Source organism: Arthrobacter sp. UYCu712 (assembly GCF_040547005.1).
GTDB lineage: Bacteria > Actinomycetota > Actinomycetes > Actinomycetales > Micrococcaceae > Arthrobacter.
The window spans coordinates 1-42147 of record NZ_JBEPOZ010000031.1 but is presented as its reverse complement, the minus strand read 5'-3'; the positions used below and the strand labels follow the sequence as shown (position 1 = coordinate 42147).

Here is a 42147-nt window from a genome sequence, read left to right as displayed (position 1 = left end):
GTGTCTGCGTGCCATGATTCGTGAATTTCCTCCTGTGTCCATTCTCGGACACGAAACTCACACAAACACTGGACTTCTACACGGGGACCCAACCAACCTGAATGAATCCAACGCTGCGGAACTCCGTGAAGCCCTGCAACGCTTTACCCAGGCTGCCCGTAAGACTTCCGATGGCCGCGGCCGCCCGGCCGCTCGTAAATCTGGCGGTAGCGGTATCGACACCAAGGCTGTCCGCCTTTGGGCCATCGACAATGGTTTGAAGGTCAACACCCGCGGCCGTATCCAGTCCGACATCATCGAAAAGTACCAGGCTGCCAATTAGGCCAGCACCAGCCAGGAAATGGCTACCGCCTAACGGGTATCTGCCAAGACCAGGCTAAGACTCCACAAACATGATCAGGGTCGGAACTCATTTGGGTTCTGGCCCTGATTTGTTATGAAACCCGTATATCCGCGGCGAAAGATGCGCCGGCTGTCTGAAATGACTTCTTATCGAATTTCTTTGGCCCTCTGCTCCGGGGAGGTAACCGGCGCAGTTGCACCAGCCCGCACATCACAGCCGTGATAAAACGGCCTGACGATCGGCGGCAGTTTCATGCCGGCCAGACGCTTCACGGTCGGGGAAGTCACACGGTTCAGCTGCCCATCGAGGGTCACCTGCAGCCGTGCCGCGAGGATTTCCCGGCGCAGTGTTGTGAACACCTGGTCCTTGCGCGTTGGGTCGTACGTCCTGCGGTAAGTCACTGGTTACCTCCTTGCTGGTTCGATTCTGCACTGGCACTGGCTCAGCCGTCTATGGCACCGAAACTGCTACTGACGGCAGCAGTTACTCCGTCAGGGTCCCAATCGGATCTCAGACTCAGTCGCGCTCCAGGTTGCTTTCAAAGGAAGCCATATTCTCTAGATCCCTGGCACTCTATGCCATCGGGCCCGGAGCCTCTATTCTCTTGCCATGAGAGATGGGGGCAGTTTTTCGCGAGGGGAAGCGCGTCACCGCGTGCGAGTGGCTCATGACTGCTAATAGCACTCCGTCCCATGACAACTACGACGCATTCCTGGCGAGGCTTGACGCCGCCACGACAAGCCTGAGCACACGGGCGGGGTCACTGGATAAGGCGCTGGCGGCAGTCTCGTTGCTCCTGGGACCCTACGAATCCGCCGTCCGGAAATGGGAACTACGGCGTCTCCACGTCGACGAGCAGCTGTCCCGGCACTCCGGCTCGCCGCAGACGTACACCGCACTCAGCGAACTCCATGACGTGGCACTCAAGATGGAATCGATGCTCCGCGGCCGTGCCCAGCGAGTCAAGGAAAAGTTGTCCGTCATGCAAGGACGCCGCGAGGCAATCGACAAGTCGCTGCTGGAGCTTGAGCTGAGCAGAGTCAAGCTGAACTCGTCCCGGATGCTGTCACAGGACCGCGAAGAGTTGAGCGGCATCTTTTCTGAACTGGCCGGCTCCCCCGTTGCCACTGGGGCTATTCCCGACATGGGCCTGCTGAGCGATCTCAAAGAAGCACGCGAGGCAATCATCCTGGCTGAAGCGCTCATGGAAGTGAAGGGGTACTAATCATGGAAATTTCAAGGCGCAATCAGCCCCGCAAGGACACCGTGGCTCTTGTTCGTTGGTCAAAGAAGCCAGGCGAGAACCCCGTTATCAAGTTCATCATGTCCAGTATCTTCGGACTGATCCTGAGCCTGTTCCTGATGATCTTCCTGTCCGGCTTCAGAAGTTTCGGTGCCGTGGTCTTCTTCACGTTCTTCTTCGCCGCGCTTCTCACAGTCCGCACGGTCGGGGCGGAGAGGAAATTCATGCGGGGGCTGACCAAAAGGATCAATGACACGATCGCCGAGGTGACAAGTGACCCCGGCGACCAGCTGTCGGTTAAGCAGTTCAGGCACATGACCAAGAGCGGCGAAAAGCTTCCGCTCCGCGTCAGCGGAGTGCCCGGGTTGAACCTGCATGTGGCCCGGGCTTCGACGCTGGAGAAGAATGCCCCGGAGAAATGGGTGGCGGTCTTCACCGGGGTCCCTCCAGAGAACGGGACCGCCAGCTTCGACCGCCTGGTCGCGGCGGCAATCAATGCCGGCCCCGGGAGCACCGGCACAAACGTCGCCTAGCGCCCTGCCGGGTCCAGGCCCTTGGCGTACGCGGCCTGCCCCACGTGCTGGAGGCAATCGGCAATGGTGCTGACCAGCCGCACCCCGAGCGTGACGGGCGGATCCCAATGAGTGTCGACAATGCGGTCGAAGTCCTCATCGCCGAGGGTTGTCAGGAAATCCACGGTCTGACGGTGGACGGCGTCGTAGTAGTCCAGCAGGAGCTCCGGCGGCGCCTTCACGGCGTCGACCTGGCCGGTCGAATGTCCGTAACCGGTGTCGCGTTCGGCGAGCGGCAGATCGAAGCCTCCGACAAACCCTTGCGAGGTCCAGACTTGTTCCAGGCCGGCGGCGGAAGCCACCTGGGCGTCCTCCACGCGGCTGAGGTGCCAGATCAGCCACGCAATCGAGTTTCCGGTACCGGCGGGCCTCCGGATCAAGGCCTCGTCCGCGGCCCCTTCAAGCGTGGCCGCCACGGTCTCACGGATCCGCCCGAAGGCGTCCAGTAGCAGTTCGTTGGATTTCATCGGGTCCCCTTCACAGTGCTTAGTCGGCGCGTCCCCATGCTTGCACGGGGACCGCCCGCCCGGATAGAACGTGACGAAGCTCCTACCCTGCCGTGGACGGCGGCGGAGTTCTCGAATGGCCCGGCACTTCCTGACACCTCAGCCGCTTCCGATCGGCCCTCCCGAAATCTACAGAATTATCGGGACTCGATCGCGAGTACTTGGGGAGAAAATTCGGATTTGGCGCCGCCTGCCCCGTTGGCAGAATTTATACGGTGGGTGTGGACGATGTCCGCACCCCATTCATGCGGGAGCGCTTCCGTGAACATTCCACCCACCACAGGGAGCACCATGATTTCCGTATCCGGGGTCTCGAAGAGCCATGGCTCCGGGGCGACGGCGGTCCGCGCGCTTGACGACGTCTCGCTGTCCGTCGGCCGTGGCAAATTTTTCGGCGTCGTCGGCCAGAGCGGCGCCGGCAAGAGTACGCTGATCCGCACCATCAATTCACTGGAGCGTCCCGATTCGGGAAGCGTCAGCGTCGACGGCCGCGAGATGACCACCCTCGCCGGCACAGAGCTTCGCGAGGCACGCCACAGCCCTCGATCCCGAAACGACGCGGCAGATTCTTGACCTCATCCGCCAGCTCAGCAAAGACCTGGGACTGACGGTCCTGCTCATCACCCATGAGATGGACGTCGTCAAGCGGATTTGCGACTCCGCCGCCGTCATGACCGGCGGGCGGATCCTGGAGCAGGGGCCCGTGGAACAGCTGCTCACCACCGAGAAATCCCTGCTGGGCCAGGCGCTGTTCCCCCTGGGCGAGATCCCGGAGACGTCCAGCGCAATCGTTGAAATCACGTTCAACGGAGTCAAGACGGACCGGCCCGTCATCGCCCAGCTGGCGCGCAAGCACGGTATCGACGTCGGCATCCTGGGTGCCGCGGTGGAAACCATCCACGGACACCAGACCGGCCGCACCCGACTCGAGCTGCCCGGCGACAAGCGGACCGTGGCCGACGCCGTCGCCGATCTCCGTTCGCAGGGACTCTTCGTGGAGGTAATCAAGTGATCGACCGCAACGACCCGTACTTCTGGTCAGACCTCCTGGACACCATCCTCAAAGGCATGGGTGAGACGTTCTACACCGTGAGCCTGAGCCTCCTGTTCACGGTCGTCTTCGGCCTGGCCGCCGGGGTCCTCCTCGTGACCACCGAATCCGGAGGCCTGCTGGCGAAGCTCTTCGGCAGCCGGGCGCTGGGGCTCATCGTCAACAGGGTGCTGGACGTTGTGGTGAACATCGGCAGGTCCATCCCGTTCATCATCCCCATGATCCTGCTCATTCTCTTCACCCGCCTGCTGGTCGGGTCCTCTATCGGACCGACCCCGGCCATCGTCCCGCTGACCATCGCCGGCATCCCCTTCTTCGCCCGGCTGGTGGAGATCGGCATCCGCGAGGTGCCGGTGGGACTCGTCGAAGCCGCCCAGTCGCTGGGCGCCACCCGATGGACCATCCTGACCAAGGTCATGATTGCCGAGGCCGTCCCGGCCCTGGCCCTCGGCCTGTCCACCACCGTCGTCGGACTCATCGGCTATTCGGCCATGGTGGGCGCCGTGGGCGGTGGCGGCCTCGGGGACGTCGCCTTCCGCTACGGCTACCAGCGTTACAGCCCCGAATACATGTTCGGCGTCGTCATCCTCCTGGTCCTGCTGGTCCAGGTGTTCCAGTGCATGGGCAACTTCGCTGCGCGGCGCCTGTCCCACCGGTAGCTTCCGCCTGCCCCAGATTCCTTCCCCCATCACATTCCATTCTGCGAAAGAGTTCCAATCTTCCGTTCACACATCCTGAAGGGCGCCGCCACCGGTGTGGCCGCCGTCCTTGCCCTGTCCGCCTGCGGCGCGAGCACCTCCAGCGCGCCGGCCGAGACCATCAAGGTGGCTCTCCGTGGTTCGTGGTGATTTTCACTGCGCGGTGAATGTTCAGGCCGCTGTTCGGGCGGCGCTTCTGAGCATAATGCGGGTGGTGTAGTTTCGGCCATTGACGAATCCGCGTCCGGTTCGTTTCAGGTGTTTGATGGCGGTGTTGTTCGCTTCGACTTTCGCTGTGGTGGCGCCGGTGACGATGAGGACTTCGATTTCGTTCCACCAGCGGCACACGGTGCGCCAGAGTCTGGTCGTCTCGGGCTGGTCAGCTTCTTCGACGAGTTCTTGAAGCCGGGTCTTCGCGGCAGCGGCGTCTTCGAGCGAGCCGGTGCGCAGCAGCGTGCGGAGCTGCTCTTTGACGTTCCACGCTGCCTGCAGCCTTCCGGTCGGATCGTCGAGGTCGAAGACTTGGCTGAGTCGTTCGCTGCCCCGGTCTGAGAGTGTCTCACCGGCCCGGAGCAGGAGCCGGCGGTTGGCCCAGACCGGGTCGGTGGTGCGTCCGCGCCGGCCCTTGGTTTCCTGGGTCAGGCGCTGGCGGACTTCGGTGAGCATGTTGTTCCCGAGCAGGACCAGGTGGAAGGCGTCGACCGAGACGGCGGTGCGGGGCAGCCACATCCGCAGGGCCTTGCGGAACGCAGCCGACGGGTCGATCGCGACGACCTGCACGCCGAGCCGCCATTCAAGCGGGCGTTTGAACAGCCACTCGCCGACGCCCTTGTGGTCCCGGCCGTCGACCACACCGAGGACCTGCCCGGTGTCCAGATCCACGATCGTGGTCATCCAGGGCTCGAAGCGTGTCCAGGCATTGGTGGCGGGGTCCTTGAAGAACCGGACGGAACGGAACCGGTGCTCGTCGATGCCCAGCATCCGTGGACGCAGCCTGTCCACGTCCGGAAGCCTGGTCGCCGCCAAGTTCAGGGCCCGCTGGACCAGCCACCACGAAACGCCGTGCGCCGCTGCGGTCTCCGCGGCGGCCCGGCCGGAATCAATGACCGCGGAGACAAGCATGTTCCGCAGCCGGCGGGTGGAACGGGCCAGGCGCGGGACCTCGAGGGTGGCTTCGAAGTACGTCCCGCGGGGGCATTCTGATTCATCACAGAAGAATCGGTGCTTGGACCAGACGACTTCCACCGGTCCGGCGACGGGAATATCGCGGACCCGCTGGAGGCGCCGTGAGTGTCGGCGGGTGCCGATCACACCGCAGTCCGGGCACCCGGATTCGATGGTGCTCTCGACCAGGATTCTGCGCTGGCCGAAGCCCAGAATCTCGGTTGAAAGAACGCGGTAGTCAGGCCGGTTGAAGATGGCGGTGGCAGCGTCAGGGCACCGGGAAGTAAGCTCGGTCAAGGCTCGTAGTCCTGTCATCGATGAATGCGTCAAGAACATCCATCACAACAGGGCTACGGGCCCTTCACGTCTAAGACACGAGCCCCAATTCACCACCAACCACGGAGAGCCATCAAGGTGGGCGCCCTGGCCGTGCCGGCCGGGGACATGCTGAAGCATGTCCAGCGGGAGCTCGCTCCGAAGGAGGGCCTCACCGTTGAGTACAAGGAGTTCAGCGACTACAACACGCCGAACCCGGCCGTGAGCGACGGCGACATTGAAGCCAACCTGTTCCAGAACACCACGTTCATGGAGACGTACAACAAGGCATCCGGCAAGAACCTCGTCAGCGTCGGCAAGGTGTACCTGCCGCCGATGGCCCTGTACTCCAATGACGTGCCGAACCTGGAGGCCCTGCCCGACGGCGCCTCGGTCGCCATCCCGGATGATCCCACCAACGAGTCCCGCGCCGTGAAGCTGCTGGCATCCAAGGGACTCATCGAGGTCACCGAGAACCCGATCACGCTCAAGGATGTCAAGGCCAACCCGAAGAACCTCAAGTTCACGGAGATCGAGAACGCCAGCCTGCCGCAGGCGCTCAACGACAAGGACGCGGCCATCGTGACCCTGGCGTTCGCCCTTCCCGCCGGCCTGACCGCTGACAAGCAGCTGCTCGTCGAGGGCAAGGACAGCGCCTACTACAACGTCCTGGCTGTCAAGGCCGAGATGAAGGACGATCCCCGCGTGCAGAAGCTGTACAAGATCCTGACGTCCGAGGACATGAAGGACTTCCTGCAGACCAAGTTCAAGGGCCTGGTAATCCCGGCCAGCTGATTGGTTCCATCCCCACCTCGGGCCTTCCGGCCTATTCCGGGAGGCCCGAGTGGTTTAACGTGAGCTCGCCTGGTTCCTGCGGCCAGGGTTCGCCCGTTCATCTGTCACGTAGACCCGCCATCCCGCACGTGGCCTAACGATGCCAACTTCGTCTGCGCGAAGAGCGCGATCCTCAAACCAGTTGAAGTGGCCGAGACGCTCCGCGGCAAGGATGGTCCGGACGCCATTCTGGCCGGTGTCACTCATATGTGCAGGCTCCCCGTCTCCGTGCCGTTTATCAGAATGTTTGTTTGCGGCATGTCCTGCCGACGCACTCGTGGGTGACTGGCTAATGAATCCTATTGGTGTGCTCTCCGGTGGAGTTCCATCGATATGTCTGTCCAGAGCATGCCGATAAAGAACACACAGGCGTCGCCTTCGTTGTCCCACCGCCGCAGATCATCTTTTTCGCCTCTTTGCCCCACAAAGGTTTCCCAACTACCGTCATCGGCTCGCATGATGCATGCACATTCTTCTCTAAACTCACCGATCCAGTAGGCTTCTGGATCGATGCCGGCCTGCTGAAGCAAATATTCCAGCTCAGCGACGTCCGTTGGAATCATCATGGTGTGACCCTTTGTTATGAAAACTTTGTCCTGCAGCTCGTTGAGCGGCTTACCTGGATATGCCGAGTACGTATATCCTGACCTGGCGCTAAATAAGATCCGTGATTTCGGTCCAGAGCATGCCGATGAAGAATACGCAGGCGTCACCTTCGCTAGCCCACCGTCGGAGTTCGTTTTTCTTGCCTCGTTGCCCCACAAATGTCTCCCACATACCGTCCTCGGCTTGAACAATGCAAGCACAGTCATCGGCGAAGCCACCGATGGAATAGGACATCGAATCGATGACTGTTTGCTTTAGCTGGTATTCAAGCTCCCCGACGTTCATTGGAATCATCATGGTGTGACCTCTGGTTATGAACATTTGTCCAGCAGCTAGGTGACTGGCATACCCGGATATACCGGGCAAGTGCGACTTGACCTGGCGCTAAATAAGATCCATGATCTCTCCCCAGAGCATGCCGATGAAGAACACGCAAGCGTCGCCTTCGTTGTCCCACTGTCGGAGATCGTATTTCTTGCCTCGCTCGCCCCGGAAGGTTTCCCACGTCCCATCCTCGCTTTGAACGATGCAAGCGCAGTCATCGGAGAATTCACCGATGGAATAGGCCATGGGATCGATACGAGTTTGCTTCAGGTGATATTCGAGCTGGCCAACGTTCACTGGAATCATCATGGCGTGACCTCCCTTATGAATCCGTTTCTCAACAGGTCTCCGATCGTCAGGTTCGTAAAGTATTGGGTGGCACCTCCGGCTTTGCCGAAGGCGGGCGCTGCAGGCCCTGCCCACGCTGGAATCTCGTGGAGGACTTCGTATTGATGGTATCCATCCCGGCGCCCGAATTTCTCCAGGCTGAAGTCCGGCAGTGCACGGTCGGGAAAGTTCTCTCCCGCCGGGGACGTAAATCTTCCCCAGATTGGGCCGTAGCGGTCAATGACATGTCCGGGTTCGAGAACCACGGCGGTTCTGGATTCCGGGGAGAGGAATCCGTCGGGATGCAATTGGTCGTCAGGCCAGGCTTCTGAGCGGATGACCGGGGAACCATTCGGGCGGGTTCCGTTGGCATACAGATCTGCATAGCCCTCGCGGGTTCCCCCGTTCCACATTTTGAAATCTTCCGGTATTTGGTGTGTGACCACGGGGGCTTCCGCACCGAGACCCGTCTTTCCGCTCTGTTTGGGGAAGGTAAGTAGTTCAAGGTCCGCGCGTGGGTGCTCCAGCGCGGCGGTGTGTATGGCGCTGCCGTCCGGCGCGTAGTGGGCGATGCCGGTCGTGTCTAGTTTCACTACTTTGCTTGCTGCCCCTGCGAGCTCCGGCTGATCCGTCGGGGAATGGTCGATTGGGGTGTCAGCGATTTGCTGGTCCGAAGGGGCAACGCCCCCATCGGCCTTGTCGTCGGCATGAGCCGGCGCAGCATCCGCAACATCGTCAGCAACATGAGCCGGCGCAGCATCCGCAACATCGTCAGCAACATGAGCCGGCGCAGCAACACCGGGCGTCATCTTGACCTTCATGGCTGCCAGCGCGTCCATGACCTTGGCGGTGGTCTGGGGCATCACAAGGTCGGCTACCTTCACGGCGAAGGATCCGGGTTTGGCCAGGAAGGCCCCCGTCGTGCTCAAGCCGTGGGCGGCGCCGCCGAAGATTGGGGAGAGCTTGCCAAGCCGTGCACTGTCCGCTGCGGCGTTGCCGATCTTTCCGGCAGTTGATCCAGCCTTGCTGGCGACGGTTCCGGCCTTGAGTCCGATGCCGGCTCCCCCCAGAAACAAAGAGGCCACACCGAATATGTTGGCGCCGGCCGCCCAGCCCGGGTTTGTCTTGGCCTCGTCCTCGTGGATGGCGGAAGACCATACGGCGCCCAGGTCAATCGATGCCGGGTTGGTGACCAGCGTCTTGATGCCCTCGATGGCGCGGTCGTGCTTCGTCTGGTTGCTGACACCGGGAATGAGCGACCACACCCCGTCGACGAGCATCACCAGGCCTGAGCCGAAGCCCTGCAATTCGCCGATGACGCCGTTGGGCCGGTACGCGACGGTGTCCAGGCCCCACGGGTTCTGGCTTTCCTCGTCCTGGATGCCGAAAAATGTGCCGGCATTGAACAATCCCTCGGTGATCCAGTTTCCGGAGCTGAGGTCGGCGTGCTCGATTCGCTCGGACCGGTGGGCCTCCGCCCCCGAGACGGTTGCGATCGAACCCGCGCAGCTGTCCTGCGCGTTCAGGTACTCGGTATGGATTGCCTTGACCTCGGCGGCGAGCTCGTCGTGGCGGGCCGTAAGGTCGGCGTCCCCGGACCAGTGCTGCTGGACCTGGCTGATCAGCTGCTCGCCCTTGACCATCGTCGTCTTCTCAACAGAGGTCGGGAACGCGTTGATGTCCGCGTCGAGGTCCCGCACGCTCCGGCCGTAGGACTCAAGGCGCTGCCGCAACTCCCGGCAGGTGGAGGAAAAAGTACTCAAGGCCGTGGATGTCAGCTGCGCGTCGCTGGCGACCCTCGCCGCGAGGGGCGAGACCTTCCCGAACGCGGCCAGTACCGTCGGGGATTCCTCCGAGACGTAGGAGCCGCCGAGCCCGGACCAGGTCCGGGCAGCGGCATCCAGACCGCTACGGAAGGATGCCGCGTGGGTGGTGAGATCGTTGGCTGCGGTGTCGAGGGAGTCAACGTCGGGCAGCTGGAACCCTCCGGAGGAATTCAGACCCGATGCCCCCACGGCCGGGTAAACCTCTGGCGATAAGCCCATGTGGCTTCAATCCTTCATTTTTCTGGTGGTTTTATTGCGGCACGGGCCGGTGCCCGGCCCCGGGCAGCGCAGCCGGCGTGCCCGCCTGCGCAGCGCTCTGCTGGGCACTGGCGGCCATCTCCAGGTCGCCCTGGACGTAGAAGTTGATCGCCTGCACCGTTGAGGAGAGGATCGTACCGGTCCGGGTCAGGGCCTCGTTGGCACCCGGTCCCAGGCTGTTGGTGACGACGTCGCTCAGGGCCGCCACCACCACCCCGCCCGGAATGGAGGAGGCAGCTAGCATCAGGGCCTGTTCCATCCCTGTCACGGCAGGCTGCACGCCCTCGGCCTGGGCCGCCGTCGCCCGGATGGTGGCTACCGAGGAGGCGACGTCAATGTTCCAACTGCCGCTCATACCTTGGCCCTAGCCGATGCCTTGGACGGCGTTCCGTGCCGAGCTGATGGCGGTCGACGCCGTCTGGTCGTTCAGGCCCAGCGTGCTCTTGACCAGCGCGATGATGGCCTTCGTTTCGTTCGCGGCCGCGTTCCAGCGGGCCTCGACCGCCTGGTACTCGGAGTCCACGCCGTCGGCGCGGAAGTCGGCCATCGCCTGGCTGACATCAGCCTGGCGCTGCCCGATCAGGGACTCCACCTGCGCTGCGAGGGCCTGGATGTCGCCCTGGACCTGGGCCGAGACGTTTGTATCGAATGCAATTCTGTTAGCAGTCATGATTCAGCAGGGCCGGACCGGCCCCAACTCCATTCCGTAGATTGAACAGCTGGATTGAACAGCGGGTTACCAGGCGGCGGAGGCGTCGCTCAGGCACGGCCCTGGAAACGGGCCCCATCGAAGTTCGCTGAGCCCTCACTCTGGCGGGCGTTATCGCTCGCTGCCAGATCGCCCTGCTGGAACGCGGTGTTCATCCCGCTCTGGCCTTGGACAATGCCGGCCAAAGCAGCATTCAGCTCCGAGGCCACCAGATCGGAACGGTTCTTGAATCCATCAAACGCCGCCTTGCCGGCACCGCTGAAACGGCCCTCCAGCGGAGTCACAGCATCTACAAAACGGCGGACGAGCGCACCAAGGTCCTGGTTCGCTGAATCGGTCTGCCTGTTCAGGTTCCCGACAGTTTCCGCGCCCATGTCAAAAATAGCCACAAGATTCCCCCACAATCACTATTTATCCGGTTCGGTTGCCGACCGCGGCCAGCAACGCGCACTCTCCAGCATGGTCAACTGGCAGCAATATGTCCAGTCGACGCATAAAATAATGGCGGGTCGGTCTTTGACTTGCAAAGGGCTGTCCAATCCGGGGTACGTTTATCTGTGCCGATATTTGCCGTACATGGGGAGCGGGAACACACGTGGCTGAAGATTATGACGCCCGGCTGTTGGAATCGGCCAAAGTCCGAAAACACAGGCTCGATGACGCCCTGCTGTTCGGAAAAAACCGCCAGGAGCGGAGCTACTCCACCAATACGATGCGGCTGATGTACTCCCTCCTCATCGCGGCCCTGATAGCGGCAATCTGCGTGGGCTTCAGCTTCGTCCAGCACCTGCTCAATGAGCGCGACGCCCCTGCCGCCGTTGCCTTGCTCGCCCTATGGACGGATACCCTGCATGTCTAACGCTCTGACCAGGATCACCGTCATCGCCGATCACCGGCATCTGGACCTGCGTGTACCCAGCGACGAGCCGATGGCATCCCTGCTTCCCCAGATACGTGCGCTCGTCTTCGATGGTGTCGAAGACGTCCGGGACTCGTCGGCTCCGACGGTCCTCACCACGGCTGTCGGAGTGGTCGTTGAAGCTTCCCAGTCCTTACGGGCTGCCGCCGTCCCCGACGGCGCGCGCCTTTACCTGCGGGACCAGGGTGCCGTGCCGCCCTCGCCTGAGGTTTACGACGTCGCGTCGTTCGCGGCGGAGTCCACGGATCACTCCCCCATGCTGTGGGCCGGGCCCCTCCGTGCTCCCGGCCTCGCTGCCGTTGCGGGCTTGCTCATAGCCGGCAGCGGGAGCGCTGCGGTGCTGCAGCAGCACTCGTCCGTCCGGCTGATGTTTGGCCTGTCGCTGGTGGCCGCCTTGCTGCTGGCCGGGGCCCTGCTCGGCCGGTTCCGGTCTATGCCCGGAGGCGTTTCGGTCTTCACCGCCGGTTGGATTGTGGGGATCCCCGTCGCGCTCACCGCGGGGAACTACCCGCCGGGACCGATCGTGCTGGCGGTTACCATCGTGGCCCTGGCCGCGGCGGCCTTCGGCACGCGCCAGCACGTTCCCTTCGCTGCGGCCGCCGGGCTGCTGGGAGTCTTCGGGACGGTCTGGTGGGCTGTGCAGCAGAGCACCGGGGATGCAGCCCTGGGCGCCGCTGTCACCGGTATAGCCGCTGTGCTCACGCTGGGAATCGCGCCACGGCTCGCTACCGTTTTGGCCGGATTGAACGGGCTCGACGACGACCAGCGCCAGGGGGTCCGCCCCCACCGGCAGCGCACCCTCGATGCCTTCCACCGCGCGCACCGGACTCTGGCCGGCTGGTCCCTGGCGTCCGCCCTGGCGGCATCCGTTGCCGCCGTCGTTGTCTGCCTTGCGTGGGACCGGGCGGTTTGGTCCCTGCTCCTGGCTGCGGCTCTCCTGGGCTCGGTCGTTTTCCGCGGTCTGTCACTGCCCGTCTTCTGGCAGCGCGTCGCAGTGTACGCGCTGGCCGCAGCGGGGCTGGTCGGCGTCACCGCCGTCGTTTCGATCCGGCTGCATCAGCCTGCGTACCTTCTGATCCCTGGTGCGGTGGGTGCACTGATCCTCGTCGCGGCCCAGGGCGCTGTCCGCGAGCAGGCCGGGGCCAGGCTCCGCCTGCTCGCAACCCGGACCGAGGCTGTGTGCGTTTTGGCAACCATTCCACTCGCGCTGGGTCTTTCCGGCACCTACGAACAACTAGGACGCACCTTTGGCTGAGCAATCCCGGACGGGTTTCCCCCTCGCACCTCAGGCGCTGCCGACCGCCGGCAACCGTTCCGCGACCGGATTCCCCGGCATGGCAGCGCGCCCCCAGGGAACCGGGGAAACCTCCCGCGCGGCTGAAGAGGACACTCCCAGGCTTCCGCCTGCCAACGCATCCGGGTCCCCGTTGTGGCGGCCTCCGTCCGCCTCCGGCCGAAAGTCATCCGGCGATACCTGGTGGGAACGGCTCCGGTTCGAAATGTCGGATGCCCTGACCTCCGGCGCGCTTTCTGAACGCCTGGTCCGGGCGTCCACGGCCGTCGAAGCGCCGATCACCACCGGGCGAAGGATCGTGGTGGTGGGCGTCTCCGGCGGGGTAGGCACCACCACGGTGGCCGCCCTTTCAGCCAAGCTGTTCGGCAGTATCCGGCAGGAACCCGTGATGGCAATCGACGCCACCGATGAATCCGGACGGCTTTTGCACTATGCCGGCGCTGACAAGGATGCACTCTTGTCAGCAGCGGCCGTGAAGTTGCGGTCACAGCCGGTCCGGACGCTGCCCGACGTCGTCGGATCGGCGGCCGCCTGCGGCAACCAGGTTTTCGCCCTCGGACGACCGGAAGTCCCGGCGGCCACGAATCACCCCATCGGCGCCACCGAATGGACAGACCTGTCCGCCATCTTTTCGCGGTTCGTTGCGGTGACCGTGGTCGATGCCGGGGCGTCCCCGCGCTCCGGGCAGACCACCGCCCTGCTGGAGACGGCGCATGCGGTCATTGTGGTGGCCCCCGATACGGAATTCGGCACTTCCAGGGCAGCAGCGGTCCGGGCCGCGCTCTCTGCATCGCATGCCGGCATTCCCGTCGTCACGGTGCTGACCAGCATCAACAGTCCGATCGGGCGGGCCGAGGACACCGCCGGGTTGCCCTTCGACCGGCACCTTGCCGCAGGCGGTCCGATCAGACTCAGCCACCTCGGTGCGCGGACCCGGATAGCGGCGACGGAGATCGCCGGCTCGGCGCTGTCCGCCGCCAACGGGCGGTAACCATGACAACCAGGATCATCCACCGTCCGGCACGTACCGCCCTGCCTGAATCTCCGGCGTCGTCCGCGGTGCTGGACGCACCTCCCCAGCTGCCTTCAGGCGGTGGGGGGATGAACATGCTGGCGCTTGTCCCGATGCTTGGTGCCGCCACATCGGTGACGGTCATGATGCTTTTCCGGGGATCCTCCCTGGCGGGGATCGGCGCGATCATGATGGTGGTCACGGTTCTGGCGTCGCTGGCGCTCGTTTTTTCCCAGCGCGGGAAGGCCTCGCGGCAGCGCGCCCGGAAACGCCGCCTCTACATGGATTACCTGCGCCGGCAGCATAAGGAATTCGAGGCCGAAGAACGCCTTGCCAGAATTTCCGCCAACCGCAGCCACCCGCCGGCGGGGCAACTGCTGGAACTAATCGTTGAGAACCCGCACCGGCGGTGGGAAAGGCGCCGCACCAGCCCCGACTTCCTGCTCACCCGCTTTGGGACCGGGGTGGTGCCCCAGCGCGCCATCTCCGTCCAGGACAGTGGCGACGCCGTTGAACGGCCGGACACGTTTATGCTGGCCGAGGCAGAACAGCTTCGCCAGCGTTTCGCGTCAAGTCCGCACATGCCCCTGACGCTGCCGTTGGCCGACGTCTCGAACGTCTCCATCATCGGCGACCGGGAAACAACGCTCGCGGTCTGCCGAAGCATCCTCGCCCGCATTGCAGCGTCGCAATCCCCCGAGGACGTGGAACTGGCAATCGTGGTGGCCGATGACCGCCGCGCGGACTGGGAGTGGATCAAGTGGCTCCCCCACGTCCTGGACCGGACCAATCAGCCGCGACAAGCCGGCACCCACCGCGAGATGGCCCGGCTTTTGGCCACCAGCTTGGATGTCCGGATCGCAGCAGTGGCCAGTGCGGCACGGAATTTCCAGCGGCTGCCCGCCGAGGCGCTTCCCCGGCTGGTCATCATCACCGATCTCCCCGGCGACAACGCCCGGCCGCTCCCGGGCCTGCCCGCCGACATGTCGCTGTCCGACCTCGCCGTGACCCGGATCTGCCTGCTGACCGACCAGAAGCAGGAGCCGGACAGTGTGGACCTGCGGCTGGTCCTGAACGCCGGCGGCGTCACGCTGACGAACGCTGCCAGCGGCCACACCGTCACCGGACGGGTGGATGAGGTTCCGCCGGCCGTGGCCGAATCCATTGCCCGCTCACTGGCGCCGCTGCGCCTTTCGGAGCTGTCCCATGAGTTCGGCGAGCACAAGGCATCGCGCAGTTACGCGGAGTCCATGGGGCTGGACGGCTACACCGCGGAGGCGGTCCACAAACTCTGGGACACCCCGCGCGGGCCGGATTTCCTGCGCGTCGCCGTTGGACTGGATGAGGACGCATCCCCCGTTTACCTGGACCTGAAGGAACCTGCCAAGCAGGGCATGGGACCGCATGGCATCTGTGTGGGGGCCACCGGTTCCGGCAAGTCCGAACTGCTGCGAACACTGGTCCTGGCCCTGCTAACCACGCACTCGCCCGAAGACCTGAACATGGTGCTGGTGGACTACAAAGGCGGCGCGACCTTCGCACCGTTTGCGGACGCACCCCATGTCTCCGGCCTGGTCACCAACCTTGTCAGTGACGCCAGCCTGGTCGACCGGATCCACGCGAGCTTGTCCGGCGAGGTGGTCCGGCGGCAGGAGCTGCTGAAGTCCGGCGGCGACTTCGCCCACATCGACGACTACCGCAACGCCCGCCAACGCACCCCTGACGATCCGGCACTGCGGCTTCCCCTGCCCTACCTCTTCGTCTGCATCGATGAATTCGGCGAGCTCCTCACGGCCCGCTCCGATTTCATCGATCTCCTCCTCTCGATCGGGCGCATCGGACGTTCCATCGGGATCCACTTGCTCCTGTCGAGCCAGAAGGTGGAATCCGGGATGCTGCGCGGGCTGGAGACCTATCTCGCCTACCGGATCGCGCTGCACACCAATTCCGAGAGCGAAAGCCGGACTGTCATTGATGTTCCGGATGCTTACCATCTTCCGAACACGCCCGGCCACGGCATCCTGAAGGTCGACACCACGGTGTTCCGACGCTTCAAGGCCTCCTACGTCTCCGGACCGCTGCCCCTTCCGGCCGGCGAGGACGACGTCCCGGCCGGAGCTAAGGCCCCGCCCGTGACGGTGTTCGGCTTGCGCCGCCCAGGTCCCGGGGACCAGCCGACGCCGGCCCTGCCCGCCCCGGATTCGTCCTCCGGCGCCGGAGACTCCGCCGACGGCCCCACCATCCTGTCGACGCTGGTGGGCTTTGCGTCCGGCACCAGCCCGATGACGCCGCCGGTGTGGCTTCCGCCGCTGCCCGTCTCGGCCTCACTCTCTGCAACAGGGGCAGCGCTCAGCCTCACCTCAGCCGGGCCCCGCCTCGAGCAGCCCTCGCATCTTTGCCCCGCTGTGGGCATCCTGGACGACCCGTCACGCCAGTGGCAGGGACCCTGGCATCTGGACCTCACCGCAAGAGGCGGCAACCTGGCGGTGATCGGTGCACCGCAGAGCGGCCGCAGCACAGCAATCCGCAGCATCGCCGCCGCGCTGGCCCTCAGCCACAGCGTGCAGGACGTCAACCTGTACGGCATTGACCTGCTCGGCAACTCACTGACCGGCCTGGCCGGGTTGCCGCACACCGGCGGCGTCGCCGGCCGGGGAAACCGGGAGTACCTGCGCCGCACGGTCGAAGAGGTGCATTCGCTGGTCAACGCACGGCAGGACGTTTTTGAAGCGCAACGCATCGACACGGTCAAGGCCATGAGGTCAGCCCGCGCGCGCGGCGGGCTCCCGGAGCTGGGCTGCACGGATCTCTTCCTGCTCATCGACGGTTTCGGCGCCTTGACGACGGAGTTTCCGGAGATTGAAGAGCTGGTCCACGACATCATGACGCGCGGCAGCACCTTCGGCGTTCACGTCGTCGTCACGGTCCGGACCTGGTCTGAAATCCGGATGACGCGGCAGTCGCTCATCGGCAACCGGATCGAACTCCACGTCTCCGATCCGGCGGACTCCATCGACCGCCGGCTGGCCTCAACTCTCGGTGCGGGCCGGCCGGGCCGGGCGCTCACCCTGGAGAAAACGATCGGCCACTTTGGCCTCACCTCCCTGGCGGACCACCCCGACCCGGATGCTGCGGCCGCCGAACTCGAACAGCTGTGCCAGGTTGTCAGCAGCGGCACCTCGGACTCTGCGCCCGCAGTCAGGGTGCTGCCCGCCGTCGTCGGCTGTCCGCCTCTGACCGGGGCCACGTCCGACGTCGGGCTGGGACTGCGGGAGCAGGACCTGGCACCGGAATGCCTGGACCTCTTCGGCGCCGACCCCGGACTCCTCGTCTTCGGAGACCCGGAAACCGGCAGAACCAACCTGCTGAAGACCATCGCCTCCCAAATCATGGCCACTTATCCGCCCGGGGACGTCATTTTCGCAGTCTTCGATCCCCGCCAGAACCTGCGGGACTTCATTCCGGAGGATTACCTCGGCGAGTACGCTTCCAACGCGATTGTGGCCGCCCGCCTGGCCGAGTTCGTTGCCGGCCAGATCGAGGTGCGGATGGGTGACGGCAGCCACCCCGCCCTCACCGTTCCGCGGATCGTCCTCCTGGTGGACGACTACGACATTCTCTCCGCTTCCGGGAACCAGCCCCTGAGGGCACTGGCCGCACACATCCCGGCCGGCGCGGACGCCGGTCTGCATGCGGTGGTGGCCAGCAGGATCAGCGGTGCCGCCGTCGCGATCCATGATCCCTTCCTCAGCGCTATCAGGGCAGCCGGCGGTCCGGTGGCCTTGTTCTCCGGGGAGCGGTCTGAAGGTGTGATCGCCAACGGCGAACGACCCGTCCACCTGCCAACAGGCCGCGCCCGGTTCCTGCGGCCGGGCCGCCGGCCGCTGGTAGTACAGACGTACCTGCACGAAGAGAAGGACGAGTCAGCATGAGCTACGATTTCCACCTGGTTGCCGCAACCGACCCCAGACAGGGCGACTTCGACAGGGTCTGTGCGCTCCTGGAGGACAAGTTCCTGCTGGACCAGGCCGGCGGGTCCGGGCACCTGATCCTCACGCTCCAGGAGGAACAGCTGGCTTTGGTTTCAATGCCCAGCCCGATTGATCAGGAGGAGCTCCTTCGGGTCTTCGGGGCGGAGGTCGCGCAACAGCTCGGCGGTACCGCCTGGGTGTCCGAGGTGAACTGCCCTGAGGACAAAGACACTGCGGAGGCCGCACGGATGTTCCTGATGCTTGCCGTGTCGGAGACCCGCGGACTAGTCATCGATCCCCAGAGCAACGAGATCCTGAATGCGCTGGATTCATGAACCAGGGGCTGCCTTTGCACTTCATCCCCGCTCCCGGAGCGCGGCCGTGGAAGACCCGGTCCCTGGCGCATGCCCTCACGGAGCTTCCCCCCGGCTCGGTTCCCGCTGTGGCTATGCTCCGGGAAGCCCGGCCGAGCTACGGCCTGGTCGCATTTCTCAAGGCAACAGACCTCGTGTGGGCACGGCCAACGGACGACGGGGAGGACCTGGAAAATGCCCTGAACGTCGCTCCGGAAGGTGCATCACCCCTGGCCGGGGGCAGCGTTGCCGTCACCGGAAGCGTCCTGCACCCGGCCGGCCACACAACACAAATCGGCGCGTACACCGCCCGCATGCTGGAGCCGTTCCAGGTGCGCCCGTCCAGGGCGGGAGATGCCGAGCCGCTCGGGTGGACCTGGGACGTTGACGGGATTACCGGCTGGTTCCAGTCACATATGCCGTGGTCAGCCCTGCTCTTCTCCGGCGAACACGTCACGGGCCTGCTGACCGCGGTGCGGACGGCGTCGGGCGTGGTGGAATCCTTTGACGCCCTCATCACCAACGGGTTTCCCGTCACCGACAGTGTGCGGTCGGGCGCGATTGCCCAGGCCGCGGCCCTGAACTCGGTGGACTTCACGCTGGAGCGCCATTTCGGGGCCGACGCTTCTGGCGTCTATTCAGGTGCCGACCAGTTCCGGGTGCCGCTGGCAGCCGTGCTGGGACCGGATCTTCTGAAGTCCGTGGACGTCGCCGTGCCAGAGGCTGAGGGTGTTGCGCTGGAGCGGCTGGGGTTCCGGCCCTTCCAGCATCTGGCCGTGCGGTTTCCGCTCGTCGAGGCCTGGGACGGAGGCAGCGGGCGCGCCCTGCGCCGGCAGCTGCTCCAGACGCAGCCCTAGACGTACCCGTCGACGATCGCGGCGGCGATCTCCTTGTAGGCCCGGCGGGTGTTGTCCGAGAGCTTCTCGAGCGAGATCCTGTCCCCATCCGCGACACCGCGGTCATGCGGGACGGTGATCAGCCTGCGGCAGTAGCCCGAAAGATGCTCTTCGATGGCGCGCTTGTCCACCCGGTTGGACACCTGGTCCTTGTCAGTGACCACCACGATCGCATTCCGTGCCAGGTTCTCGTAGCCATGGCCGGCCAGCCACTGCAGGGTGTTTCGCGCGCGTTTGGCGCCGCTGACGGCGTAGCCCGAGGCTATGACCAGGTTGGTGGCCTTGGGCAGCACGCCCGCCATCGCGGGATGCGAGACACCCGTGCCGCAATCCGTCAGGGTGACCGAATAGTACTGCGACACAAGCTGGTGGATCTTGGAGTACTCGTCCGCGGTAAGGGCGTCGGACAGAGCCGGGTCCTGCTCCCCCGCCACCAGGTGCAGCCGGTTGGCGTGGTGCATGTAATCGGTAAGCGAAGTCAGCGACTTGATGGCGTCGATGTCCCGGACAATGTCCGTTACCGTGCGCGGTTTGACCTTCTGGTACAGCATCTCCCCGAGCGCACGCTCCGCGAGGTCCCCGCTGTCCGGGTTCGCATCGATGGCGCAGGGGTGGTCACCGCGGTATTCGGCCAGGATCATGCCGACGCCCACCGTGGTGGACGTCTTTCCGATCCCGCCCTTGAGGCTGAGGATCGCCGTGTTGAAGCTCCCGGAAAGTGGGCGGGCGATCCGCCGCTCGAGCTCAGCCTCGTCCTGGTCCTTGGCGCTGGGCCCCAGATTGACGAATCCTCCGGTCGCTGCGTAGAGCGCGCCCCTCACCCCGGTGGTCGGCCGCGGCCGGTCCGGCCGGACGAACTGCGTCTCCACATGGGGTGTCCCATAGGGTGACGGTGAGTCCTCGGGCGCTTCCGCCGTCGTCGGATCGCCGGGCTGGACCGGACCCATCCGGGGAAACGCTTCCCGGGCGGGAGGCAACACATGTGCCGCGCCGGGGCTGGAGGCCCGCACCGAGTCGGGGGAAACTGCCTCGGGCGGCGGAGCTTGAGCAGAATCCTCGGACAGCGGGACGTCCGGAACGGCTCCTGCGGTGCCGTCCGCCAACACCTGGAAGCGCCCCTCTTGACCATTGGAGTGGTCGACCGCATGCGCGATTACGGGCGCACCCGAGCTGCGGGCGTACTCGGCCAGGACTGCGATGGCTGCCGAATACGGGTCCATTCCCGGCGGCGGAGATATCTGCTCGCCCCCGACTGTAACCTCGCCGTCAGCGAAAACCTCCACACGTGTGGCCCCCAGTTCCATCACTGCACTCCTCAAATACGGTGCGCGCCACGCGGCGCCACCCCAGCGATACTAACCGGTCCGTGCGGCGCGGTCATGTCATGCCGGACTAGGCCCCAATTCTGCTCGAGTCCGGGAGGCTCCCGAGGAACGCAAAAATCAGAGCCAGGTAGACGATGAAGAACACCAACCACAAGGTGAACAACCCGATTCCAATCCAGCCGAGCACTCGCCCCTCAGGCGCCGGAACCCCGAAAGCCTCAGCCTTCTTCGACCGGGCTATCGCCAGCGGCCCGAACAATGCACCCAGGCTGAAGATGGCCAGGATGCCGAACACAGTGGCCAGTCGGGCGTGCCGCATGCCTTCCATGTACCAGCGCATCTGCCCCATCGTCACAGGCTGCTGATCAAAGTTCAGATACGCGTGGTGTGGTCCGTGCTGGCTGATCGACATGGTTCCCCCTGGTGTTCAGTGGCGCTTGTGAATGTAGCTGTCACAGCATATGGGGGCGGCTGGCGGTAATTGTGCTGATCGCAGTGTGCGTGCGTCACACTCCCCTGCCACGCACGGGTTGGGCCATGATTGGACCATGTCTATTCCCGCCCCCGCTGTTCCACGCACCCTCACCTGCAGGGCTATCCTGTTCGACATGGACGGCACGCTGGTGGACTCCACACGCATTGTGGAACAGGTGTGGACTGAGTTTGCGGCCCGATACGGCCTGGACTGCGCCGAGATCCTGCGAACCTCCCATGGAGTGCAGGCCATAGACACCGTCCGCCGGTTCGCCCCGGCGGGCGCGGACGCCACGGGGCTTGCGGCCGAGCTCGGTGCCATGGAACGCGTCCGGACCTTGGGGATCGTGGCGCTGCCCGGGGCCGCGGAGCTCCTCAGCATTCTTCCCGGCAACGCCGTTACCCTGGTGACCTCGGCCGATCGGATCCTGGCAGACATCCGGATGGAGGCGGCCGGCCTGGCCATGCCCGCGACCGCCGTCACCGCTGACCTGATCACCCACGGCAAGCCGCATCCCGAGGGGTATCTGCGGGCGGCCGAACTGCTGGGTGTGGCGCCGGCGGAGGCCCTCGTGTTCGAGGATGCGCCTGCGGGGATCGCGGCCGGCCTGGCTGCAGGCATCCGCACGGTGGCGGTAGGACCGAATACCGGCCCGCTCCCCGACGGCGTCCTCCACATTAATGACTACAGCTCTGTCTGCGCCACGGTGGAGACCGACGCCGATGGCTCCCCGACCATCTCAATCCGGCTTTAGCTCGCACGGGCCTGTTCTCCCCCAATATTCGGGCGATTCAGACGAGGGCCGGGCGCCGCGCGAGAATGTAGTCCACGGCTGCAGGTCCTCTCATCCGCAGCCCGGGGCGGATGAAGCGCCGCGCTACCCGCCGTCGTTCGCTGAGCCCATGCCCCCGCATCGCCGACCAGAACGCTTTGGTAGATTGTGGCTCCTCATGCCGGAGGAGGCACCAGCTGATGTACAGCCCGTAAATCTCGTCCTCGGCCAGGCCAACGTTTATGTCCGCGTTCGTGGCGATGCAATCCGCGAGGAAGTGGGCATAGTCCGATGTTGTCATGTGTCTGAACCTTCTTGTTGCGGGGCCCAGCCGGCCGCACTGGCGTGCGGTTGCCGGCACTGGACTCAAGAAAGTTCGATGCGGCCATGGCTGCGGATGGGTCCTGGCCATGATCTGTTTGGTCTTCCGGCTCCGATTTTGCCGTGCCGATCTGGAGCCGGTAGCCGGAGGGGTTGCTCAGCCGAGCGTTTCGGCACGCACTTTCACGGCGTCGACATATTCGGTGAATGACGGGCCCTTACCGCGTACGCCGTTCCCGAACAGCGGGCGGAGCGGACCGCTAAGTTCCTCCCTGACACGCAAGTGTGTCTTCTCTCCATCGGGATTCAGCTTGAACGTACGAACGCGGGTAAGAAGGCCGAGGGGGAGCCGGGAGGTCCATGTCAGCACCTCGCCTGTGACCTGCTCGACGCGCAGGCGGTTGAGCCGTCGGCCGCCGGAATTGGTCTGTATCCGGATAGTGCCGCCGTTTCCGGTCACGTCTTGGATATCGGTGGTGCCGGAGGCAAAAACGGTGTAGTTGCTGGCATCGGTGATGATGGACCACACGGTGGAGTTGCGGGCGTTGATCAGGGTTTGAGCCTCGGATGATTTCATAGCCGCCAGAGTATTTGTCCATGTTGAATGAACGTCCCGATTGCGGGTCCGCGCAGATGAACGCGACATGTCCGTTCCCTTAAGTCGTTCCTGCGGGTGAGCCTCCGCCGACGCCGGGAGTCCAGCAAGCGGGCCGCCATGCGGGCCCTAAAGGGGGCCCGTTCACACGCTTGAATTTTCCCTTGACTTTCGCCCTGAAGCGGACAAACGTGGGGTTCCGAGGCAGCGTCCCCGGTCCTCAGATCGGCCGGGGGGACGACAAGGAAGAGCCTGCTAGGTGCTCCACGACGCGGCACGCTCCCGGGTACTGGCCATCCCGCCGACGTCCTGGCCGTCGAGCTTGGCTATCAAGTAGCGGCCCGGTGCTCCCGGCGGCATGGCGTCCTCGAACGTCCAGCCGAAGATTCCGGCATAGAAGTCAGAGGCCGCTTCGACGTCAGGCTGTTCGGTGTCGATCCAACACGGAACGCTCGGCGGGTAGGTCCGTTGCGTCATGTCTCGCTCCCGTCCATGGACAAAGCCTAGCGAGCCAGGATCCGTTCGGGTACCGCACAGTCAGTGCCGCGCGGTCACCAGCAGGTCTCCCACCTGACACTCCAGCACTTCACAGATTGCCGTGAGAGTGGAGAAGCGGATTGCCCTCGCCCGGTCATTCTTGAGCACGGACAGGTTGACCAGGCTCACACCGACGTGCTTGCTGAGCTCCGTCAGAGTCATGCCCCGTGCAACCAAGAGTTCATCGAGGCGGCAGTGGATGCCTGATGAATCGTCCGTCGGCATCAGACCAGCCCTTCCGTGTCTTTCTGGAGGCGGCTGCCGTACTGGAAGACGCCCGCAACGAGCACCAGGACCAGACCAAGTATCAGGGGTCCGAGATTGATCTCGGCCGCGAAGACGTGCGCACCCGGTGTGCGCCCGTTCGCGACGATCATTTCCGCCACCAGGCTCAGCGCCCACCCGTCCATGACCTGGCCAACAGTTCCGGCCAGGGTCAGAACTGCGCCGCAGGCACCCACGATCCAAACGGACCCTTTGGTGAACAGAATGGCACTGCGGAGCCGGTAGGCCAGCAGGAAGACCAGTGCCAGTATGGCCAAGACGCCGATCTGGTTGAGCGTCGCTCCCCAAGCCAACAGCTCCGCGGGCCCGGCCGGAAGTTCAGGAATCGTGGCTTTCAGCGCCGTGTAATGTCCAGTGGATTCCAGTTCCAGCCCGGTGACTGGCTGGTGCGTCGCGGCTATGGGAAGTTCCAGTGTCACCGGGCCGGCGAAATAGCCGATGACCCCGGCGACAGATAGATAGGTCGTCACGGCCGCTGCCACGGCAGAGGCGATCATGACCAGGATCGCGTCGGCCCTGGAGACGATCTTCATCCTGTCGTTCTGCGGCCGGCCGGTGTCTTGTGTCAGCTTCATCGTTCCCCAAAGATTATCGACATTCGTTAATAACGACAATCGATAATGTAGCTGTTCCAGCCGTGCTGGTCAACGGCAGTCCTCCGCAGATGCGGTCCGCGGTGGGCTAGCCGCGGCCGCGGCGGGCGGTCACTGTCGGTGCCCGGCCAGGTCCTGGCCGGCTACCCCGCTGCAGCACCGCCGATGGCGACGGCCAGGGCGGCGAATGCCCTGGTTACGCATTCGCCGGCGAACCTGTGGCCGACGAAATCTATGCCTCAGTAGTCTGATACTGCTTCGCCCGTTCGTCGAGAACGGCGGTGGCCATGACCAGGCGCCCGGGGAGCGGAATCAATGCCTCACGGAGCCAGAGGGTGTCCGTGTAGGCATGGAACCGGTCCGGATTGACGTGCAGTTCCTCGGCTACGGCCAACACCTGGTTGTGAGCCGTCAGGTAACGTGCCGGCGACATGTGGTTCCGTCGCCGGCGCAGTTCCAAGCGCACGTCCATATTGGCCAGGTCGAGGGCCGCCTCTGCTAGTGCTCCTTCGTCAAAATCCAGCAGTACGAGCGGGGACTGGTCGTCGACTGCGATGATCTGCTTGCCGTGCAGGTCTCCGTGGGACCACGCCGGCGGATCCGGGGCCGTCCGAAGCAAATTCTTCGTCACATCCTCTGCCGCGGACCGCAAGGCACTGCATTGCGGCGACATTTCCGGGACGTTTTCAAAGTGACGCAGCCAGCGGTTCACGCATCGCCACAGATCGGCTGCTTCCACCTCTGCTGAGCGGAGCGGCAGGCCGTTCAGAACGCTGCGTGCGGCGCTGCCGTGCGGGGCGCGCAGCTGAGCAACCCACGAACGTGACCATTTCTCCCACGCCCACGCGAAGGATTCATCACTGGTCGTGGAGTCATCCTCACCCAGCTCGTTCAGGGTCGGTCCGGGGACGGAGGTGAAAACGATGACATCCGCGGAGCTGCCAAGGATCCTGGGGGTTGTGAAGGTACCGGCGGCGTCCAAGATAATGTCCACGTGTGCGCAGCGTTGGGCGGATACGATGGCCTGCCCTGGCCGGAAGATCTTGATGTAACGGCCCTCCGCCCGGACCACCGCCCGCCGGTGTGGCCGATACGCAATGAGCTCGCCCTGCTGCGCTTCCGCGCTCAAGGCGGGCAGTTCAGGATCGTCCAGCGACACGAGTTCAAAGCGACCGTGACGCAGATAGGCTCCACGGATGGCGCGGGTCGGGTCCTGGCTCGTGACCTCCAGCACGTAATCTCCTGGTCTCCTATCGAACCAGGCCCGGCGGACGCGCCAGGTTGTGCCCGTGCCGTCGTCGGCGTATTGCGGGACGGGCAGGGACCAACTCATGGGATCAGCTCCAGGGCGCGGTGGAAGTGCCACTACAGATTGTGTGATCCAGCATGAACGAGGACCATGAGGTCCAGATGAAGGGCGCATTAAGAAACCCTCATGAGTGGACCGCCGTGGCCGTGTTGGACCGGTTGCAGAAGGCCACGACGGGATGCAACGGAGAGTCCGCTGCGGACATGGCTGAGGAGATCCGCTTCGAAATCGCCATGTTCAACCCACTGAGATCAAGACGCGATGGGCAAGAGACGATTTCGGCAGGACATGCACTCCTTCCCGCCGCCGCGGCCCACGCGCACGCCCGCAGAAAGAAACCGGCGAAAGCACCAACGGAAACGGCCCGTGACGGCCACGGATCCCATCCCGATACTCTGCGGGGATCAGACAGCATTTTCAGGTCTGAGCCCCTTCTGCGGTCTGGCCGATGAGTGGTTTTCCGGCGTATTCTGAACACACGTTTCGTGCGTGATGGTTGGACAGAAAATGGCGCCGAAGAACCGAAAAGGATCCCGTCTGGCCGCGGCCCTCTGGAGGGTCCTCCGGTTCTTGACCGTGAGCGCGACTTGCGGAGTGCTGGTCGCCAGCCTGATGGTCCCCGGTGTCGCTGCTGCCGGCCTTGCGGTCAGGACTTCGATAACGTTCTTCGATGGCCTCCCCTCGGAGCTAGTAGTTGATTCGCCGTCACAAACAACCAAGGTGCTGAGCGCGGATGGGAAGCTGATCGCCACCTTCTATGCGGAAAACCGTGTGAAGGTCGGGTTGGACCAGATGTCTCCGTACATCAAGGATGCGATTGTCGCCATCGAGGACGCCCGCTTCTACGACCACGCAGGGGTGGACCCGCAGGGGATTCTCCGGGCGCTGGCATCCAATCTGACCACCGGCGGCAGGCAGGGCGCATCCACCCTGACCCAGCAGTACATCACCAATGTGGTCAATGAGTCCCTGTTGTCCGCGGACAGGGGCGATCAGGTCATCCTCAGCGGGCAGAAGAGTGTCGGCGACAAGGTGCGCGAGATGAAGCTCGCCATCGAACTGGAGAAGAAATACACCAAGGACCAGATCCTCGAGGGCTACCTCAACATTGTGTTCTTTAACCGGGGCGCCTATGGCATCGAAGCCGCGGCCCGGCATTTCTTCAGCACCACGGCCAAGGACCTCACGCTGCCTCAGGCGGCCCTTCTTGCGGGGCTGGTTAACAGCCCCACCTTCTATGACCCGTCCGTCCACCCGGAAAACTCGGTCAAGCGGCGCGACCAGGTCCTGGAGGCGATGCTCAGCCAGGGCAAAATCACCCAAGCTGACCATGACGCCGCGGCAGCCAGCCGCGTCGAATTGAAGGTCGCCCCCGAGAAGCAGGGCTGCGCCGCAGCGGAGATGGCGGCGTACTTCTGCGACTACGTCTCCCACCTCATCTTGAACAACCCGGCCTACGGCGCCGGTGCGGCTGACCGCGAAAGGCGGCTTTACCGCGGCGGGCTGACCATCACCACCACCCTTGACAGCCGGCTCCAAGCGGCAGCGCAGGCCCAAGTCGACCTCACGGCCGGGCCTAACCCGGACAAGTGGGGGGCTTCCCTGGTTTCGATCCAGCCCGGCACGGGAAAAATCCTGGCCATGGCGCAGAACACCGTCTTCCTTCCCGAGCCCGGGAAGTTCGATACCCAACTGAACTTCAACGTCGATTCAAAGGACGCCAAGGGTAACGACCTGAACGGCGCCGGCGGGTTCCAGCCCGGGTCCACCATGAAACCGTTCACGTTCGCTGAATGGCTCAATGAAGGCAAATCCCTGGTCGCCGAGGTGGATGCGTCCCGGCGGACCTATCAGCTGGACTTCCCCTGGAAGTCCAGCTGCGGCCAGGTCCTCGGCGCCTACAATACGGCGCAGAAAGCCCTTGGCGCCGCGGACGATCTCCAGAACAATGATGAGGGCTATTACCGCAAGATGCCCGTCAACTACGGGCTCTACAACTCCATCAACACGGCAACCTTCGCCGAGGCCGCCGAGCTGGACTTCTGCGGGATCCAGAAAATGGTGGACGCCGTGGGGCTCCACAGCGGCGTGGACAACGCCCCGGTGAACATGCACCAACTGGGCAACCTGCTGGGCGCCATCGGCGTGGCGCCGCTCCACCTCGCCAATGCCTTTGCCACGTTCGCCAACGACGGCAAGTACTGCGCGCCGGTCGCCATTGCGGACGTGACCGACGCGGCGGGACGGAAGCTTCCGGCCCAGACCAACGACTGCCGGGACGCCGTCAAACCCGAGGTTGCCCGCGGCGTGAACTCCGTGCTCCAGGACGTACTGAAGCGGGGGTCCGGCGTCTACATCGCCCCTAAAGTCCAGGACAAGGTCCCGGTGGCGGCTAAGACGGGCACCTCCAACAACAACGGCGCAACCTGGGTGGCCGGCTACACCACCGGCCTTGCCACCGCTTCCTTCTTCGGAGATACCCTGGAAGGACAGAAACGGCCCGGCCAGAACATCTCCATCAACGGTAAGTTCTATAAGGCCATCGACGGGTACATGCTGGCCGGTCCGCAGTGGGCAAATTACATGATGCAGGTCGCCGGACTCTACCCCGCCGCCGCTTTCCCCCCGCCGCCGGAGTCCATGACCAACCCGCCGACTCCAAGCCCTGCGGAATGACGCCCGGAGACGCACCCGGCAACTAGGAGGCAGCCTCTGGTGCGGCGCCCGCCGGTGCCCCAGGATACTGTCCCGGCTCAAAATCTCCAGCGACGGCCTGCTTTCCAGCATCCTCCCAAGATCCGGTGCGAAACTGCTAGCCCGCGCGATCGCCCGGGATGCCTTAGCCTCAGTGCTTCCTCCGCTGAAGCGCGGCGGCAATTTTCTGGCTCCCGAAACCGGTTTGTCTTCCCTCTTGCGGGCTCGGTAGGCGGCGGCTTTCATCTTGTTGCCGCAGGAGGCCCGTGGCGCACGACTCCCGGCGCGCGCCACGGGACCAATCAATGTGGACCCGGGTGCACCCATGATTCGCACACTCCTTGAGCAGCGCAATTTCGGACCCGGAGAGGATCTCGATAGCTCTACCGGGATTTGCAGCATTCCGGGAGGAGTTCGGCGGCGACAAAGTCATCGATCCAGGGCTGGTTTCAGGCAGCGAGGACGTGGGAGTACTGGCTACCGGTGCCGACGGGCCTCTGGTCTTTTGGTTCCTGGGCGGAAGTGACCCTTCCCTGGCGCCGGACTGGGCAGAAAGCGGCAGAGTTCCCGAGGACCTCCCATCGAATCACTCCCCGTACTTTGCTCCACAAATACAGCCCACCTTGTCGCTCGGCGTTGAGGCTCTGGTGGTAGCGGCCCGACAGTGGCTGCATGAATGAGGCGACGACGGCGGGTTCCTCGCGCCGTCGTCCGCTTGCGTTGGTTGATGTCGCCAAGGAGGCTTCCGGACGGCCGTTGCGCCGCTTGGGAACTCAGCGCCGCTACACCGGGAGGCTCAGGCGGAAGCCACAGGGGCATTCCGTTACCCGGACTTCGAGGTACTCCGCCCCCCGCAGCTCGAGGATCGGGATGTACTCGAAGGAATGCGGCTGAACAGCGAGTCATTCTCCTCGGGCAAGCCGCCGCCCAGCTCATCAACGCGCACCGGACCATCGTCATCGAGCCGGGCATGGTTCATCGCCTAGACCGCCGCCGGGGAGCTGATCGACCTCGTAGACTGCAGCGGCCCCCGTCCGGAGGCACGAACGCGGCCTAGCGCTCCATGCCGGCCTCCAAGAGCTCCTGCAGACCGAGTCTAAATCCGGCCCTGCCTCCGTGGGCCGGATGCCTGATTTTCGGCACCCTCAATCCGTTTCGCTGCAGGCTGCGGTAGGCCACGTTCCCCACCGCCACCACTGTCCGGATGTCGAAGATCTCCAGAAGCGTCCGCCAAAAAGGGAACACCAACGGCTGTCTCCGTGAGGGTGGGCGTCCGGTTGGACAGCGGACGCCCCGGGACATGGGTGTGAAAGGGGTAGGCACTCCACAGCAAGGGCAGGGACTCCAGCTCCACCAGGACCTGCCACATCACCGTGGCCGTCGGTTCGGACGCTATCCCCTCGAACCCGGCCGGGAGCACATAACCCTTTCCCGGCCCGAACAGCCCGAGACGGTTGGTCGGGCCTTCAAGTATGGTGCGGTCCGTGAAGGGAACACCGGTGATCCGCATGCCCCTGAAACCCGGCGCCTCCCCCACCAGCAGCACCCTCGGGCCCAGGTTCAGCATCTCCAGCAGGTAGATCTCCAAGTTCCGCCGGCGCCGGGCATTCGCCGGAACAGTGCGGTCAAAGAAGTTCCGGCAGCCCGGCCCCGTCTCCACGGAAGCCAGGCGGTCGATGAAGACCCGGATCGCGGAATCGGTCATTCAATGCCCTCCTTGCGGGGCCGGCGTGGCTACCAGCGGGGGTGAATCGACTCGCGGAAGTAGCGGTCGTAGATCTCCCGGACGCCGACGTCGAACGTGGTGTCGATTCCGCTGACGCCGGCTGCCGCCGCATTGGACCGCGCCTGCTCGACGTTGCGGGCGCCCGGGATAACGGTGCTGACACCTTCCTGCGCGGTGATCCAGGCGATGGCCGCCTGGGCCGTGGCGACGCCGTCGGGCACCAGCTCCTCGAAGTCCGCCACGGCCGTCAACCCCAGCTCGTAGTCCACGCCCGAGAACGTCTCGCCGACGTCGAAAGCCGAACCGGTCCGGTTGTAGTTGCGGTGGTCGTTCTCCGGGAAGGAAGTCTCCTTGGAGTATTTTCCTGACAGCAGTCCGGAAGCCAGCGGAACCCGGGCAATGATGCCCACACCGGCCGTCATGGCGGCCGGCAACACCTCATCCAGGGGCTTGAGCCGGAACGAGTTTAGGACGATCTGCACCGTTGCCGTACCCGGGTGCCGGATGGCTTCAAGGGCTTCGTCGGTACGCTCCACGCTGACGCCGTAGTTCCGAATCGCCCCCTCCGCCACCAATGAGTCGAGGGCATCGTAGACCTCGGCTTTGCTGTAAACGGCGGTCGGCGGGCAGTGCAGTTGGACCAGGTCGAGACAGTCCGTCCCCAGATTGCGCCGTGAGCGGTCCACCCACTCGCGGAAGTTAGCCAGGTTGTAGTTCTCGGGGTGCTGCTCGAGCCGCCGGCCCATCTTGGTGGCGACCGTGATGTCCAGGCCCGGGTTGTCCGCAAGAAAGGCACCTATCGCCTGTTCGCTGCGGCCGTCGCCATAGACGTCCGCGGTATCGAAGAAAGTCACCCCCGATTCCACCGAGGCAGCCAGGACTGCCTGCGCCTGCGCCGGATCCACATTGCCCCAGTCGGCGCCGAGCTGCCACGTGCCGAGGCCCACGATGGAGACGTTCCGTCTTGTCTTGCCCAATCTGCGCTTTTCCATCGTTCGACTATATGGCGTCTGCGACCGCACAGTTAACCTCGGGCAGCCCAGGTCAAAGCCGGGCCACGTGGAATCGGTCCGATGCAGATTTTCCCGAACAGGCACAGGCACAGGCTCCGGTGACTGGCAGGGGTTCCCTCGTCTGGATACCTCTCCCGTTACTGTTTTTTGAACCCCGGTTCTGCTGCAGGATTGGGGTGTGCTGGCCTGTTGGTCCCGGCACGGTTGCCCTTCTCTGTCGTTGCTGATCTACGGGGTGAAGCCACCGGGACCGGCAGGTGCCGGAGAGACCGCTAATAGGGGCAGGGCAGAACGAATCGCCGTGCGTAACGTGAATGCCGGGCTTCGACACCACCTACAGGCCCGCACACGACGTGCAGCTGCGACCGGAGGTGCTACATGATCGAAAACCACGAATGAATTGATGTGTTTGTTGGCCTGGACGTCGGCAAGGGCGACCATCACGCCCTGGACCGGTCCGGCAGGAAATTGCTGGACCAGTCGCTGCCGAACGATGAAGGCCGGCTCCGGCTCATCCTGCAGGAACTCGAGTCCCACGGGCGGATCCTGCTGGTGGTGGACCAGCCCGCCACCATCGAGGCACTGCCGGTAGCCGTCGCGCAGGCCGCCGGTGTCCTCGTCGGCTACCGCCGGGCCTGTCGATGCGCCGGATTGCGGACCTGCACCCAGGTGAGGCAAAAACCGATGCCAGAGATGCCTTCATCATCGCCGAAGCGGCCCGGACCATGCCGCACAACCTTGGCGCGGTTCAGATTGCCGAGGAGGAGCAGGCCGAGCTGTCCATGCTGTGCGGCTTCGATGACGACCTCGCCCAGCAGGCGACCGCGGTAACCAACCGGATCCGCGGGCTGCTCACCCAGATCCACCCGGCCCTTGAAAGGGTACTCGCCCACGACTGGACCACCCGGCGGTACTGGATCTGATCCGCACCTGGCCCACCCCGGAAGCTCTGCGGAAGGCCGGGCAGAAACGCATCGCGGTCAGGCTGAAAAAGCTCGCGCCCAAGATGTTCAATCGGCTCTCAGCCCAGATCGTGGCCGCCCTGGATCAACAGCACGTCGTGGTCGCCGGGACGAGTGCCGCCGGAATCGTCCTGCCGGAGCTGGCGGGCCTGCTTGCCGGTATCCATGAGGCACGGGTGAGGGTCCTGGCCCGGGTCGAGGCCCTGGTGGAGGCCCACCCTCTTCACACCGTCCTGACATCCATGCCGCGGTGGGCGTCAGGACAGCCGCACGGATCCTCACCGACGTTGTCGGCAAGAACTTCCCCACCGCCGGCCACCTCGCCTCCTACGCAGGGCTGGCCCCCGTCACCTGGCGCTCGGGCAGCTCCATCCGTGGCGATCACGCCGCACGCAGGGGCAACAAGGCGCTCAAACGTGTTCTGTTCCTATCTGCCTTCGCCTCGCTCAAGGACCCCGCCTGCCGGGCCTACTACGACCGGATACGCGGCGAAGGCAAACGTCACAACCAGGCCTTGGTGGCCTTGGCCCGAAGACGCTGCGACACCCTCTACGCCATGCTCAGCGACGAAACCCTCTACCAACCAAGGAATCCCGTGGCCACCTAAGCGCCGGGTCCATGCGACAACGGACGCCAGCCAAAATCAACGCAAGAGATAGGGTACGGATTTCCCTTGTGCTTGTGACAAGGAAGGTGTCTTCTTGGAGGGTCGGGCCTCCTGAAAAAGAGACTCCCCACGAGCAATTGTTCGGATCAACTGGGGGTTGTCCTTTTCCCCGCTGATCAGCGGGGACAGCCTTACCTCTTTTGCTACAGGAGACACTGATGTCCAAGCGCGTATTTACAATCATCGCCGCCATAATTATGGCGCTATTCATGTTCAGCAGCCCGGCGACGGCTGCTGGTGGAAATCCACATTTCATCAAAAACGCCACAAGTGCGACGCTCTCGGGTTCGAGTCTTGTCGTCACCTTCAAAGAAGCAGGTCTGTCATCCGGCGCCGTTGAGACCGTCACGGTTTCGGCGACGGCAACGACGACCTACGAGTGTGTCAACAACGGCGGCAAGAACCCGAAAGCGTCGAACAAGACGACCACAGTAACCGACGTCAGTACCAGCGGAACGTTCACGGCCGACAAGAACGGGAACATCACCGGATCACTGACGCTGACTCCACCGAGTGCCACGGCACTGGGCTTCAGCTGCCCTCCAGGGCAGACTGTCACCTTCGTCAGCGTCGAGTACTCGAACGTGGTGATCACCGACACAACATCGGGTGCCAGCACCTCGTTCCCCGGTACTTTCAAGTACACCAACCCGCTCGCACCGTAACCTCTACAAAGATTCCCTAGAAACCACGGTTGGCCCCGTCTCTGACCGGTCAGAAACGGGGCCAACGACTGCCTCCCGTGAGCCGGTGGAGCACATGATCCCGCCTCCGCCCATCGGGCTGGAGACCCTGGACACGTCCTGACCAGCCAGCAGCCCCCGCGCCCTTCCGCATGGCTGGCAGGACAAGAAAAGACGGCCAACGACCTGACGATCGGGACCCAACAAGGCACACGGGTTGACGAACAACATAGGGGCACCCCGTAGCGAGAGGCGGACACTGCCCCAGGTGTCTTGCCTGTGCATCGAGGCAATGCTATAAAAACCGTATCGACGGATTCGCCGAACCGAACCATCCAAAGGGGGGCCTTAGAGGTCAACGACACCAGCTCACGGCCTCACGGACCGGGACGGGATGCAGTGCTGCCTAGGCTGCCTTCGAGCGGAAGCATCCAAGCAACGCCGTAGCGGCCAATAGCGCAACAGTGGCACTATCGGCGGCCGCGTCATCTCTCCCCCACAGGGATTTCCGGCGGCGAAAGCGGTCAGTAATCACATCACCCAAGGCTGCAACGGGATTCAGCAGCAAGCATCCGGAGCCTTCATCCGGCTGTTGATGGGATTCCGGTGGACCAGGCCACCATCATTGCTTACGCCGTCGGCTACATCGCTACAATCGTCGCCGTCCTTCTTCTGTTTCTGCCCACGCTCGTCAGCTTAGGCTTGCTCCTCCTCTTGGCTGGCGCGGTCAGGCTGGTATTTCTCCTGCTGACGGCCATGACCGTCGGGGTTTACCGGGCCCTGGCGACGCTGTTCAGGACCTTGTCCGGCTGGCTCCCCCACCGCCGGAACGATAGGGAGCGGGTTTCGCACTAAGCGGCCACATGGCTGTGCGGCCGTGGGTCCGCGGTTTATCTGGAAGCGGCCGGCGTCGTCGACCCACGGGACTCGGAAGATGATCTGTCGTTCGGGCTCGCAGAGCCGCTCGAGGACAGCGCCTTCAAAGAACTCCGGGTGGCGGTCGTGCACTGGGCCGAGGCTTTCTCCATGGTTGCACCGGGCCGGATGGGATTTCTAAATGAAACCCTTACACGCACTCCGTATGACGCGGATGGCTGAACCCTCTATGCCGGCCATCCACAATCCGAAGTGGGCGGAGACCAGCTGCCGCCTGCAAAAGGGAACGGGAATGTTTGTTGTGGGGGGCTTTCGGGGCGTCTGCCCGCCCAGAACCGAGCATCTGCTGTGGGCGGATCACCCGCTGAATTGTGTGTGTATGTGAAGCAGCAGGCATCCAGGCGTGATGCGCGGTTCGGGCCGGGATCCACAAGCCGCATGGACCTACGGCGTGCTCGCGATACCGGTCCCGCTGCTGCCCTTCGTACTCGGTCAGGGTCAGAACCCGGCAATGCAGATCGCGACCTGTGCAGGCGCCGCCTCGATAGTGTTGTCACTGATCGGATTTCTGCGCTGGGTCTTCGTCATTCCCCAACCGGCAAGCGCCCACCGGGACGGGGCACCGCGACCCGGACGGCAGCGGAAGCTGCATGGACCGCCCAGCACCAGTTCGGTGGGGCTCTGCTCGGCGAACATCTGGGCCAGCTGCAGATCATCGGCTGGTCCGTCAGTCTGCTCTATCTCCTGAACCAGGGCGACATACTGGCCACCGCTATGCCCTGGTTTCCCGTCTGGGACCTGGCCGGTCTGATTGGCAGCACCAGCCGGGGCCTCTGGATTGCCGCCCGCGGCTTGTCGCCGACCTGCCACCCTACCGGCCGAGCCCATTCTGAACGGACCCTCTCACCTGCCGGTCCACATTGACGGCGTTGCCGAGGCGGCCAAGAATGCACACTCCAAAGGGGACATCCAGAGGCCCCGGCTTCTCGGGTGAGATCGCCCTATCCCTCGCACTCGATGCAGTACGACCGAGGAGACCTGACCCGGCCCGGCCACTTCAGCGAATCGCTGAATGAAGCCCAAGTCAGCAAGCCTGGAGGTGTCGAGTGACCGGGCTGGATCAATCCTTGGTGACGGGAAGCAGCCCCCCGATGAGTCCGGCCAGGGCTGCCGGCAGGGCGAAGAGCCCGGCGATCTGCGGAGTCAGAGACGGCGGCGTCATGATCATCATCGCCATGCCCACCAGCGCCGCCGGCGCAGCCACGCAAATCGTCACCCACAGCGGGTTACCACGGACCTGCGCCCATATGGCTGCGGCAAGCGACGTGGCAGATCCGGCGAGCATGAACAGCCTGCCCACGCGCAGCCGTTCTATGAACTCCGGGACCGGCTCGTAGACGAAGAACGCCGTCCGTTCCAAGGCAATGCTCGTCAGGACGATGGAGACAACAACCAAGGCCGCCCAGGGAAGTGTTCTTTCCCTCCACCACGGACGGACGACATAGCGTTCGTTGCCATTCTGCGAACTCATCACAAGGCGAGCCTAGCGGCCCGCCAGCGGTGTAGGCCCGAATCCCAGAGCGCAGCCAGGAACACTGAGAGGTCGCGGCAAGGACTTAGCCGGGCTGTTTCGTCCTGCTACGACACTGCGCAGCTCGGACCGGCCCTTGACGAATATAGAAGCGTCCAGACGCTGTGCTCCCCGATGCCGGCACCGGTACCTCTCCCGGATGGCATGGGAAGGTGCCGCGCCGAGCAATTGACGGCTGGAAGCGCGTGTCAGCCGGTACTTGCACTCACCTCCACGACGCCGCCTGGAGGGTCCCTAATCACGGCGCTTCGAGATCCCAGAGTGTCCACGGGCGCCATTCGGATGCCACCACCTGGAGCGACAGCATGCTCGGCGATGGCTTCGGCATCGCGGACGGCGAAGTTGACGCTCCAATGCGGCGGGACCTCGACGCCATCGGTCGCCGTCACGACCGCCATTACCCGGTCCGAGCGCAGCCACAGTGAGAACAAAACGTCCGACATTGGTTTGAGCTCCCGGTCGAACATTGCCCCGTAGAACGCCTGGGCCCGTCCAACATCTACGGTGTGCAGCGAGCTCATGGCCCAGCTGTTCGGCTCATTGGCCAGCTCGATGCCGTCCTTCTCACCCGCCTGCCGCAGGCAGAACGGGACGCCGGTGGAGTCGGCGAGCACTGCATAGCGCTTATCGGACCCGGCATCAATCGGCCCGAGACGTTTGCCTCCTGCCCGCTCGGCCCGGTCCAAAGATTCCCCGACGTCGTCGACACGGACGTGGGTGATCCAGCACGCAGGTGACAGCGGCGGCGCCTGCCCGATCCCGGCCACCAACTGTCCGTGAAGGCGCGCGGTGTAGTAGACGCCGTCGAGACCGGACGGCATCGGGATCGGATCGTCGAAACTCCAACCGAAGAGCTGACCATAGAAGTCTGTGGCTGCCCGGGGATCGGGCTGCCAGGTGTCGACCCAGCACGGTGCACCGACTGAGGAGGTATCTCGCGCTGTCATAGAAGAATCCCTTTCGACCTGGCTTGATTCGGCCGGAACATCGTTTCCCCCGCCGGCACATTCGCACAGACCCAACGGACTCGACCTGTTCGCTTTCGAGCCTGCACAAGGCAGGTAGGGAGCGCTGTCAGTCCGAGTCCCCGTCATCTTCTCCCCGGAATGCGTCCACGAGGTCACGGGGTAGGGTCAGGCCGCTTGATGGGTAGAGGAACAGGGCCAGCGAGATTGCATCGGTGGTCGTCAGGAACATTTCAATGGGCGCTGTCCGGCCCGCCATTTCCAGGACGAGGGTGAAGCCGTGCGTCCCCATGCCCGGAAGCTCCGACCATCTCACCAAGGCCGGCGCAATATCCTGGTCCATCAGTATGTGGTCACCGCAGAAGTCCCAGTTTGCACCGGAGCCGAGATTCGCCTTGTGTACGGCACAGACGTCGGCCTCGCGGAAATCGGCCGGTCCATGCCCGGCCACCACGACGCTGGAGTAAGGATTCTGGCATCGGAGCACCGAGCACGTCCTCATGCTAACCACGTTACCGAGGAGACGATAAAAAGAAACTGAGTGGCTTTGGGTATTACTTTGACGTCGCCCAAAGAGGGGGAAATGCACGCCGAAAACCTCATCATCGGCCACAAACCGCTGCTAATTCACTGCCAATCAGCCCTGGGAATCACGTTTTTCGGCAGCTTGCCATGGGCGGGTCAGAGACGGCCGCTAGTGACGTACCTTGCCTCCATGAGTGGCGTCCGAATCCGGTTCTGAGGGACACCTGACGCATCGCGTCGAGGTGAACTAGACAGAGTGGTCTTCCTGGCATAAATTCAACGTTGGCGGCCGAGCGGTGACCCGGCCGTCAAGTGGCGTCGGCGGAGCATCCTGGAGATGCAAAGGAGAAAAAGGAACGGCTATGAGTGCGCATTTTGATGGGTTCCTCGCAGAGGCATTGACAACTGATCGGGAAACAGACGGAGGGTTGGACAAGGAGGAGCTGTACGGGTTGTACACCAGCTGGTGCCTGATAAACCAAAGCCAACCGGAGCCGGCCGAGGCCCTATGGGTGGCCCTCCAAAGACGCCGGATCGAGCCTGAGGACAACACTCTCGCCATGTCCGGCCCCGCCGCGTTGGATTACATCGTCAGCAGCTCCCCCGACCTGGTGTAAGGGGCACGACGAGGAGTTGGTGGAACGCTGCATCAGCGACGGAGGGCCAGCGGCTCAGAGTAGCTTGCAGGGTTCGACCCGACTTGTGTGGGCGGCTTGACCGCCTCCAGCAAACCCTGTGCCTGCCACGGCAGGGCCGGCGTGTGCCGGCCCTGCCTTCCACATTCCATTCCGAAATCATTCCCGCGCGGCCTTGGTAGAGGGTACTGGTCACGGGCGTACTCAGTATGTCAACCGTCTGTATCACTAGATTGCGGACCATTACCTTTGTTCTGGTTTCCTCGAGCTGCCCATCTCCGGAGCATCAATTTCGTTATTCCCGGGCCTGACGCCGGAATCAATTCTCTGTGCCAGCGACAATGTTTCGGCGAGGATCGACGAGCTGCAGTTCGACTTAGGAGAAGGTCCTCGGTGGGAGGCCCTTCGGAACCGAAGGCCGGTCCTTATCCCCGAAGTGCGCACGGCATCTCACACCGGATGGCCCGTCTTTGCGAAAGCCCTCATGGATCTCGAGGTGTCCGCCTTGTTCGTTTCCCGCTCGTGATCGGCGCCATGGACATCGGTGTGATTGAGCTCTACAGCTCCTAGCCCGGGCCGCTTAGCCATGCTGACCACTCTGCTGCATTGCACCTCGCCGACGCCACCGCTTGGATGCTACTCCGTCAGATTCTGGCACCTGCCGGTGACGGCGCAGATGCACATCAAAAGGGCTCACCCCTGTCCCGGCGCGAGGTTCACCAGGCGACCGGCATGGTCGCAGCACAGACAGGAACCTCTGCCCGGGACGCGCGGATGCTGCTGAGGGCCCATGCTTTTGCCGAGGGGCGCACGGTCCGCGACGTAGCCCGCGACGTCGGCAGCCGACGCCTTGACTTCACTCCCCCAGTGGGCCGAAGCGCCGCTGCCCCTGTGGCGTAGAATCCGGTTATGGCGATCTCAAGCCGCGCCCGGCGCGTGAGCACCGCTTTCGTCAAGATAGCGGACACTTGTGGCGGATTACGACATCTTCGACCTGTTCCACACCCTTGTCGATGAATCCGTCGGAATCCTCGACGCCGCCGCCGGACTCCTGCTCGCAGATCCGGCAGGCGACCTTCAGCTCATGGCCTCCACAAGCGAGGAAAGCCAGCTGGTGGAAGTCCTCCAGCTGGAGGCCGGGACAGGACCGTGCGAGGACTGTTCCGGGCCGGCACGGTTGCAGCTATCGATGACATTGCCGCCGACGGGTCGCGGTGGCCGGAGTTTCAGACAGCCGCCCTCTCCCCAGGATTCCACTCCGTCCTTGCCGTCCCGATGCGTCTGCGCAGCGGTACCATCGGCGCCACAGGCCCAAGGGCGTGATCGCCCACACCGCCCATGTCGACATGGATGCGGCGTTCGCCCTGCTGCGCGACCATGCCCGTGCCAACAACCAGACCATCTACGAATCAGCGGAAAAAATCGTCACCCGCCAAATCGCCATCTGGCCGGAACGACGTCTGTCCTCGACATGACCGGATAACGCGACCGGGTCGACGGCGTCCGCAAAAGCGGTCCCGAAGTAGTCGAGCCGGCGGAAGGGGAGTGGACGGTTCGGTAGTTGGGACCTCCGGGACATGGGCTAGTACAGCACTGGCTTCGGATCAGGGCGGAGAGTGTGAACCGGACGAAATCCTCGGATCGCCACGGGCCAGGCGCTTCGCGCGTCTTTCCGCCTGGTGAATGGCCCAGGCTGCGTTGACGAGGCCGATGTGGCTGAAGGCCTGTGGGAAATTGCCAAGCAGTTGGCCAGTGGCTGAGTCCACTTCTTCGCTGAGCAGTCCCACGTCATTCGCGTAGCTTGTGGCCCGCTCAAACACTTCCCTAGCGTGTTCGGTCCGGCCGGCCATGGCGGATACTTGGGCGAGCCAGAACGTGCACAGCAGGAAGCTTCCTTCCTCACCGTCCAGGCCGTCGATGCCAGTGTCGGTCCGGTATCGCAGCAGCAGGCCCCGGGAGTCGGTGAGATGCTCCTCGACGGCGTCCAGGGTGGCGAGCACCCGTGGATCCGAGGCGGGAAGGAACCCCACAATGGGAAGCATCAGGGCCGCGGCATCAAGGTCCGCCGAGTCAAAGTGCTGTGTAAATGCCCCGATTTCCTCGTTCCAGCCGCGTTCCAGTATTGCTTCGCGGATGTCACGCGCGGCGGCTTCCCACTCCGGGGCACGGTCTGCTGCGTGAATCTGGCGGGCCAGTTTCACTGCGCGGTCCAGGGCAACCCAGCACATCAGCTTGGAGTAGAGGAAGTGCTGCGGCTCGCCCCGGATCTCCCATATGCCGTTGTCCTTTTGGTTCCATTGGTGGGCTGCCGCATCGGCAAGATCGGCAAGAAAATCACTGACGCCCTGGTCGAGGTCTCGAAGCTGGCGGCGGAGACGGAAAGCTGCATCGAGAATTTCGCCATAGACGTCTAGTTGGGGCTGGTCCCATGCGCCGTTACCGGCCCGGACAGGGCGGCTGCCCTTCCACCCGCTGAGCTGGGGAAGGACGCGTTCGGACAGGTCGTGCTCACCGCGTATGCCGAACATAATCTGAAGTGGACGCTCCGGGCGGGAATGAGCCGCTGCCGCGGTCATGAAGCCGAAGAACTCATGGGCTTCGTCGGGGCAGGCCGCCACCCAGAGCGCCTGCATGGTGAAGCTGGCGTCACGGACCCAGGAGAATCTGTAGTCCCAATTGCGCTCTCCGCCGATCTGTTCAGGAAGAGAAGTGGTCGGGGCGGCAACGATGGCTCCGGTGGGCTGGTAACTGAGCGCTTCCAGCACGCAACCGGAATGATGTATTAGCTGCCGCCACGGTCCGTCGTAGCGTTGATGGATCTCTGACCAATGGCGCCAGGCATTTTCGGTGGTGCGAAGAGCCTTCTTGATCTGCTTTTGGCTATACGGTTTCGGCAGCGGAGTGCCCAGCATGGAATGCTGCAACGCGAGGTAGATGCTTTCGCCTGCGGCGATCTCGAAGACGGCCGTGCCTTCGCCGTGAGCAACAGACACGGGTCCTGGAGCGCTGAGGAGAAGCCGTCCGGATCCGCCCGTGGCCACAACCCCGGAGCCGATCTGGTTCATCACGGGTGTTATTAGGCCGTACTCGGGCCGCGGGCGGAAGCACACTTCAAGGGTTACTTGGCCGCTGGTACAGGTGACGCCCCGCAGTATCGTGTGCGGAGCTCCCTCTCCCAGCCGGTGGGGGTCCCCAGAGTCGCCGACTTCCATAGCGTCTGTCAGGACAGCCGTGCCAGTTTCCGTGCTGATCATGGTCTGGAGGACCATGCCGGCATCGACGTAGGACCGATCCGTTCGGGTGCAGCCTCTGGCCCGGACTGACCAATGCCCCGCACCCTCTCCCAGTATCCGCGCGAAAACTGAGGGACTATCAAACCGGGGAAAGCACAGCCAGTCGATGGACCCGTCGCTGCTGACCAGGGCCGCGGAGTGCCTGTCGGAGAGGAGCGCGTAATCAGAGATGGGGAGTGTGCTCACCGCAACAACCTCAGGGCCGCCCGCATGACCTCAGGGCCTCGTGTGCTCCCGCATGCCCTGCCTCCGGTACCGGGAGCGAACGTTCTTCGCATCCCGCAGCAATAGAAGCTCATCATTTGTACGCCCCGCCAATTGTCGTTCCGCACGTCAGTTCAGGGGCCGGGGCCACCACGACGGCAGGCCAACCCCGGGCCGAACCGGTGTGAGCAAGTCTAGTCTCAATGCGTCCGAACCGGCCTCACCCATCGCTTGGATATCTGCGAAGCGACCGGAAGCCGATGCACAGTGCTTCTGCGAAGATTTTCGGTTGCTCCCAGGGCGCGTGGTGTCCGCCCCTCGACAGCGAAGAAGGTCGACCAGTTGTAAGCGAACATGCGGGCGAAAGAAATCGCCGGGTTCGTCAGCCGGTAGAGCGTTATGTTTGTCGAGGACATCGTCCCGCGTAAGACTTCGGCCAATCCGTAAAGGCCCGGGAGATCATTCCCAGGCCACGCACCTCAAGGTCCATGTGAAACGCTGCAAGCCGAGAGTGGATTTGGAGAGCGGCTCGAGCGCCTGCGGCCGGGACGCCATGATGCAGGCGTACTGGACGTGATCGAAAACGTTTCAATTTTGTCTCGGGATGACACCTCAATTCCGGAGGCGTGTCGTGATTCAGAGCTTCCATCTAGCCGGTCTGCTGTGGGCAGGAACGGCCTTCGGGGGCAGCTGGAGGCTCGTCGAAATTCAGTCCGTGTAAGCTGGGGTTGCCCGCAAATCGTGGACAGTTGATCAGGCGGCTTGTGCCGGCTGAGGTTTTGTTGTGGCGAGGAATCGTTCGTGTTCCACGGGTGTGGTGTAGCCCAGTGCTGAATGCAGCCGGGCACGATTGTAGAACTCCTCGATCCAGCGGCCCGTA

44 protein-coding genes and 4 pseudogenes are annotated in these 42147 nt (G+C 63.9%); 22 read left to right on the top strand and 26 right to left on the bottom strand.

Annotation, left to right across the window (positions count from 1 at the left end; all coding sequences use genetic code 11):
* Nucleotides 1-322 (top strand): histone-like nucleoid-structuring protein Lsr2 (locus ABIB51_RS20955; protein ID WP_354191280.1); only part of this gene is annotated, 322 nt, incomplete at its 5' end.
* A gap of 167 nt (nucleotides 323-489) precedes the next feature.
* Here the strand turns inward: ABIB51_RS20955 and ABIB51_RS20950 are convergent.
* Nucleotides 490-744: a hypothetical protein gene (locus tag ABIB51_RS20950; protein ID WP_354191279.1), complete on the bottom strand. Its 255-nt coding sequence runs from the start codon at nucleotides 742-744 to the stop codon at nucleotides 490-492.
* 266 nt (nucleotides 745-1010) lie between these two features.
* Between ABIB51_RS20950 and ABIB51_RS20945 the strand changes: the two genes are divergently transcribed.
* Together ABIB51_RS20945 and ABIB51_RS20940 are read left to right on the top strand one after the other, a co-directional pair.
* Nucleotides 1011-1568 (top strand): hypothetical protein, encoded by a 558-nt coding sequence (locus tag ABIB51_RS20945; RefSeq protein ID WP_354191278.1) that lies wholly within the window; start codon nucleotides 1011-1013, stop codon nucleotides 1566-1568.
* 2 nt (nucleotides 1569-1570) lie between these two features.
* The gene (locus ABIB51_RS20940; RefSeq protein WP_354191277.1) at nucleotides 1571-2119 is read left to right on the top strand and encodes a hypothetical protein; all 549 of its coding nucleotides are present in this window, start codon (nucleotides 1571-1573) and stop codon (nucleotides 2117-2119) included.
* Here ABIB51_RS20940 and ABIB51_RS20935 read toward each other — a convergent pair.
* On the bottom strand, nucleotides 2116-2625 hold the full coding sequence (locus ABIB51_RS20935; protein ID WP_354191276.1) for a mycothiol transferase: 510 nt from the start codon (nucleotides 2623-2625) through the stop codon (nucleotides 2116-2118). The genes ABIB51_RS20940 and ABIB51_RS20935 overlap by 4 nt on opposite strands.
* A 330-nt stretch (nucleotides 2626-2955) precedes the next feature.
* On the opposite strand from ABIB51_RS20935, the gene ABIB51_RS20930 reads away from it, so the two are divergent.
* Genes ABIB51_RS20930 through ABIB51_RS20920 form a run of 3 tightly spaced genes read left to right on the top strand, consistent with a single transcriptional unit; the run spans nucleotide 2956 to nucleotide 4374 of the window.
* Nucleotides 2956-3237: an ATP-binding cassette domain-containing protein gene (locus ABIB51_RS20930; RefSeq protein WP_354191275.1), complete on the top strand. Its 282-nt coding sequence runs from the start codon at nucleotides 2956-2958 to the stop codon at nucleotides 3235-3237.
* 58 nt (nucleotides 3238-3295) lie between these two features.
* Nucleotides 3296-3676, top strand: coding sequence for an NIL domain-containing protein (locus ABIB51_RS20925; RefSeq protein WP_354191274.1), 381 nt, complete (start codon nucleotides 3296-3298; stop codon nucleotides 3674-3676).
* The gene (locus tag ABIB51_RS20920) at nucleotides 3673-4374 is read left to right on the top strand and encodes a methionine ABC transporter permease (protein ID WP_354191273.1); all 702 of its coding nucleotides are present in this window, start codon (nucleotides 3673-3675) and stop codon (nucleotides 4372-4374) included. The genes ABIB51_RS20925 and ABIB51_RS20920 overlap by 4 nt, the downstream gene beginning before the upstream one ends.
* Nucleotides 4375-4584: 210 nt before the next feature.
* Here the strand turns inward: ABIB51_RS20920 and ABIB51_RS20915 are convergent, their stop codons facing one another.
* Nucleotides 4585-5874: an ISL3 family transposase gene (locus tag ABIB51_RS20915; protein ID WP_354191272.1), complete on the bottom strand. Its 1290-nt coding sequence runs from the start codon at nucleotides 5872-5874 to the stop codon at nucleotides 4585-4587.
* Between the two features lie 117 nt (nucleotides 5875-5991).
* Between ABIB51_RS20915 and ABIB51_RS20910 the strand changes: the two genes are divergently transcribed.
* Entirely contained in the window at nucleotides 5992-6687 is a 696-nt protein-coding gene (locus tag ABIB51_RS20910) for a MetQ/NlpA family ABC transporter substrate-binding protein (protein WP_354191271.1), read from the top strand.
* A 338-nt stretch (nucleotides 6688-7025) separates the two neighbouring features.
* Here the strand turns inward: ABIB51_RS20910 and ABIB51_RS20905 are convergent, their stop codons facing one another.
* The 7 genes from ABIB51_RS20905 to ABIB51_RS20875 all read right to left on the bottom strand — a co-directional run bounded on the left by ABIB51_RS20905 (nucleotide 7026) and on the right by ABIB51_RS20875 (nucleotide 11165).
* Complete coding sequence (locus ABIB51_RS20905) at nucleotides 7026-7292, bottom strand: hypothetical protein (protein ID WP_354191270.1); 267 nt, start codon at nucleotides 7290-7292, stop codon at nucleotides 7026-7028.
* Nucleotides 7293-7380: 88 nt separating this feature from the next.
* A complete protein-coding gene (locus ABIB51_RS20900; protein WP_354191269.1) occupies nucleotides 7381-7629 on the bottom strand; it encodes a hypothetical protein in 249 nt (82 codons plus the stop codon).
* Between the two features lie 87 nt (nucleotides 7630-7716).
* On the bottom strand, nucleotides 7717-7965 hold the full coding sequence (locus ABIB51_RS20895) for a hypothetical protein (protein ID WP_354191268.1): 249 nt from the start codon (nucleotides 7963-7965) through the stop codon (nucleotides 7717-7719).
* The gene (locus ABIB51_RS20890; RefSeq protein ID WP_354191267.1) at nucleotides 7962-10028 is read right to left on the bottom strand and encodes a TNT domain-containing protein; all 2067 of its coding nucleotides are present in this window, start codon (nucleotides 10026-10028) and stop codon (nucleotides 7962-7964) included. The genes ABIB51_RS20895 and ABIB51_RS20890 overlap by 4 nt, the downstream gene beginning before the upstream one ends.
* A gap of 31 nt (nucleotides 10029-10059) precedes the next feature.
* Nucleotides 10060-10422 carry a DUF6507 family protein gene (locus tag ABIB51_RS20885; RefSeq protein WP_354191266.1) on the bottom strand — a complete coding sequence of 121 codons (363 nt, stop codon included), beginning with the start codon at nucleotides 10420-10422 and terminating at the stop codon, nucleotides 10060-10062.
* Between the two features lie 9 nt (nucleotides 10423-10431).
* Nucleotides 10432-10737, bottom strand: coding sequence for a pore-forming ESAT-6 family protein (locus tag ABIB51_RS20880; RefSeq protein WP_354191265.1), 306 nt, complete (start codon nucleotides 10735-10737; stop codon nucleotides 10432-10434).
* 89 nt (nucleotides 10738-10826) lie between these two features.
* On the bottom strand, nucleotides 10827-11165 hold the full coding sequence (locus ABIB51_RS20875; RefSeq protein WP_354191264.1) for a hypothetical protein: 339 nt from the start codon (nucleotides 11163-11165) through the stop codon (nucleotides 10827-10829).
* Nucleotides 11166-11371: 206 nt separating this feature from the next.
* Here ABIB51_RS20875 and ABIB51_RS20870 point away from each other — a divergent pair, with 206 nt between their 5' ends.
* Genes ABIB51_RS20870 through ABIB51_RS20845 form a run of 6 tightly spaced genes read left to right on the top strand, consistent with a single transcriptional unit; the run spans nucleotide 11372 to nucleotide 19182 of the window.
* Entirely contained in the window at nucleotides 11372-11635 is a 264-nt protein-coding gene (locus tag ABIB51_RS20870; protein ID WP_354191263.1) for a hypothetical protein, read from the top strand.
* Nucleotides 11628-12950, top strand: a complete 1323-nt coding sequence (locus tag ABIB51_RS20865) for an EsaB/YukD family protein (protein ID WP_354191262.1) — start codon at nucleotides 11628-11630, stop codon at nucleotides 12948-12950. The genes ABIB51_RS20870 and ABIB51_RS20865 overlap by 8 nt, the downstream gene beginning before the upstream one ends.
* A complete protein-coding gene (locus ABIB51_RS20860; protein WP_354191261.1) occupies nucleotides 12943-13980 on the top strand; it encodes a hypothetical protein in 1038 nt (345 codons plus the stop codon). The genes ABIB51_RS20865 and ABIB51_RS20860 overlap by 8 nt, the downstream gene beginning before the upstream one ends.
* A gap of 2 nt (nucleotides 13981-13982) precedes the next feature.
* Nucleotides 13983-17933, top strand: a complete 3951-nt coding sequence (eccCa, locus tag ABIB51_RS20855) for a type VII secretion protein EccCa (RefSeq protein ID WP_354191260.1) — start codon at nucleotides 13983-13985, stop codon at nucleotides 17931-17933.
* Nucleotides 17930-18307 carry a hypothetical protein gene (locus ABIB51_RS20850; protein WP_354191259.1) on the top strand — a complete coding sequence of 126 codons (378 nt, stop codon included), beginning with the start codon at nucleotides 17930-17932 and terminating at the stop codon, nucleotides 18305-18307. Before eccCa ends, ABIB51_RS20850 begins: the two co-directional genes overlap by 4 nt.
* The gene (locus ABIB51_RS20845) at nucleotides 18304-19182 is read left to right on the top strand and encodes a DUF6177 family protein (RefSeq protein WP_354191258.1); all 879 of its coding nucleotides are present in this window, start codon (nucleotides 18304-18306) and stop codon (nucleotides 19180-19182) included. Before ABIB51_RS20850 ends, ABIB51_RS20845 begins: the two co-directional genes overlap by 4 nt.
* Here ABIB51_RS20845 and ABIB51_RS20840 read toward each other — a convergent pair.
* Both ABIB51_RS20840 and ABIB51_RS20835 read right to left on the bottom strand, forming a co-directional pair.
* Nucleotides 19179-20525: a nucleotide-binding protein gene (locus ABIB51_RS20840; protein WP_354191257.1), complete on the bottom strand. Its 1347-nt coding sequence runs from the start codon at nucleotides 20523-20525 to the stop codon at nucleotides 19179-19181. The two genes, ABIB51_RS20845 and ABIB51_RS20840, sit on opposite strands and share 4 nt — an antisense overlap.
* A gap of 88 nt (nucleotides 20526-20613) precedes the next feature.
* Nucleotides 20614-20958, bottom strand: coding sequence for a hypothetical protein (locus ABIB51_RS20835; protein WP_354191256.1), 345 nt, complete (start codon nucleotides 20956-20958; stop codon nucleotides 20614-20616).
* Nucleotides 20959-21094: 136 nt separating this feature from the next.
* Here ABIB51_RS20835 and ABIB51_RS20830 point away from each other — a divergent pair, with 136 nt between their 5' ends.
* Complete coding sequence (locus tag ABIB51_RS20830) at nucleotides 21095-21775, top strand: HAD-IA family hydrolase (protein WP_354191255.1); 681 nt, start codon at nucleotides 21095-21097, stop codon at nucleotides 21773-21775.
* Between the two features lie 37 nt (nucleotides 21776-21812).
* Here the strand turns inward: ABIB51_RS20830 and ABIB51_RS20825 are convergent, their stop codons facing one another.
* From ABIB51_RS20825 to ABIB51_RS20800, 6 genes are all read right to left on the bottom strand, one after another.
* Nucleotides 21813-22094, bottom strand: a complete 282-nt coding sequence (locus ABIB51_RS20825; protein WP_354191254.1) for a hypothetical protein — start codon at nucleotides 22092-22094, stop codon at nucleotides 21813-21815.
* A 177-nt stretch (nucleotides 22095-22271) separates the two neighbouring features.
* Nucleotides 22272-22691, bottom strand: a complete 420-nt coding sequence (locus ABIB51_RS20820; protein WP_354191253.1) for an SRPBCC family protein — start codon at nucleotides 22689-22691, stop codon at nucleotides 22272-22274.
* A 273-nt stretch (nucleotides 22692-22964) separates the two neighbouring features.
* A complete protein-coding gene (locus ABIB51_RS20815; protein WP_354191252.1) occupies nucleotides 22965-23186 on the bottom strand; it encodes a VOC family protein in 222 nt (73 codons plus the stop codon).
* Between the two features lie 60 nt (nucleotides 23187-23246).
* Nucleotides 23247-23471, bottom strand: coding sequence for a helix-turn-helix domain-containing protein (locus ABIB51_RS20810; protein WP_354191251.1), 225 nt, complete (start codon nucleotides 23469-23471; stop codon nucleotides 23247-23249).
* Nucleotides 23471-24106, bottom strand: coding sequence for a hypothetical protein (locus ABIB51_RS20805; RefSeq protein WP_354191250.1), 636 nt, complete (start codon nucleotides 24104-24106; stop codon nucleotides 23471-23473). The genes ABIB51_RS20810 and ABIB51_RS20805 overlap by 1 nt, the downstream gene beginning before the upstream one ends.
* 250 nt (nucleotides 24107-24356) lie before the next feature.
* Complete coding sequence (locus ABIB51_RS20800) at nucleotides 24357-25457, bottom strand: hypothetical protein (protein ID WP_354191249.1); 1101 nt, start codon at nucleotides 25455-25457, stop codon at nucleotides 24357-24359.
* A gap of 483 nt (nucleotides 25458-25940) precedes the next feature.
* On the opposite strand from ABIB51_RS20800, the gene ABIB51_RS20795 reads away from it, so the two are divergent.
* Both ABIB51_RS20795 and ABIB51_RS20790 read left to right on the top strand, forming a co-directional pair.
* Nucleotides 25941-28109 (top strand): transglycosylase domain-containing protein, encoded by a 2169-nt coding sequence (locus tag ABIB51_RS20795; RefSeq protein WP_354191248.1) that lies wholly within the window; start codon nucleotides 25941-25943, stop codon nucleotides 28107-28109.
* Nucleotides 28110-28468: 359 nt separating this feature from the next.
* Nucleotides 28469-28807, top strand: coding sequence for a zinc-binding metallopeptidase family protein (locus tag ABIB51_RS20790; RefSeq protein WP_354191247.1), 339 nt, complete (start codon nucleotides 28469-28471; stop codon nucleotides 28805-28807).
* A gap of 373 nt (nucleotides 28808-29180) precedes the next feature.
* Here the strand turns inward: ABIB51_RS20790 and ABIB51_RS20785 are convergent.
* Both ABIB51_RS20785 and ABIB51_RS20780 read right to left on the bottom strand, forming a co-directional pair.
* Nucleotides 29181-29832, bottom strand: a pseudogene (locus ABIB51_RS20785) (uracil-DNA glycosylase).
* 29 nt (nucleotides 29833-29861) lie between these two features.
* The gene (locus ABIB51_RS20780) at nucleotides 29862-30845 is read right to left on the bottom strand and encodes an aldo/keto reductase (protein WP_354191245.1); all 984 of its coding nucleotides are present in this window, start codon (nucleotides 30843-30845) and stop codon (nucleotides 29862-29864) included.
* 335 nt (nucleotides 30846-31180) lie between these two features.
* Here ABIB51_RS20780 and ABIB51_RS20770 point away from each other — a divergent pair.
* The 3 genes and pseudogenes from ABIB51_RS20770 to ABIB51_RS20760 all read left to right on the top strand — a co-directional run bounded on the left by ABIB51_RS20770 (nucleotide 31181) and on the right by ABIB51_RS20760 (nucleotide 34033).
* Nucleotides 31181-32435, top strand: a pseudogene (locus ABIB51_RS20770) (IS110 family RNA-guided transposase).
* 218 nt (nucleotides 32436-32653) lie between these two features.
* A complete protein-coding gene (locus ABIB51_RS20765; RefSeq protein ID WP_354191244.1) occupies nucleotides 32654-33160 on the top strand; it encodes a hypothetical protein in 507 nt (168 codons plus the stop codon).
* A gap of 624 nt (nucleotides 33161-33784) precedes the next feature.
* Complete coding sequence (locus tag ABIB51_RS20760; protein ID WP_354191243.1) at nucleotides 33785-34033, top strand: hypothetical protein; 249 nt, start codon at nucleotides 33785-33787, stop codon at nucleotides 34031-34033.
* 27 nt (nucleotides 34034-34060) lie between these two features.
* Here the strand turns inward: ABIB51_RS20760 and ABIB51_RS20755 are convergent.
* The 4 genes and pseudogenes from ABIB51_RS20755 to ABIB51_RS20740 all read right to left on the bottom strand — a co-directional run.
* Nucleotides 34061-34204 (bottom strand): annotated as a pseudogene (locus ABIB51_RS20755) (NADP-specific glutamate dehydrogenase); the annotation flags it as partial.
* Between the two features lie 970 nt (nucleotides 34205-35174).
* Complete coding sequence (locus ABIB51_RS20750; protein ID WP_354191242.1) at nucleotides 35175-35585, bottom strand: hypothetical protein; 411 nt, start codon at nucleotides 35583-35585, stop codon at nucleotides 35175-35177.
* A 248-nt stretch (nucleotides 35586-35833) separates the two neighbouring features.
* Nucleotides 35834-36592: a VOC family protein gene (locus ABIB51_RS20745; RefSeq protein ID WP_354191241.1), complete on the bottom strand. Its 759-nt coding sequence runs from the start codon at nucleotides 36590-36592 to the stop codon at nucleotides 35834-35836.
* 127 nt (nucleotides 36593-36719) lie between these two features.
* Nucleotides 36720-37097 (bottom strand): hypothetical protein, encoded by a 378-nt coding sequence (locus tag ABIB51_RS20740; RefSeq protein ID WP_354191240.1) that lies wholly within the window; start codon nucleotides 37095-37097, stop codon nucleotides 36720-36722.
* A 400-nt stretch (nucleotides 37098-37497) separates the two neighbouring features.
* On the opposite strand from ABIB51_RS20740, the gene ABIB51_RS20735 reads away from it, so the two are divergent.
* The 3 genes from ABIB51_RS20735 to ABIB51_RS20725 all read left to right on the top strand — a co-directional run bounded on the left by ABIB51_RS20735 (nucleotide 37498) and on the right by ABIB51_RS20725 (nucleotide 39245).
* Nucleotides 37498-37752, top strand: a complete 255-nt coding sequence (locus tag ABIB51_RS20735) for a hypothetical protein (protein ID WP_354191239.1) — start codon at nucleotides 37498-37500, stop codon at nucleotides 37750-37752.
* Between the two features lie 750 nt (nucleotides 37753-38502).
* Nucleotides 38503-38670, top strand: a complete 168-nt coding sequence (locus ABIB51_RS20730; RefSeq protein ID WP_354191238.1) for a hypothetical protein — start codon at nucleotides 38503-38505, stop codon at nucleotides 38668-38670.
* A gap of 419 nt (nucleotides 38671-39089) precedes the next feature.
* Complete coding sequence (locus ABIB51_RS20725; RefSeq protein WP_354191237.1) at nucleotides 39090-39245, top strand: ANTAR domain-containing protein; 156 nt, start codon at nucleotides 39090-39092, stop codon at nucleotides 39243-39245.
* A gap of 129 nt (nucleotides 39246-39374) precedes the next feature.
* On the opposite strand, the gene ABIB51_RS20720 is transcribed toward ABIB51_RS20725, so the two are convergent.
* Both ABIB51_RS20720 and ABIB51_RS20715 read right to left on the bottom strand, forming a co-directional pair.
* The gene (locus ABIB51_RS20720; RefSeq protein WP_354191281.1) at nucleotides 39375-40763 is read right to left on the bottom strand and encodes a glycoside hydrolase family 15 protein; all 1389 of its coding nucleotides are present in this window, start codon (nucleotides 40761-40763) and stop codon (nucleotides 39375-39377) included.
* Between the two features lie 15 nt (nucleotides 40764-40778).
* Nucleotides 40779-41249, bottom strand: a pseudogene (locus ABIB51_RS20715) (trehalase-like domain-containing protein); the annotation flags it as partial.
* Nucleotides 41250-42147 lie beyond the last annotated feature (898 nt).

What these genes read in the sequence shown, in the direction of transcription:
- ABIB51_RS20830 (WP_354191255.1), top strand. Translation starts at nt 21,095, where the DNA reads ATGTCTATTCCCGCCCCCGCTGTTCCACGCACCCTCACCTGCAGGGCT.
- ABIB51_RS20840 (WP_354191257.1), bottom strand. Translation starts at nt 20,525, where the DNA reads ATGGAACTGGGGGCCACACGTGTGGAGGTTTTCGCTGACGGCGAGGTT.
- ABIB51_RS20745 (WP_354191241.1), bottom strand. Translation starts at nt 36,592, where the DNA reads ATGACAGCGCGAGATACCTCCTCAGTCGGTGCACCGTGCTGGGTCGAC.
- ABIB51_RS20825 (WP_354191254.1), bottom strand. Translation starts at nt 22,094, where the DNA reads ATGACAACATCGGACTATGCCCACTTCCTCGCGGATTGCATCGCCACG.
- ABIB51_RS20925 (WP_354191274.1), top strand. Translation starts at nt 3,296, where the DNA reads ATGGACGTCGTCAAGCGGATTTGCGACTCCGCCGCCGTCATGACCGGC.
- ABIB51_RS20880 (WP_354191265.1), bottom strand. Translation starts at nt 10,737, where the DNA reads ATGACTGCTAACAGAATTGCATTCGATACAAACGTCTCGGCCCAGGTC.
- ABIB51_RS20805 (WP_354191250.1), bottom strand. Translation starts at nt 24,106, where the DNA reads ATGAAGCTGACACAAGACACCGGCCGGCCGCAGAACGACAGGATGAAG.
- ABIB51_RS20780 (WP_354191245.1), bottom strand. Translation starts at nt 30,845, where the DNA reads ATGGAAAAGCGCAGATTGGGCAAGACAAGACGGAACGTCTCCATCGTG.
- ABIB51_RS20815 (WP_354191252.1), bottom strand. Translation starts at nt 23,186, where the DNA reads ATGACGCAACGGACCTACCCGCCGAGCGTTCCGTGTTGGATCGACACC.
- ABIB51_RS20835 (WP_354191256.1), bottom strand. Translation starts at nt 20,958, where the DNA reads ATGTCGATCAGCCAGCACGGACCACACCACGCGTATCTGAACTTTGAT.
- ABIB51_RS20820 (WP_354191253.1), bottom strand. Translation starts at nt 22,691, where the DNA reads ATGAAATCATCCGAGGCTCAAACCCTGATCAACGCCCGCAACTCCACC.
- ABIB51_RS20890 (WP_354191267.1), bottom strand. Translation starts at nt 10,028, where the DNA reads ATGGGCTTATCGCCAGAGGTTTACCCGGCCGTGGGGGCATCGGGTCTG.
- ABIB51_RS20810 (WP_354191251.1), bottom strand. Translation starts at nt 23,471, where the DNA reads ATGCCGACGGACGATTCATCAGGCATCCACTGCCGCCTCGATGAACTC.
- ABIB51_RS20900 (WP_354191269.1), bottom strand. Translation starts at nt 7,629, where the DNA reads ATGATGATTCCAATGAACGTCGGGGAGCTTGAATACCAGCTAAAGCAA.
- ABIB51_RS20945 (WP_354191278.1), top strand. Translation starts at nt 1,011, where the DNA reads ATGACTGCTAATAGCACTCCGTCCCATGACAACTACGACGCATTCCTG.
- ABIB51_RS20850 (WP_354191259.1), top strand. Translation starts at nt 17,930, where the DNA reads ATGAGCTACGATTTCCACCTGGTTGCCGCAACCGACCCCAGACAGGGC.
- ABIB51_RS20800 (WP_354191249.1), bottom strand. Translation starts at nt 25,457, where the DNA reads ATGAGTTGGTCCCTGCCCGTCCCGCAATACGCCGACGACGGCACGGGC.
- ABIB51_RS20730 (WP_354191238.1), top strand. Translation starts at nt 38,503, where the DNA reads ATGGTCGCAGCACAGACAGGAACCTCTGCCCGGGACGCGCGGATGCTG.
- ABIB51_RS20895 (WP_354191268.1), bottom strand. Translation starts at nt 7,965, where the DNA reads ATGATGATTCCAGTGAACGTTGGCCAGCTCGAATATCACCTGAAGCAA.
- ABIB51_RS20795 (WP_354191248.1), top strand. Translation starts at nt 25,941, where the DNA reads ATGGCGCCGAAGAACCGAAAAGGATCCCGTCTGGCCGCGGCCCTCTGG.
- ABIB51_RS20750 (WP_354191242.1), bottom strand. Translation starts at nt 35,585, where the DNA reads ATGAGTTCGCAGAATGGCAACGAACGCTATGTCGTCCGTCCGTGGTGG.
- ABIB51_RS20845 (WP_354191258.1), top strand. Translation starts at nt 18,304, where the DNA reads ATGAACCAGGGGCTGCCTTTGCACTTCATCCCCGCTCCCGGAGCGCGG.
- eccCa (WP_354191260.1), top strand. Translation starts at nt 13,983, where the DNA reads ATGACAACCAGGATCATCCACCGTCCGGCACGTACCGCCCTGCCTGAA.
- ABIB51_RS20735 (WP_354191239.1), top strand. Translation starts at nt 37,498, where the DNA reads ATGAGTGCGCATTTTGATGGGTTCCTCGCAGAGGCATTGACAACTGAT.
- ABIB51_RS20905 (WP_354191270.1), bottom strand. Translation starts at nt 7,292, where the DNA reads ATGATGATTCCAACGGACGTCGCTGAGCTGGAATATTTGCTTCAGCAG.
- ABIB51_RS20935 (WP_354191276.1), bottom strand. Translation starts at nt 2,625, where the DNA reads ATGAAATCCAACGAACTGCTACTGGACGCCTTCGGGCGGATCCGTGAG.
- ABIB51_RS20940 (WP_354191277.1), top strand. Translation starts at nt 1,571, where the DNA reads ATGGAAATTTCAAGGCGCAATCAGCCCCGCAAGGACACCGTGGCTCTT.
- ABIB51_RS20885 (WP_354191266.1), bottom strand. Translation starts at nt 10,422, where the DNA reads ATGAGCGGCAGTTGGAACATTGACGTCGCCTCCTCGGTAGCCACCATC.
- ABIB51_RS20930 (WP_354191275.1), top strand. Translation starts at nt 2,956, where the DNA reads ATGATTTCCGTATCCGGGGTCTCGAAGAGCCATGGCTCCGGGGCGACG.
- ABIB51_RS20865 (WP_354191262.1), top strand. Translation starts at nt 11,628, where the DNA reads ATGTCTAACGCTCTGACCAGGATCACCGTCATCGCCGATCACCGGCAT.
- ABIB51_RS20765 (WP_354191244.1), top strand. Translation starts at nt 32,654, where the DNA reads ATGTCCAAGCGCGTATTTACAATCATCGCCGCCATAATTATGGCGCTA.